The sequence below is a fragment of the Geomonas sp. RF6 genome, from assembly GCF_021044625.1.
In the GTDB taxonomy this organism is placed as follows: domain Bacteria; phylum Desulfobacterota; class Desulfuromonadia; order Geobacterales; family Geobacteraceae; genus RF6.
Genome location: NZ_CP087999.1, coordinates 5124146 through 5181146, shown reverse-complemented (window position 1 = coordinate 5181146; position 57001 = coordinate 5124146). Strand labels below are relative to the sequence as shown.

Below are 57001 nucleotides of genomic sequence, written 5' to 3'. Positions count from 1 at the left end.
ACGCAGCACAGAAGCTGGTGAAGAAGAAATATCCCGATATCGACATCCTCCCCCCCCTCGACGAGGCCGGCTTCGTGAGCCTGCAGCTCAGGGTGAACGAGAAGGAGGCGCAGGTCAGGAAGGATCGCGCCGTCGCCCAGGCGCTGGAGACGATCCGCAACAGGATTGACCAGTTCGGCGTCTCCGAGCCGGTGATCCAGCGCGAAGGGATCAACCACATCGTGGTGCAGCTCCCGGGGATCAAGGATCCGAAGCGCGCCATCGAGCTGATCGGCAAGACCGCCCGCCTCGAGTTCAAGCTCGTGGACGAGAACGTGAATGCCGCCACCGCCACCCCCGGCTCCGTGCCGGAGGATGACGAGCTCCTCACCGAGAAGCGCACCGACCCGCAGACCGGTGCCGTCACCGAGACGCCGCTCGTGGTGAAGAAGAAGGCGATGATCACCGGCGATCTCCTCACCGACGCCCAGGTGAGGATCGACTCCCAGTACAACCAGCCGTACGTCGCCATCGAGTTCAACTCCACCGGCGCGCGCCTCTTCGACCAGGTCACCGCGGCTAACACCGGGAAGCGTTTCGCCATCGTCCTTGACAACAACATCTACTCCGCTCCGGTGATCCGGGAGAGGATCTCCGGCGGCAGCGCCCAGATCTCCGGCTCCTTCACCGAGAAGGAAGCTGCCGACCTGGCGATCGTGCTCCGCGCCGGTTCGCTGCCGGCTCCTGTGAAGATCATGCAGAACGTCACCGTCGGTCCTTCCCTCGGTGCCGACTCGATCCACAAGGGTCTTACCGCCGGTCTTATCGGCGTGGCGCTCGTCTTCATCTTCATGGCCGTCTACTACAAGGTGTGCGGCCTGGTGGCGAACTTCGGGATGGTGCTGAACATCGTCTATCTCATGGGTGCCCTCGCTGCCCTCGGCGCGACCCTCACCCTCCCCGGTATCGCCGCTATCGTTCTTCTCGTCGGTATGTCCGTCGACTCGAACGTACTCATCTTCGAACGAATAAGGGAGGAGATGCGTCTCGGGAAGACCCCGAAAGCGGCGCTCGATGCCGGCTACGACAAGGCGTTCCTCACCATCATGGACTCCCACGTGACCACCCTCATCACCGCCGCCGTCCTCTTCCAGTTCGGCACCGGTCCGGTGAAGGGGTTCGCGGTTTCCCTGAGCCTCGGTGTCATCATCAACCTGTTCACCTCGCTTCTGGCAACGAAGGTGCTCTTTGACATGTTCCTTGACCGCGTCCACGTGAAGCGGCTCAGCATATAAGGGGGGAGGATAAATGGAACTCTTAGGCAAAACCAACATAGATTTCATGGGCATGAAGAAGATCTCCTTCGTCGTCTCGGGGATCGTCGCCCTCATCGGGATCATCGCGCTCGTCCAGATCGGCCGCGGCGCCGCCAACATGGGTATCGACTTTTCCGGCGGCACCTCGCTGCAGCTGAAGTTCAACGCCCCCATCACCACCGAGCAGGCCCGCACCGCTCTCGACAAGAACGGTGTGAAGGAAGTCGACCTGCAGGAGATCAAGGACGGCAACAAGCTCCTCATCAAGCTCAGAAAGAGCAGCACCGCCACCGGGCAGGCGGCTTCCGAGCACGTGCAGGAGATCCTGCGCAAGGAGCTCCCGGCCAACCCCTTCGCTGTGGAGAGCGCCACCGACATCGGCCCCTCCATCGGTGACAAGCTGAGAAAGGACACCCTCGTTGCCGTAGCAATCTCCCTTCTGGGGATCGTGCTCTACATCGCGTGGCGCTTCGACTTCAAGTTCGGTGTCGCGGCGGTCGTGGCGACGACCCACGACGTCCTCGCGATGTTCGCTGCCTTCTACCTGTTGCACAAGGAAATCAACCTGCTCTTTATCACCGCAGTGCTGACGATCGCAGGCTACTCCCTCACCGACACGGTCGTCGTCTTTGACCGCATCAGGGAAAACATGCACAAGAGCCTGAAGGAGCCGATGGCCCCCATCTTCAACCGCTCCATCAACGAGGTGCTTTCCCGCAGTATCGTGACCTCCCTCACGGTGCTTCTCGCATCCCTGTCGTTGCTTCTCTTCGGTGGTGAAGTCATTCACGACTTCTCCTTCGCGCTGGTGGTGGGGGTCGTCGTCGGTGCCTACTCCTCCATCTTCGTGGCGAGCCCGATTGTAGCGCTGTGGGAGAAGTCCCCGGTCGAGACGAAAGGTTAAAAGGAGGTTTAGCAGGTGAACAAGGAGAATGTTCTCACCGTAGCTGTCGCCATCATCGTCGGTCTCCTCGGGGGGTACCTGATCTACGGCGTCAGCTCGCACAAGGAACCGGTCGTCAGCTCTTCCGTGCCGACCGGTACCGGCTCTCCCACTGAATACCAGCAGCGCATTGCGGAAGCGGAGAAGATCGTCGCCCGGGAGCCTGGAAACGTCCAGGTGTGGAACCAGCTCGCCAACGACTACTTCGACACGGACCAGCCGCAGAAGGCGGTGCAGGCGTACACGAAGGTGCTGGAACTCGACCCGAAGAACACGAACGCCCTGACGGACCAGGGGATCATGTACCGCAAGATGGGGTGGTACGACAAGGCGATCGCCAATTTCGAGCGGGCCCAGCAGATAGACCCGAACCACCTGCAGAGCCTGTACAACCTGGGCGTGGTGTACATGGTCGACCTGAAAAAGACCGAGGAAGCGCGAGCTGTCTGGACGAAGTATCTGCAGTTCGACTCCACGAGTCCGACGGCGCAGCAGATAAAGGCCGACCTGGGGACGCTTCCCCCACCGGCAGGAAAATAAGGAAGGAAAAAGCCCGCGGCTCCCGCGGGTTTTTTTCTGCCCTGGATCCGGCTGTACTGTAGGCCGGGATAAGCCGGAGGCGTTCCCGGCGGCTCCGGCTGCCGGAAACGCTGCGCTTATTCCGGCCTACATGCTGCCGAAGAGGTAGCAGTAGTTCCCGCATTTCATGTGGTGAAGATTTCGCAAGTCCTTTCAGGAGGGTAGATGCAACCGATTACCGAACGAAGCTGGCGTGTCAGGGGGGGGGACGAGGGGTGCGCCGAGAGACTGGCGCCTTCAGGGATCCCGCCCCTGCTGGCGCGCCTCCTCTCCAATCGCGGTATCACCGATCCATCCGAAGCGAACGGTTTTCTCAATCCCACGCTCTCGTCCCTGCACGATCCCCTCCTGCTTTCCGGCATGGAGGCGGCTGTTGTGCGCCTCGCGGACGCCCTCGCCGGCGGGGAGAAGGTCTGTGTGCACGGCGACTACGACGTCGACGGGGTTACCTCCGTTGCCGTCCTCCTCTCATTTTTCCGCGCCGTCGGCCTCGACGCCTTCCCCTATATCCCGAAACGCCTGAGCGAAGGGTACGGTCTTTCGCACCAGGGTGTGGAGGCTGCCCGTAGCGCGGGGGCGACCGTCCTTGTGACCGCCGACTGCGGCATCACCTCCGTGGCGGAGGCAAGACTGTGCCGCGAGGCGGGGATCGACCTCATCATCACGGACCACCACTCTCCCGGGGAGGATCTCCCCGATTCCTTCGCCACCGTGAACCCGCTCCTTCCGGGGTGCGCCTTCCCCTTCAAGTCCCTTGCAGGTGTCGGCGTCGCCTTCAACCTGGTGATGGCCCTGCGCGCCCTCCTGCGCAGGCGCGGCGTGTTCGCGAACCGCCCGGAGCCGGATATCAGGGGGTATCTCGATCTGGTGGCGCTTGGCACCGTCGCCGACGTCGTTCCCCTCGTGGGGGAAAACCGGGTGCTGGTGAGCTACGGGCTGAAAGAGCTCTCCGCTTCCAGGCGCGTCGGTGTCCAGGCATTGAAGGAGGTTGCCGGGGTAACGGGAGAGGTAAGCTGCGGCTCGGTCGGCTTCCGCCTCGCCCCCCGCATTAACGCGGCGGGTCGCCTGGAGGATGCGGCGCTCGGCCTGGAACTTCTCCTTTGTGAGGATCCTGAGAGGGCGCGGGCGATCGCCAAGGACCTGGACGACAGCAATGCCGAGCGCCAGGCGATAGAGCGTGCGACGATCGAGGAGGCGCGCGCCATGCTCTCCGCCGGAGCCTGCCGCGGCCGAAAGAGCATCGTTCTCGCCTCCAGCGACTGGCACCCGGGAGTTATCGGGATCGTTGCCTCCCGCATGGTGGAGATCTTTCACCGCCCCGCGATACTCTTCGCGCTGGAGGACGGCACCGGCAGGGGGTCGGGGCGAAGCATCTCCCGCTTCCACCTCCTCGATGCCATACGCAGTTGCGCCGACCACCTTTTGCGCTTCGGCGGACACAGTCACGCAGCCGGGCTCTCCATCGCCGAGGAGGAACTGGACCGCTTCGCCCTCAGCTTCGACGAGGCCGCCGCCCGGGTGCTTGACGAGGAGGCTCTCACCCCCCAGACGCTCTACGATGCGGAGCTCTCCGCCGCCGCCATCGACGAGGACCTTCCCGGGCTTCTGGCGAGAATGAAGCCGTTCGGGATGGGAAATCCGGAGCCTCTCTTTCTCCTGCGCGAGGCACGCGTGGTCGACCGCCGCCCGATCCGCGGGGGGCACCTGAAGCTCACCCTCTCCTCCGGCGGGCGCCGCTTCGACGCGGTCGGTTTCGGGCTGGCGGAGAAGGGGGAGGTGGTGGGGGAGGTCGTCGATCTTCTCTTTTCGCCGGGGATTAACGTGTGGAACGGGAAGAGTTCTCTCCAGCTTGTCCTCAAGGATGTGCGGCCGGCAGGGAGCGGGAAGGAAGCATTCCCCAATCTGCCACAACCAGCCGCAGAAAGCCTCTTGACAGAAGCTTCGCTTAGGTAGTATTAGACTTCGTTGCAGTAGACACTATGTATTTTTTTCAGGAGGGGTAATGACAGGAAAAGGTTTCAGTAAAATTGCGCGCTCGTGCGTGCTCGCAGTCGCGCTTATCTGTGCGGCAGGGAGTGCGTTCGCCGGGCGCATCGCCACCGTGGACATCCCGGCCAAGCCGGAACTCTACGCGACCACCCCGGCTCCGCTGAGCGCCGCACAGTGCGCACAGTGCCACACCGGCGTCTTCGGAGACCTGAAGGCAAGTGGCGGCAAACACCAGTTCGAGTGCCAGGGGTGCCACAAGGTCCTGCACGCGTACAACCCCAAGAAGGCGAACTACGACGCCATCATGCCGAAGTGCTCCTCCTGCCATACCGACATCCATGGAGCTGCCAACAAGGATTGCGCGAGCTGCCACACCAACCCGCACGCACCGTGCAAAGTGGGGATGACCAGCCGCCTCACCAGCGCATGCGCAAGCTGCCACGCAAACCCGAAGGCGGACCTGGTGAAGTTCCCGAGCAAGCACACCGCTCTTGCCTGTGAGTTCTGCCACAAGTCCCACGGCTACAAGCCGGCGTGCTCCGAGTGCCACAAAGGGCACTACAAGGGGCAGGATTTTGCGACCTGCGTGAAGTGCCACTCCGTGCACAAGCCGAAGCAGGTTACCTACGGCACCGCCGAGCCGGCGGCAAGCTGCGGCGCCTGCCACGGCAAGGTGTTCAACAAGTGGAAGGGGAGCGCCAGCCGCCACGCGAAGGTGAACTGCGCACAGTGCCACCACACGAAGCACAAGTACATCCCGCAGTGCCAGGAGTGCCACCCGACTCCGCATCCGAAGACCATTCTGGACAGGTTCCCGAAATGCCTCGGCTGCCACCTCGACGTGCACGATCCGCCGAACATGAAGAAGTAAGACGCACCGAAAGGGGCGGGCCGAAAGGTCCGCCCTTTTTTATGGACGGTATCTGTATCACCGGCAGATTGACGTAGGGACAGCCGCCGGCCGCACGTCCCTCCCCTTTCAAGGGGGAGGTCGGGAGGGGGATGGGGTTGGTGCTTGCTCCACCCCGATTGAATAATCCGTTATCAAAGCTACTATTCCGGATGTGCCTCATACTCTACCGGTGCAGGAGGAATAGCTATGATCAGTGGAAAAGGGTTGTCACTCCGTACGGCATTGTATCTTTCATTGGCAGGCCTCGTTTTCGCTTCGGCTGCGTCGGGAAACGATGACGTCCTGAAGAAGGCCCGGGCGGCGTTCAAGCAGATGCCGGCGAAAGCTCCGGCGCTCAAGGGGAACGAGAGCACTCCGGCGCGGCTGGAACTGGGGAAGAAGCTCTTTTTCGACCCCCGTCTCTCCGCTTCGCAGCTCCTGAGCTGCAACACCTGCCATAACGTGGGCCTTGGCGGGGTCGACCTCCAGGAGACCTCCATCGGGCACCATTGGCAGAAAGGGCCGCGCAATGCACCGACCGTCTTCAACTCGGTGTATAACGCTGCGCAGTTCTGGGATGGGCGGGCGGAGGACCTGAAGGCGCAGGCGAAAGGTCCGGTTCAGGCCGCTGTGGAGATGAACAACAAACCGGAGCAGGTGGTGGCGATGCTGAAGAGCATCCCCGGGTATCGGAAGCTCTTTCGCGAGGCATTTCCGAGAGAGAAGGATGCGGTCACCTTTGACAACATGGCGCGCGCCATAGAGGTCTTTGAGGCGACGCTCGTGACACCGGACTCCCCCTTTGACAAGTACCTCGCTGGAAAGCCGAAGTCGTTGAGCGCGAAGGAGGAAGAAGGGCTTTCCCTCTTCATGGCCAAGGGGTGTGCCGCCTGCCACGGCGGGATCAATGCCGGCGGAAGCGGGTATTATCCTTTCGGTGTGGTACGTGCCCCTTCCACCGAGATCAGACCATCCGCCGACACGGGGCGCTTCAAGGTCACGAGCACTGCCTCGGACAACTACGTCTTCCGCTCTCCGGCCCTCAGGAATATCGCCCTCACCGCACCATATTTCCACTCCGGGAAGGTATGGCGTCTTGAGGAGGCGGTGGCGGTAATGGGCTCGACCCAGTTGGGGATCCAGCTGGACGACCCGCAGACGGTCGCCATTTCCGCGTTTCTGCGTGCACTGACAGGAAAGCAGCCGGTAATAGAGTATCCCGTCCTGCCGCCGAGCTCTGACGCCACGCCGCACCCGGTCGTACAGTGAGGCGCTAAGGCAATGCAGGAGATTCAGGATTCCTGGACGTACTCGTTCCCAAGCTCCGGCTTGGGAACGCACTTGTTCCGGAGGCTCCGCCTCCCACGGCCGTTCTTTGCGCTGACGCGGATGCAAAGCTGGAGCTTTGCAGGCAAGTACGTTCCCAAGGTGGACCTTGGGAACGAGGCGAACGAGGCGGGACTTTGTAATCAAAAAGTACCTTTTTTTTGCGGTGACCGCTGACATTGCGCGGCGCGATGCTTATCATTAGAGACAGAAGGACCAAAGAGGAGGTTTGCAATGAAGAAATGGGTAGTACGTCTGCTCGCGCTGATGGTTCTGACCACCCTTGCCGGCTGCGGATACAACACCATGCAGGCGAAGGAAGAGGCTGTCTTTGCTGCCTGGGGGGACGTGGAGGCTGCATACCAGCGCAGGGCGGATCTCGTGCCGAACCTGGTCGAGGTGGTGAAGGGGTACGCAAAGCATGAGGCTGAAACGCTGAAGGCCGTGACGGAGGCGCGTTCCCGCGTCGGGTCGGTGCAGGCAGGGAAGGACACCATAAACGATCCGCAGGCGCTGCAGAAGTTCCAGCAGGCGCAGAGCCAGCTCTCCGGCGCCCTTTCGAGGCTGATGGTGGTGGTGGAGCGCTACCCCGACCTGAAGGCGAACCAGAATTTCATGGATCTGCAGAACCAGCTCGAGGGGACGGAAAACCGCATCAATGTGGCTCGGGTGCGCTACAACCAGTCGGTGCAGGATTTCAACACCACGATCCGCACCTTCCCGAACTCCATGACGAACTCTCTGCTGCTGCACCTGCAGCGCAAGGAGCCGTTCCGCGCCGAAGAGGGTGCCCGGACGGCGCCGAAGATCAAGTTCTAGGGGAAGGAAGGGGACAGTGGAAGGGGGACAGGCACTCTACAAAAAGTGCCTGTCCCCTTCTATGGTCCGCTCCTCCCCGAGACTCCCTCCCGTCGGGGGGGGGCGCAGAGGTACGATGAAGAAGATCCTTCTTTTACTGCTTTGCCTTTTCTTTTCCTCGGGGGCGTTCGCCGCTGAGGTCCCCCCCCTGCGTGCGCACGTCAACGACTATGCGTCCCTCCTCTCTCCCCAGGCTGCGCAGCAGCTCGAGGATGAGCTCGCCTCTTTCGAGCAGAGCGACTCCACCCAGATCGCGGTCCTCACCATCCCTTCCCTGGAGGGGGAAGATATTGAAGGGTACTCCATAAAGGTCGTGGAAAAGTGGCAGCTAGGCCAAAAGGGGAAGGATAACGGCGCACTCCTCCTGGTGGTGAAGAACGACCGGAAGATGAGGATCGAGGCGGGGCGCGGGCTGGAGGGGAAGCTCACGGACCTTGTGTCGGGGCGCATCATAAGGAACGAGATGAGGCCCGCCTTCCAGCGCGGCGACTTCGACGGCGGCGTCGTGGCGGGGGCCCACGCCATAATGGCTACGGTGCGGGGGGAATACGGCGCGGAACAGCGTGACATACGCCACGGCAAGAGAGGAGCCAATCCCATCTTTACCTTCCTCGTCTTTGTGGCCGTCGCCGCCGTCTTCCTCGGCGCGATGTCACGATTGCTGGGGGGGGTTGCCGGGGCCGTAGGGTTGCCTGTGGCCGTGTCCCTCTCCTTCGGGGCACTACCGGTGCTCGCTCTCGCCTTTCTGGGTGTGGCCGGCTTTGTGCTCGGTCTCATCCTCTCCTTCCTCTTCTCCGGCGGGGGGCGTGGCGGCTTCGGCGGCGGGTTTGGTGGGCCCTTCTTTGGCGGCGGCTTCGGAGGCGGCGGTTTTGGCGGCGGCGGTTTCGGGGGCGGGGGATTCTCCGGAGGCGGGGGAACCTTTGGCGGGGGCGGCGCCTCCGGTGACTGGTGAGGGAGTAGCGATGGCAGGAAGAGGCAGGCTCTTTTTTAGTGACGTCCAGAAAGACTCCATCCGCGAGGCCGTGGCGGCGGCAGAGAAGCTCACCTCGGGGGAGATCGCCATTATGCTGGTGGAGGAGAGCGATCTTTACCGCGAGGCGGAGATCACAGGGGCCGTGCTGGTGTCGGGGGTGCTCGCGGCGGCAATCGCCGTGCCGACGCACCACGTCACCATCTGGAGCTACATCCCGATGATGTGCCTACTCTTTTTTCCCCTGCGTTACCTCTTCAGGCGTTTCCCCAGGCTGAAGCTCCCCTTTGCCGGTCCCCGCAGGCAGGCTGAAGCCGTGCGGCAAAGGGCGGTGGCGGCCTTCCACGAGAAAGGGTTGCACCGCACGGCGGAGGAGACCGGCATCCTTATCTTTATTTCGCTCCTGGAGCACAAGGTTTGGATTCTGGGGGATCGGGGCATAAACGCGAAGATTGCACCTGAATCGTGGCAGGTGTTGGCGAATCAGCTTGCGGCGGGGGTGCGTGAGGGGCGGGCGACGGAGGCCCTCTGCGAGGTCATCAAGAGCTGCGGGAATGAATTGGCCCAGCACTTTCCGCGCCGGGCCGGCGATAGAAACGAGCTTTCGGACGAGTTGATCATTTCCTGAAGTCCTTCCTCTCACACGGCATGACTAACCAGCGGGCGCATCATGTCGTGCTCTGGCAGTGCCAAATCTATTCTGAAAATGCGCCAGATCCGGAGTCACCGCCGTCCACTTTTTCAGCCGCGGCGTATCCCCCATTGTCGAGCGCCATCTGGACCGGCGGGGTTAGAGGTCGTTGGGGGAAGGGGAGGAAGGCGCCTTCGATATCCGATGTGAATGATGCGGGGTCTCCGCCGCGATCTTTGGCGGCGACAGTAAAGGGTTTGGCGTGATGTGCCGATATGGCAGGAAGAGTTGGAAGATGAGGTGCGGTCGTTGCGGCTGTTGAATGGCTGCGCCCCCTGCAGAAGGGTAACTTCAGGCGCAGTGAGGGATTTCTCTCGAAAAACCGCTTGACAATTTTGTGCCACAGCCTCAATTATTGAACGTTTTGCACCGCCACACGCAGGAGATAGAGCATGAGCGCCGACATCAAGACCATATCGCCAAATCCTCAGCAGGGACCGCACAAGCGTCTGGGGGAGATCTTTGTCGAGCGCGGGCTTCTCACCGACATCTCCGTGGCGCGCCTTGTGCAGCATGCCAAGAGCAAGGAGATGCGTCTCGGCGAACTTCTGGAGGTACTCGGCCTGGTGACGCCGGAAGAACTGGCGGAGGCGCTTACCATCCAGTACCGCTGCAAAAAGATCATGGATTTCGCAAAGTACGCCTTCCCCCAGTCCATGCTGCGCACCATTCCGCTCGACATGGCCGTGAAAAACACCATCTTTCCCCTGAAGCTCGAGGAGGGGAAACTGGCACTCGCCGTGGCCGATCCCACCAACCAGGATCTCTTCGCCCGCATCGGGCAGGAGAAGCAGGTGAAGATCATCCTCTTCGTTTCCACCCGCAGCGAGATAAACCGGGCCATTGCACGGCACTACCTCGGCCACGCCATCGAGGAGCCGAACGGCAAGACGATATTGGTGGTTGAGGACGACAAGCTGGTTCGGGAGTCGGTGGAGAAGATCCTGAAGCGGCAGGGGTACGTGGTGGAAACGGCCGTCGACGGCATGGATGCCTTCAGCAAGATCTTCACCCTGAAGCCGAAGCTCGTGATCACCGACAAGGTGATGCCGAAGCTCAGCGGGTACGAGTTTCTCTACGCCCTGCGCAACATCCCTGAGTTCCGCTACATGCCGGTGATCCTCATGACTGCGGCGGCAACCCCCGACGAGGAGAAAGAGGCGCTGGAAAAGGGGTTCTTCGACTTCATCCTGAAACCGGTGAAGGATATCGGGCTCCTCACCCGGGTGCAGCGCGCCTTCCAAAGTAGCGAGCAGCTCTACGTCATGGGCGGTTAGCGCTGCCCGCGGCGCCCGTGACCGCTGTACCTCACCTCCCACCCCGCTTCGTCCCCCCTCGGACCGCCTCTTCTCGCATATTCATCTGAAGTGCGCCTTTCCGGAAAAATGGAGTTGCAATCGGAGTGTCTGCCTTATACACTTTCGCTCGCGCGACGGCTCTGCACGCCGCGCTGTAATTATTGTTCTCAGGGGGGGCGGGACTCGCACGGGGTGCCGCGAAGGAGCAGGTCAGGTGAAAGAGCTAAGCGAAATAACGAAGCCGGTTCTTCTCGTAGACGACGAGGCCCACATTCTCACCACATCGAAGCTTTTCCTGCAGGGAAGCGGCATCACCGATACCGTGACCATAAATGACAGCAGGCAGGTCATGCCGTACCTCGAGCAAAACCGCGCCTCGGTCATCGTGCTCGACCTGCAGATGCCGCACGTCTCCGGCTTCGAGCTCCTGCCGAACATCGTGCGGAGCTATCCGGAGACGCCGGTGATCCTCATGACCGCCAACGACGAGATCGAGTCGGTGGTGGAGTGCATGAAGTGCGGGGCCTTCGATTACCTGGTGAAACCGGTGGAGTCGCGCCGACTGATCGCCAGCGTGAAGAAGGCGCTGGAGCTTGCCGATCTCTCCAGCGAGCTCTCCGGGCTGAAGGAGCGTCTCCTGAGCGACACGCTGCTGCATCCTGATGCTTTCGCCACCATCGTGACGGGAAACAAGAAGATGAGGGCCCTTTTCCAGTATGCGGAGGTCGTGGCTGCGACGAGGCAGCCGATCATGATCACGGGGGAGACGGGGGTCGGGAAGGAACTGGTGGCTCGTGCGGTACACCAGGTAAGCGGCTGCAAGGGGGCCTTCGTCGCGCTGAATGTCGCCGGGCTCGACGACAACATGTTTTCCGACACCCTCTTCGGGCACAAAAAAGGCGCCTACACCGGGGCGGATCAGGCCCGCGATGGGTTGATCGCCTGTGCCGCCGGCGGAACTCTTTTCCTCGACGAGATAGGTGACCTGAACGAGTCGTCCCAGATAAAACTTCTGCGACTCCTGCAGGAGCAGGAGTACTACCCGGTCGGCTCCGACATGGTGCGAAAGAGCGACGCACGCATCATCCTTGCCACCAACTGCGACCTCAAAAAGCTCATCGCCTCCGGGAAGTTCCGAAACGACCTCTACTACCGGCTCTGCGCGCACCAGATCCAGATCCCGCCGCTCAGGGAGCGCCTCGACGACCTGCCGATCCTGCTGGAGCACTTTCTCGCCGAGGCTGCGAAGAGCCTCAACAAGAAGAAGCCGACCCCGCCGCCGGAGCTGTCGGTCCTCCTGTCGGTGTACCCCTTCCCCGGAAACGTGAGGGAACTGGAGGCGCTCGTCTTCGACGCGGTGGTGCGCCACACCTCCGGGATACTCTCCATGGAGAGCTTCCGCGCCGTCATCGGCGACGACAGGCCGGTCCTCCCTGCGGCTGCCGCACCGGCATCGGGGGAGGAGCCGCTCACCGCGCTCTTTGGCCACTTCCCCACCATCGAGGAAGTGGAGACGTACATGATAAAAGAGGCGATGAAGCTCGCGAAGGGGAATCAAGGTATCGCGGGAAAACTCCTCGGGATGGGGCGCCAGACCCTCAACAAGCGCCTGAAGGGGATCTCCTGAGAAAGGTGAAATAGCGCCGGTTATCGGATCATGACGGTGGCAGCGGCTCCGCTGCCACCGGCGACACGGTTGCACCGTGAAGCGCCGTCCGCGAATTTCTTCCGGCACTCTCTTCGTACGCTACTCAATGCACACCTTGAGAACCTGGTTCACGTCGGTAAGTCCCTGCAGGACCTTTTCGATGCCGTCCATCTTCAGGGTGCGCATGCCTTCCCCCAGTGCCACGGCACGCAGCGCATCCAGTTTCGGTTTCCCCTTGATCTCTTCCTTCAACGCAGGGCTCGCCTCCAGCATCTCGTGCAGCGCAATGCGGCCGCGGTAGCCGCTGCCGGAGCACTTTTCACACCCCTTCTTCCTCATCAGCGTCACTTCTTCGTGCGACTGCGGCAGTCCATGTTCCTGCGCCATACCCGCTCCATAGTGCTGCAACAGCTCGAAGTATTCCTCGCGCGAGGGGTGGTACTCCTCCCTGCAGCTTTCGCACAGCTTGCGGGCGAGGCGCTGGGCCAGGATCCCCCGCAGCGCGTCGGCGAAGTAGAAGGGTTCCATCCCCATCTCGATGAGACGCATGACCGTCTCCAGCGCACTGTTTGTGTGCAGCGTGCTGAAGACGAGGTGGCCGCTCAGCGAGGCGGCGATGGCGGTCTTTGCCGTGTCGGGGTCGCGGATCTCGCCGATCATGATCACATCCGGGTCCGCTCGCAGGAAGGACTTCAGCGCCTCAGCGAAGGTGAAGCCGATCTTCGGGTTCACCTGAACCTGCCTCAGCCCTTCCTGTACGATCTCCACCGGGTCTTCCGCGGTCCAGATCTTGCGCCCCGGGGAGTTGATGTGGGCGAGGGCTGAGTGAAGGGTGGTCGTTTTCCCCGAGCCGGTCGGGCCGACACAGAGGATGATCCCGTACGGCCTCGTGAGCATCTTTGTGAAGGTGTCGAGGTTGCGTCCGGAAAAGGCCATGTTCTCCAGAGGGAGCGGCTTCGACGTGCTCAGCACCCTCAGCACCGCGTCTTCCTGTCTCCCGACGGTGGGGGTGATCTCCAGCCGGTACTCCAGAGCAGCATGCGCCGTCTGCAGCACGATCTTCCCGCTCTGCGGCTTGCGCCGCTCCGCGATGTCCAGGTTGGCGATGATCTTGAGCCTCGAGATAATGGCCCCCTTGTACATGTGCGGGATCTGGTGCGCCTGGAAGCATTCGCCATCGACCCGGTAGCGCAGCATGAGCGGCGCGTGTCTCGGTCCCGGCTCGAAATGGATGTCGGAGGCGCCGAGCTCGTGGGCGCCGATGAGGATGCGGTTTACTAGCCGGATGACCTTGCTGTCCGGCTCCACGAAGTTCGTCTCCACCGGCTCCTCGACGACCGTGATCTGCTCCTCGCGCAGCTCGCTGATCAGGGCGTCCACGATGTCGTCCGACTGGTTGTAGTGCTTTTTGATGGCAGCGCAGATGTGCGATGCGCGCGCGGCGACGAGTTCCACCGTACGGTTGGCACTGAAGCAGAGACGGTCGAGAATCGTGCCGTCGGAAGGTTGCGAGGTGGCGACGACGAGTTTCCTTCCTGAAAAGTCGAACGGGAAAACCTGGAGCTGGTTCACCGTTTCCTTGGTGAGCAGTTTCAGCGCGTCGGGGTGGGGGGTGATCTTTTCCAGGTCGACGAAGGTCATGCGGAACTTGATGGAGAGGGCGGTAAGGAGCTGCTCCTCCGAGATGAGGCCGCGCTCCACCAGGAGCTCGCCGATCTTTCTCGATCCACCCTTACCTTGCAGCTCGACCGTCTTTTCGACTTCCTCCCGCGAGACGAAGCGCGCGGCGACGAGGATGTCGCCGAGGCGCGGATCCTTCTTTATCTCCTGTCGCGCCGCTTCCACGAAGTGCCGGAGGTTTGTCGCCTCGGAAAGATGCTCCACCTGCTGAAGGTTCGGCTGATCCATCGCAGCTCCCGTCCCATATCGTACTATCTCGATACGTTAATGGCAGCTAATTATATCAGGGCGTTGGCGGATTGGTTGACGAAGGGGTGATTATTCGCTCGGGAGAGAGGTGTGGACGGGAAATGAGCTGATGCAGAAAGAGGGGCGCTGCCGCCCCTCTGGAATTCGTGTCTGTCGCACTGCCCTACAGTTTTTCCGGTTTGCAGAGGTAGTCGTCCTTCCTGGCGGCCCGGCCGCATTTGAGGCAGACGTACTCCGGCTTCGAGACGATCTTTTTCAGCTTCTCCAGCTTATCCTTCAGGTCGTCCTTGTCCCATGAACACAGCGGCTTTTTAGCCATCGTCGCCACCCCTTTACTCGAGCTGCCGCTGGCGCGGCTTTACTGCTCCTGTTTTCCGGCGCTGTAGATGCCGAGGGTATACCGGTGCGGGCCGGGGACCCCGGTGGGGACAAAGGCGACCTGGTCCCCGGGAAGTACGACCTTGTCCAGGTTGAAAACGAGGTTGTTCACGAAGACCCCTTCGATCTTGTCCAGGGGGAGGTCGAGGTCGTGGGCGATCTGTTCGGCGGTGCGCCCCTCGGGGGGAAGGGTGATGTCGGCATTCACGGGGAGCCCCCGGTCCTTCCTGATGGTGTGGAGGCAGCCGAACATTTTCACCGTGTTCGTCGGTTCCTGGGTCATACCTATTCTCCTTTCACTGTTGGAATAACGCTGAATCCGCGGCGGCCGGTGCGAAATCGCACGCCGCCTACGGTTGAAAACCGTTTCCCTGAATCCCTTCCCGGGGTGGCTCCTCCAACTCGAGCTTCACCTTGAAGGCGCTCTCGAAGAGGTCCCCTTTCCCCCTGGCCCCGAAGAGCTCCACGGAGAGATCGTCCTCGCCGATGAGCTTCACCTGCAGGGTGTCCTTGCCGAGCAGGCACTCGAGGTCCTGCACTGCGCTCGTGCGGCGCCGGTCCAGCCCGTCGGCGAGGCGCAGTATCCCGCCGAGCCGTGAGACGAGCAGGCGGTCGGGCGCAGGGAGGCGGGTATACTCCTCGTGCTTTTTCTTCGGCGCCGACTTCCTGTGGTACCTTGCCACGTTTGCGATGAGCTCGCGCTCGCGCGGGGTGAATCCGAAGAGCTGCGCATGCCGGATCAGGTGGTACGAGTGCTTGTGGTGCGCCGAGTAGCTGATGAAGTACCCGACGTCGTGCAGGATCGCCGCCGCCTCCAGGAGCCGCCGCTCCCTTTCCTTGAGCCTGAACCTCTTCGCCACCGCGCCGAAGAGCTGCAGTGCGAGCTTTGCGGTGTGCAGCGAGTGGGTCTCCTCGAAATGGCACGATCTGGCGAAGGCGAGGGCGGAATCGCGCCAGGTGCGGATCTTCCTGTCTTCCGGCAGAAGCTTTTGCCGGTGCAGTCCCTTGAGGATCAGCCCCTCCCGGATGCCGTGCTCGTTCACCTTCAGGAGGTTCACCTGGAAGTAGTCCATGAGCTCGTCGACGACCGCCACACCGGCGACGATGATGTCGGCGCGCTCCGGGTTCAGCCCCGGCAGGGCACGCCGCTCCTTCGCGCTCTTGCGGTGCAGCATCGCCAGGAGGTGGACCACTTCAGAGCGGAGGAGCTCGTAGCCGTGGATCGAATCGAAGCGCTCGCGGCGGGAGGCGGTGACCATGGCGGCGAGCGAAGTGATGGTCCCCCCGGAGCCGACAAGGCAGTGCAGCGGCCCGTACCCCCGGTCGTAGTGCGCCTTCAGCGTCTTTCGCACGTACTTCCTGAGCTTCGCCAGATCGGCAGGGGAGACCGGATCGCTTTTTATGAAACGCTCCGTCAGGAAGACCGCCCCGAGCTCGAGGGAAAGGACCTCCTCGGTGTGGCTGCCGAGCGCGGTGATGAGCTCGAGGCTGCCGCCGCCGATGTCCACGATCAGGTGGCGCACCCCCTCCAGGTCGAAGTTGTGGAAGGCGCTTGCCGCGGCGAGTGCGGCCTCCTCCTCGCCGCTGATGATGTCGACCTGGAGCCCTACCTCTGCCGCAATGGCGTCTATCAGCGCCCCTCCGTTTGCAGCCTTGCGTACGGCGCTCGTGGCGACCGCCTCTATGGCGTCGACACCGTAGCCGTCGATGATCTTCTTCTGGCGCGAAAGTGCCTCCAGGGCGCGCTGCCAGGCGGCCGGCGCGATGCTGCCGCTCTCGTTCAGCCCTTCGCCGAGCCTTACCAGCGCCCTCTCGTCGTCGAGGATCCGGTACGTTCCCTCCGGTGCCACCTGGACGACGATGCTCCGTATGGAGTTCGTGCCGATGTCGATCGCTGCGATGCGCCGGGTCTTTCCCTTCTTTCCTTCCACTTCCGGTGGTACCTCACGGCGATCGCTGCCGGCTCCCCCCGAAAGATCTTCCCCCGTCCCTTTCATCGCGCGAGCTCCGCCAGAAGGCGTCTGCTCTTCTTGAGCCCCTTGCCGAATTTCTTAAGCTTCACCTGATCGAGGGTCTCCATCCTGTGCTGTACCTTCTCGAGCCCTTTCCGGGATCTCTTCCTGTGCTTGCCGGTGTCGGCGATGCGGTCGAGGGAGTCGCAGATGCAGACCACAGTCTCGCTGAGACGTCTCCCCCTCTTGCCGCCGATCTTCCCGGCGAAGCGCTGCCGCGCGTCCTTTGCCACGGACTGAAGGAGGCCTTTCACCGCGTCGATCTTTTCGGAAAGCCCATCTTCGTCGTGCTTCGCGCCCTCCTCCGGGGGATGCGCAGAGAGGAGCGCCGCCTGCTGCACTATCCCCGCCACCAGATGCTGGTTGATCCCCGAAATACCCCCGACACCGCCCTCACCGGCTTCGGCAATCCGCTGGAAGCTGTCCAGTCCTGCATTCCGCAGGCGTTTCGCGAGAACAGCGCCGATCCCCCGCAGCTGTTGCAGCTCATCGATCTTTTTCATCTCTCTTCCCTTGCCACCGCCGTGTGTGGGCCCGGCATCGATTGAAGAGGCTTCACCGGCGCCCCGAGGACAACGACTTCCGTTTCGCTACTCCTCCCCCTTGGAGAGGCGGGAAACCGCCTGGTCGCGTGACTTCACGAGTTTTCCGCCGCCGGTGACCATCTGGACGAATTGAGCCGAGCCGTCGCCGGAGATCTTCACGGTGATCGCCATCCCCTTCGTGAGGGAGCAGTGCCCGATGTCGAGGAGGCGCCCGGTGACGCCCCCGAGATCGGGTTCGTGCCCCACGAAAGCGATCTCACTCGCTTCGTGGTACCTGTCGAGGAGCTTGCGCAGCCGCGTCGGGCTGAACCCCGGTCCCACCTCGGAGGAGAGCACGAGCTCCCCTTCATAGTCGAGCTCCTCTGCGAGAATGTCGGCGGTCTGCACCGCGCGGACCAGGGGACTCGTGACGATGAGCTTCGGTGCCATATCCGACTTTTTAAGAGTAGACGCCACTTCGCGAAACCGGCTTCGCCCCTTCGGAGTGAGGTATCGGTGATCCTCCTCTATCTCGGAGGAACGATCGACCGCTTCCGCATGACGAATGAGATGGATCTTCATTTCGAACCTCGCACTCTCATTTTCTGCTGCGTTTTCTCTAGTAGAAGCTTTTCTGGCCGCGACTGCGCCGCCATCTATTGTATACAGTTGTATTTCCAAAATCGCAAGAGGATTAAATGTGACTAACTGATAAATTGTGGCGCAGAATTTTCTGCATGGCAATCACTCTGAAAGTGGCGGAAAGTTTCGCTTGGCAATGATGAAGAGATAAAAATGGAGGGAATTCGGAGGCCGGCGACGCTTCAGTCGACTTTGAGCTGGTGGGCTGCGCTGAAATAGTGACGGCATCCTTGCAGGACGATGAGGTAGGAGGTTACCGCCACCGCTGCGGTGATGGCGCACATGATCGCTATCTGGTAGCGCACGGCGAGGACCGGGTCGGTTCCTGAGAGGATCTGCCCGGTCATCATCCCCGGGAGGGAGACGAGCCCCATCGCCGCCATCGTGTTCATCGTCGGCATCAATGCGGCCCGGAAGGCGCTGCGCACCGCGCTCTGCGAGGCCTGCCTCGACGTGGCGCCGAGGCAGAGTGCACCCTCTATCTCCTCGCGGCGCTCACGCATCTCGGAGGCCAGTCGCTCCGCGGCGAGGCTCGCGCCGTTCATGGAGTTCCCGACGATCATTCCGGCAAGGGGGATCAGGTAGCGCGGGTCGTACCACGGGGCGTAACGCACCACCGCGGCGCACAGGAGGAAAGTGGCGCCCCCGCACCCGATGAAGATGGAACTCCCCACCACCGTGTAAAAGCGCGGCATCTTGTTCCGGATCCTCCCGCCGATGACCTGCAGCGAGAAGGCACCCATGACAAGGAGCATGACCAGTACCGGAAGCGGACTGTCGACGGAAAAGACGATGTGCAGCAGGTATCCCATGGCGAAAAGCTGCAGCACCATGCGCACCGATGCCCAGAGCATCTGCCCTTCCTGCCCGACCCCTCTCAGGCGCGCAAGCGCGATGCTGAAAAGGATGAGGCCGTAGGCGACGGCGAGGTCGAGGAGAGTGAGGCTTACCATCTGGTCGCTTTCCATCGTGGATCCTTCTCGCGGCGTCTACGCCGGCTCCGCGAGGAATGTTCGCAGTTCCGGTGATTGCGGGTGGTTAAGGAGCGCGGCCGTCTTCCCCTCTTCGATGAGTCGCCCACCCTCGAGGAAGAGGAGGTAGTCCGCCACCTTCTCGGCGAGGCGCAGGTCGTGGGTGACGAGGATAATGGCGATTCGCTGCTCGTGGCTGATCTCCTGGAGGTTTGCGGCGAGCTGGTCGCCGGTGGGGCGGTCGAGGGCGCTGGTCGGCTCGTCCAGGAGAAGGACCTCCGGCCGCGTCACCAGCGCGCGGGCGAGGCTTACGCGCTGCTGTTCCCCGACGGAGAGGGTGCGCGCCTCCCTTTGAAGGAGCGCCGAGGGGACCCGGGCGAGGTTCATGGCGTAGGCCACATCGGGAGAGTCGGCATCCGGCAGCGGGGCCTGGCGGTAGAGAAAGGGGCGCTGCAGGTTGGACAGGACCGTCCCCTGGAACATGAAGGGCTTCTGGGGGACTGCGCCGACACGGCGCCGCAGCTGCAGAGGGTCGATATCGACAATGTCGGTGCCGGAGAGGAAGATCCGGCCGGAAGTCGGATCGCTCAGACGGTTGATGAGGCGGATGAGGGTGCTCTTTCCACCGCCGGAGGGGCCGATGATGACGGTAATCTCCGCGGCAGCGGCGGAAAAGGACACACCCCGCACGATCTCCGAGCGCTCACCGCGGGGGCTTTGGCGCTCCACGCGGATCTCTTCGAGGCGCACAAGCGCCGCCGCGCTCTTTTCCCGGTCCATGTCGTCTCCAGAGGGGGGTGAAGTGTGCGTGTACTATAAGTCAGCGATGTGAAGATTCAAAGGGTAAAGTGGCAGGAAAGAAGCTGGAGGGGATTGAAGCACCCCCTCCGGAGAGGGGGCGGACGGATCGGGCCGGAGGGCAGGGAGAGGCGACGCGCTCCCCTCCTTTAATGCCGCGCCGGGTCGTCAGTCCGCACCCGCACCCGGACCGGTGCACCTGAGCTGTGTATGTCCGTGAGGGTCAGCCATTGCCCTTCCTGCGCCACCACGGTCTTCGGGAGAGGGAGCGTCTCTTCAGCCTTGCGTCGGGCAGAGGGGATCAATGTGGCGAGAATTACCTTCGTTATGAGCAATGTGATGGTGATGACGACAAGCCAGATCATGTTCCCTCCTCAGTGCATGGCGCAGTGTCAAGTTCCACTGCAAGAAGCTAAAATTCAAGACCTGACCCCGGGGTCAGGTCTTGAATTATCAGTTTTTGCAAGAAGTCGGCCGACGGGGCTATGGTCTCTAATGTGCTGATTTAGCGAACGATGCGAGTGAGGGGGACGGTGCAGAGGGTGTCAGAGTTTTGAACAGCGGTCAAGAGACAGACAGGGGGGGAGGGTGCTCGGGGTCAGAACCTGAAGCTGCAGGCGAGTCCTGCGCCGTTTCCGGGGAGGAGCGTGGGGGCCACCACGAGCCGCGTCACCTTACCGGCTTCCTTCGCATCGCTCTGCGCCTCGGGGTGCCAGTAGTGCAGCAGCCGGGGGAGGAGAAAACCTGAGAAGAGACCGATGGCGGTCCCGGCAAGGACGTCGGTGGCGTAGTGGCCGTCCGCGACGATGCGCAGGATCCCTTCGAGTGAGGCGACCCCCAGTGCGGTGGCACAGACGGCACCCTCCGTCTCACGGTTTCCGTAGCTGTTCTGGTAGTGGTGGTGGGTGCAGAGAAGCCCGGCGCTGGTAAAGGCGTAGGCAGCGTGACCGCTCGGCATGCTGCGGTTCACTTCCTCCGACTCGCACTGCCCGTCCTTGCAGTTTCGCCCGAAGGGGCGCTCGCGTGCGATCTGCGTCTGGAGAAGGACCGAGACAAACGATGTGAAGGTGAACGATTCGAGGTCCATCAGCAGCGTCTCGTACAATCCGTCCCAGTCGCGGTCGCGGTAGCCGAGGGTGACAGCGGCATCTATTTCCGGTGCCGCTATCATGATGGCCATGATAACATCACTGGCGTTGTATACCCACCGCCGGTCGTCGGCATCCCCCCCCAGCCTGAGTGCGTTGCGCACCCCCTCATCGAAGTCGTTGCGCGAGCTCCACTTCGGCGTATCGGGGTCGATCGTCTCCAGGTAGAGTGAGGAGCCGATGGCGCCGACGGCGATCGCTTTTTCCCAGAGCGTGGATCGCCTCCATTTCCATGCGCCATGCCCAGCAGGTGGGGGCGCGGTGGCCGCGGCATTGGGGCCCGCGGCTCTCTTTTCGGCAACATCTGCGATTGGCGAGGCGGAAACGGCGGCAACGTCCATGCACGCCTGTGCGGGATGAGGAGGCTCCTGGTAGCAGGCTTCCTTTCCGAGATCAACCCCGGCGAGCGGGCTCCCGCTATCCTCCGCAGGGGCCGACACCGTGCAGTTCAGAACGAAGAGGAGCGTAAAGATGAGTATTCTCAATGCGGTCATGCTCACAATTAAAAAGCATAAACCTTACTCTGTCAAAGCAGTGTGAGTGTGGAACGCATCTGAAGGACACGCTGGTGTGACGGCATTGAACGTCGCTACGGCGCGATTCTATTGGCCGCCGGGATAGCAGTATCTGGCAAAGCTCGGTCTGAATGAAAGAAAGGGAGGAAAGTATCAGCGGGTCATGATGGGATGGCGGAATGAAAAAAGGGTTAGCCGTGAAAGCTAACCCTTTTTCCTATTATGGAGGCGGCGCCCGGATTCGAACCGGGGAATGAAGGATTTGCAGTCCTTTGCCTTACCACTTGGCCACGCCGCCCTGTTGTCAGAAGCGAACAACCTTATATCCTTTTTCGTTTTTGCTGTCAATGACAATTTTCATGGTCACTTGACGATGACCTTCATGAACTTGTAGAGGTAGTCCACGCCGGACCAGATGGTGATGATGGTGGCGATCCACAGGTAGAACATGCCGACGTTGTGCATGTTCGCCACCAGAAGCGGGTGGTCGACTGAGAAGAACCAGTGGTAGTCGTAGTGCAGCAAAAGCCCGATGATGGCGACGAGCTGGAAGATCGTCTTGAACTTTCCGAGCTGGCTCGCAGCGATGACGATCCCTTCCTGGGAGGCGATGCCGCGCAGTCCGGTGATGATGATCTCGCGTCCGAGGATCACCAGCACCATCCAGGCGGGAGCACGGTCGTACGGGAGGATCATGATGAGCGCCGCCATGACGATGAGCTTGTCGGCGATCGGGTCGAGGAACTGCCCGAAGACGGTGACGATCCCCATGCGGCGCGCCAGATAGCCGTCGAGCCAGTCCGTAAAGGAGGCTGCGGAGAAAAGGGCGGCGGCCCAGAAGCCGGAATCCCGCGAAGGGGAGAGGAGGAGCACGCACAACAGCGGAATGGCGGCGATGCGCAGCAGTGTGAGAATGTTCGGGGCGTTCAGGATCGGACTGTGGGGTTTGGACATCATCACGGCCTTTGCTGCTAACGGAGGTTAACGGTAGTTGTTTCGGTAACTCAAGACCTTGGAGACGTACTGTCTCGTCTCCTGATACGGAGGAATCCCGCCGTATCTGGCCACTTTGTTCAGGCCGGAGTTGTACGCCGCCAGCGCCAGTTCCTCGTTCCCCTTGAAGGTGTCGAGGAGAAACCTGAGGTAGCGCACGCCTCCGCGGATGTTGTCCGACGGGTTCAGGCTGTCGGCGACTTTCAGCCCCTGGGCGGTCTTCGGCATGAGCTGCATGAGCCCCTGCGCCCCTTTCGGGGAAACCGCGTTGGGGTTGTAGCCGCTCTCGGCGTGGATGACCGCCTTTACAAGCGAACAGTCGACTCCGAACTCCTTCGCGCACGACTGGATGATCGGCTCGAACTCTGCTGGATTCCTGGCGTAGCCGGGGAGTTTGAAGGAGGTGCGCAACTTCTTGTCCTTCTTCAAGTCGCGCATGAATATCTTGAAGCGCCTGTCTGTCGGGGCGTCGGTGAAATGCACCGTCCCGTCGGGATCCTCATAACGGTAGATATCCGCCGCGGCTGGGCAGGCTACGGCCAGAGCCAGACATATAAAGAGTGTCCGGTATATTTTCATGCGGTGCGTTTGCTTCCTTATAAGGTGGAGGAATGTAAAAGAACCTTGAAAGATATAGACGAAAGCACGGGATAATTCAAGGGTTAATCTATCCAGCGATTGCATAACAGGTCAAAAGCCTTGACAAAAAATGCACGGAAGTAAATAATTTGCCAGCTTAAATCCAAATCACCCTGCAAGACTCACCAAGTACTGGGGGTTTCATGAAGGTCCACAGTGATTTTCTTGTAATCGGCAGCGGCATCGCCGGGCTTTACTTTGCATTGCAGGCGGCAGATCATGGCACCGTCGCCATCGTAACGAAGCGTGAAATGAGCGAGACCGCCACGAACTACGCCCAGGGCGGGATCGCGTCGGTATCTTCCAGCGAGGACAGCTTCGACGCCCACGTGAAGGATACCATGGTGGCGGGTGCGGGGATCTGCCACGAGGACGTCGTGCGCATGGTGGTGGAGGAGGGGCCGGGGGTCATAAAGAACCTCATCGAGTGGGGGGTGCAGTTCAGCAAGGAGAACGGGGTCTATGACCTCACCCGCGAGGGTGGGCACAGCCAGCGCCGCATCCTGCACGCCCAGGACATCACCGGCCGCGAGATCCAGCGCGCCCTGGCGGTGGCGGCCCGAAAGCACAAGAACATCTCCATATACGAAGAGCACGCCGCGGTGGATCTCATCACCGAGAGCAAGATCTTCAAGAAGCAGCTTTCCCAGGACCGCTGCCTCGGCGCCCATGTCCTCGACATCAGCTCCGACACCGTAAAGACCTTCACGGCGCGCATCACGCTCCTTGCCACCGGCGGTGCGGGGAAGGTGTACCTGTACACCTGCAACCCCGACGTCGCCACCGGCGACGGGGTCGCGATGGCGTACCGCGCAGGCGCCACCGTCGCCAACATGGAGTTCATGCAGTTTCACCCCACGACCCTCTTTCACCCGAACGCCCGCTCCTTCCTTATCTCTGAAGCGGTGCGCGGCGAGGGGGCGATCCTGCGGCGCCGCGACGGCACCGCCTTCATGGAGCACTACCACCCCCTGAAGGACCTCGCCCCGCGCGACATCGTGGCCCGCGCCATCGACAACGAGATGAAGACGCACGGCGACGACTGCGTCTATCTCGACATCACCCACCGCGACCCGGAGTACATCACCGGGCGCTTCCCCAACATCTCCAAGACCTGCCTGGAGTTCGGCCTCGACATGACCCGCGAGATGATCCCGGTCGTACCCGCGGCCCACTACCTGTGCGGCGGCGTCGCCGTGGACAAGAACGGCGAGAGCGACGTGAAGAACCTCTACGCCATCGGCGAGGCCGCCTTTACCGGTCTGCACGGCGCGAACCGCCTCGCCAGCAACTCCCTCCTGGAGGCGGCGGTCTACGCGGGGCGCGCCTACCGGCATGCGGTGGATACCTTCAAGAGCTTCGAATTTCCCGACTCCGTCATCCCCGAGTGGGACAGCAGCCACGCCACCAACTCCGATGAAATGGTCGTCGTCTCCCAGAACTGGGACGAGGTCAGGCGCTTCATGTGGAACTACGTGGGGATCGTGCGCTCGGACAAGAGGCTGGCGCGCGCCATGCGGCGCATCCGCCTCATCCAGGACGAGATCGAGGAGTACTACTGGAACTTCACCGTCACCTCCGACCTCATCGAGCTGCGAAACATCGCCACCGTGGCCTACCTCATCATCGCCTGCGCGCAGCAGCGGAAGGAGAGCCGCGGCCTGAACTACAACATCGACCACCCGAACCAGGACGATTCCCTGCCGCGCGACACCTACATGAAAAAGACGGCCTAGACCGGGTGATCCCGTACCATCAGGATGAGCGAAGAGAAACGAATGACCATAGACGATATCAGGAAGGCGATAGACGCCCTCGACAGCGATCTTCTGCGCATATTCAACGAGCGCGCGGAGCTTGCGCTGAAGATCGGGAAGCTGAAGAAGGAAAAGGGGCTCCCGGTCTATGACCCTTCCCGCGAGAAGAAGATCTTCGCCAGGATGACCGCCGAGAACGCCGGTCCCCTGGATGATGCCGCCATCGTGAGGCTTTTCGAGAGGGTGATCGACGAGTCGCGTCGCCTGGAGCGGATCCGCACGGAGGGGGAACACTGATGCCCGGAAGGAGAGCACTGTGCTGATAGTCATGCGCAAAGAGGCGGACGAAAAGGCCCAGGACTGCGTGAAGGCCTACCTCATCGAACGCGGGTTCGACATCCACCAGTCGACCGGCGCGAACCGCGTCATCATCGGGGTCATCGGGGACACCGGGAGCCTCTCCGAGGCGGACCTGGAAAAGCTCCCGGGGGTGCTTCAGGTGGTAAGGATCGCAAAGGAAGAGTGATGCAGTTCAATATAGACGGCTACCTTTCCCACTCGCTGAAGAGCTCCTCCGCGAAGTTCGAGGATAAGCGGGACGCCTACCTGGCGGCGGCCCGGGAGTTCCTGGAACACTACCGCGAGGAGATCAAGCGCGTGCACCGGGAAGGAGCCGGCGGCGTGGAGGTGGTTGAGCTCATCACCGCCATGTCCGACTCCCTCATTACCCGCCTCTTCAGCGTCCTCTCCAGCGACCTGAAAACCAGAACCAGCGATGTCTCCCTCGTCTGCATCGGCGGCTACGGGCGACGGGAACTCAATCCCTACTCCGACCTCGATCTCATGTTTCTCTACAACGGGAAGGACCTGCAGGGGGTGGAGGCGGTGGCGAGCCGTCTTCTCTACTTCCTGTGGGATCTGAAGCTCGATGTGGGGTACTCCGTGCGCACCATCTCCGACTGCGTGGAGATGGCCGCGGGGGACTCCACCGTGAAGACCGCCCTTCTCGACGCGCGTCTCCTGACCGGAAGCGAGCCCCTCTTTCACGAGTTCAAGAAGGTCATGGTGAGCCAGGTACTTGCCAAGAGAAGCGACGCCTTCATCGACGAGAAGCTGGAGGAGTTGAAAAAAAGGCGGGAGAAATACGGCTCCAGCGTCTACATCCTCGAGCCCCACCTGAAGGAAGGGGAGGGGTGCCTGCGCGACCTGCACACCGCCCTTTGGTGCGCAAAGATAAAGTACAAGGTGGACGAGCCGCGCGAGCTCATCGTGAAGGGTGTTCTCTCCGACGAGGAGCTCTCCCTCTACACCGACTCGCTGAGCTACCTCTGGCGCATCCGCAACGAACTGCACTACCTCGCCGGGCGCAAGAACGACCAGCTGACCTTCGACGTGCAGACGACGGTGGCGAACTTCTTCGGATACTTCGACCACGGCAAGAGCCTCGGCGTCGAGGAGTTCATGCGTGACTTCTATCGCCACGCGAACCACGTGGAGTACATAAGCTCCCTCATGTTCGCCCGCTGCACCCAGCGCGAGGCTGCCGCCGCCCGGAAGATCCTCGGCTACTTCACCAGGAGACCTGTGGGGGACGGCCTTTTCGTCATGCGCGGAGAGATCGTCGTGCCTGACGAGTCGCTGGCGGTGAAGGAGCCGGCGACCCTCATGCGCATCTTCGAGCACGCCCAGAGGCAGGGGGTGGGGCTCTCGGTGGCCACCCAGGGTCTGGTGCGAAATTCCCTCGAGCTCGTGAACGACAAGTTCCGCCGCAACAAGGAAGTCAATGCCTCCTTTGTGCGGATCCTCCAGTCGGAGAAGCTCGTCGCGGAAACGCTGCAGAAGATGCACCAGCTCGGCTTTCTGAACCGTTTCCTCCCCGAGTTCGAGCGGATCTACTGCAAGGTGCAGCACGACGTCTACCACATCTACACTGTCGACACCCACACCCTCTTCGCCATCGACGAGGTCATGAAGCTGTGGCGCGGCGAGCACCAGACGGCGCTGCCGCTTCTTACCGAGCTCGCCCGCTCCGTGGACAAGCGCTGGCTTCTGCTTCTGGCGGTCATGCTGCACGACGTCGGGAAAGGGGGCGGGGGGGGACACGCCGAGCGCGGCGCAGAGCTTGCCCGCACCGTCGCCAGAAGGATGGGGCTCACGAAGGAGGACGGCGACCGCCTCGTCTTCCTCGTGCGCCAGCACCTCCTCATGGCCCACATCGCCCAGCGCCGCGATCTGCACGACGAGAAGATGATCATCCAGTTCGCCCGCCAGATGGAGAAGAGCGAGAACCTGAAGCTCCTCTATCTCCTTACCTATGCGGACATCCGCGCGGTCGGGCCGGAGGTGTGGACGGACTGGAAGGCGCTTCTCCTGCAGGAGTTGTACGAGAAGGCATTCCAGGTGCTGGAGCGCGGCGATTTCAAGCTGGAGGCATCGAGCGACCGGGTGCGCAGGACGAAGCGTGCGGTCTTCGACCTCATGCGCGAGGAATGGCCGGGACAGGCGGTGAAGGACGAGCTGCAGGCGCTCACCACGCGCCACGTCCTCTCCTACACGCCGGAGACGATCGCCGGGCACCTCGGGACGCTGTTGCAGCTTTCCGGAAAGACCCTCCTGGTGCTGAGGCTCTCCCACGAGACGGAGCGCGGCTACACGAACTGCACCGTCTGCACCTACGACGTGCCGGGGCTCTTCTCCATGATCACCGGCGTCATGGCCGCAAACGGCATGAACATTCTCGGGGCCCAGATCCACACCAACACGAACGGAAAGGTCCTCGACATCCTCCAGGTGAACTCCCCGCAGGGTTTCGTCATCACCGAGGAGAACCGCTGGAAGCGGTTCGAGTCCGACCTGCGCCAGGTGCTGCAGGGAGAGGTGCGCGTCGGCGACCTGGTGACGAAGCGCTACCGCCCGAGCATCCTCGCCGGAAAGGCGAAGCCGAAGTTCCCGGCGCGGGTGGAGATCGACAACGAGGTCTCCAGCGACTACACCGTCATCGACGTCTACGCCCACGACAAGGTGGGCCTTTTGTACGGCATAACGAGCACCTTGACGAGGCTCGGCCTCTACATCGGGGTCTCCAAGATTTCCACCAAAGTCGACCAGGTCGCCGACGTCTTCTACGTCAAGGACATCTTCGGCCAGAAGGTGACCGACCCTGTGAAGCTCGAGGAAGTGAAGGTGGAGCTTTTGAGCGCGATAGAAGAGTGAGCGACGCATATCTCGACATCTTTCTCACCCACCTGACTGTGGAGAAGGGGGCGGCAGCCAACACGATAGAGGCGTACAGCCGCGATCTCGGGAAGTACCTCGATTATCTCGGGGGAACGCCGCTGCAGCAGGTGCGGCCGACCCACCTTGCCGACTACCTCTCTCTCCTGAAGGGGAAGGGGATCTCCCCCCGCAGCCGGGCGCGCGCTCTCTCCGCGATCCGCACGCTGCACCGCTTTCTGGTGGAACAGGGGTACTCCGAGACAAACCCCACCTCCAGCACGGAGGCGCCGAAGGGGATAGTGCGGCTCCCGTCGGTGCTCTCGGGGAGGGAAGTCGAGGCGCTCCTTGCTGCGCCGCAGGGGGAAGGGGCGATCGAGGTGCGGGACCGGGCGATGCTGGAGTTACTCTACGCCACCGGCCTGCGCGTATCGGAGCTGGTGGGGCTGAAACTCGCCGAGGTGAACCTGCCGGCGGGGTACCTGATGACGGTCGGGAAAGGGAGCAAGGAGCGGCTCGTCCCGATCGGGCAGAGCGCCTGCCTCGCGGTCGGGCACTACCTGGGGGAAGCGCGGCGCACCCTTCTGGGGGAAGGGGAGAGCAGGTTTCTCTTCGTGAGCAGGCTCGGGGACGGCATGAGCCGCCAGGCGTTCTGGAACATCGTGAAGCGGCGGGCACTGGAGGCGGGGGTGGTGAAGAACATCTCGCCCCACACGCTGCGGCACTCATTCGCCACGCACCTCCTGGAGAACGGCGCCGACCTGCGCAGCGTGCAGATCATGCTCGGGCACGCTGACCTTTCCTCCACGCAGATTTACACCCACGTGACGCGGGAGCGGCTGAAGCGGCTTCACGCAGAGAAGCACCCCCGCGGCTAGCCTCATGAGCCAGGGTCAGGTCTTGAAAGTTGGCATTTTCAAGGTACGGGGTCAGGTCTTGAAATTTGGCATTGTTGGCTGAAGAACACGCAGTTGAAAAACTCGATGAGGAATAAAGGGGAAGGGAAGGGCTCATGAAATACATTGTACTGCTGGGCGATGGGATGTCGGATGAGGCTTTGGATGTGCTGGGGGGGAAGACTCCGCTGCAGGTGGCGAACACGCCGAATATGGACCTGATGGCCCGCCGCGGGACTCTCGGCATGGCCCACACCGTCCCCGAAGGGTACCCCCCCGGCAGCGATGTGGCGAACCTCTCCATGTTTGGCTACGATCCTTCCCTGTGCTACACCGGCAGGTCTCCTCTGGAAGCCGCCAGCATAGGGGTGGAACTCGCCTCCGACGATGTGGCCTTCCGTATCAACCTCGTGCATCTCAAGGAGGAGGAAGGGAAGATCACCATGGGTGACTACTCCTCCGGTCATATCTCCACCGCGGAAGGTGCCGAGCTCGTAACGGAACTGCAAAAGCAGCTCGGTGATGAAAACTTCTCCTTCCACCCTGGCGTCAGCTACCGTCACCTCCTCGTCTGGCACCACGGAAAAGAGAAGCTGCAGCTCACTCCGCCGCACGACATCAGCGGCCAGGAGATCAACGATTTTCTCCCCAAAGGGGACGGGGCGGACGATCTCATCGATCTCATGAACTCCTCCCAGATGATCTTCAGCAGACATCCGCAGTACCAGCAGAGAGCGGGGCAGGGGAAGACACCAGCGAATTCGATCTGGCCGTGGGGGCAGGGGAAGGCCCCGGCGATGGAGACGTTCCAGGCGAAATTCGGCCTGAGCGGTGCCGTCATCTCGGCCGTCGATCTCATCAAGGGGATCGGCGTCTATGCCGGCCTCGACATCGTCAATGTTCCCGGCGCCACCGGGTACGTGGACACCAACTGGTCCGGAAAGGCTCAGGCCGCCCTCGATGCGCTCAAGGAGAAGGACTTCGTCTTTCTGCACGTTGAGGCGCCCGACGAGGCATCGCACTCGGGGAACCTCGCCGACAAGATAAAGGCAATCGAGCTATTTGACGCACTCGTTGTGGGACCTGTTCTCGAGGGTCTGAAGGGGCTCGGGCCGTACCGGGTCCTGTGCGCTCCGGACCACCCGACGCCGATCAGGTTGAAGACTCACACCGCCGATGCTGTGCCTTTCGTGATCTATGCGGGTGAAGAAACGGATAAGACCGTGGCGGGGTATGACGAGGTTTCCGCCGCGGCATCAGGTGTCGTAGTGGAAAAGGGATTCCGCCTCATGGAGATGCTGCTGGAGCGCTAGCAACCGCTCGCGTGATGCTTTACATCAATGCCCCGCCCGGTCACTCCGGCGGGGCATTTTTGTGGCTGGTATGACGCCCGCTGACACTTGTAGGCCGGAATAAGCGCTAGCGTTTCCGGCATTCGCTGCCGCGCGGCTGCGTCTGTGGTGGACTGCCGGGAACGCCTGGCGGCTTATCCCGGCCTACATGACACCCTCTTCCTTGCGTGGTCGCAGTCGCGGAGAAAGAAATAATTTCGGAGCCGGATTTTGTTTGGTTAACGAGAAAATCTTTGGTATCGTATACAGCTTTCGGGCCTACACGTCTCGCCTGCGCTCTCCTTCTTTTTCTGCCTCATACCCCCAGAGCCCGCTCACCCAGGCATTGCGGAGGAGTCATGCCTGTTTCGTCTGAAGAAAAAAGCGATGCAAACGGCCTCCTGACGGCGGTACTGGAGCAGTATGCCGACTTCTACGACTGCGCCCCCGTCGGTTTTGTCACCCTCGATGCGGGTGGGATGGTCACCGCCGCGAACCTGAGGGCGGCAAGCCTTCTGGGGGTGGAGCGCTTCCGTCTCATCGGCAGGCACCTGGAGTTCTTCCTCGCCCCTTCCTGCCGCAAGCCTTTCATGAAGATGGTGCAAAGGGTCTTTGAACTGCAGGAAAAGGAGTCGTGTGACGTGAAGCTGAGCGGGATGTGGGGGGAGCCGCATTTCGCACGCATAGAGGCTACCGCCTCCCGTTCCGGAACGGAGTGCCGCGCCGTCATCATCGACATCACTGATCAGCGGCGAGCGGAGCAGGAGGTACGAAACCTCAATGAAGAGCTGGAGCGGCGCGTCCTGGAGAGAACGGCGCAGCTGCAGGCGGCGGTGCGGGAGCAGGAATCGTTCAGCTACACCGTCTCGCACGACCTGCGCGCTCCTTTGCGCCACATCAACTGCTATGCCTCCATCCTCCAGGAGGAGCTCGCCGGCACCCTCTCGCCAGAGCTCAACCGCCACCTCGATCGCATCTGCGCCGTGAGCCGCCACATGGGGGACCTCATCGACAACCTCCTGAAGCTCCCGCGCATCGGGTACGCAACCATGGTGCGCGAGCCGGTAAACGTGAGCGAGCTGGCAACGAGTGTGGTGTCGCTCCTGCGTGAGGCGGACCCGGAGCGGGCCGTGGAGGTGACGGTGCAGAAGGATATCGTCGCCGAGGCAGACAAGACCCTTCTCTGGGTGGTGTTGAAAAACCTCCTGGAAAACGCCTGGAAGTACACCTCGAAGGTCTCTCCCGCGCGCATCGAGGTAGGCACGCGCGAAGCCGATGCAGGGTCCATTTATCTCGTGCGCGACAACGGGGCGGGATTCGACATGGCCTACAAGAATCAGCTCTTCGGAGTCTTCCAGCGGCTGCACGGCGACGAGTACGGCGGGCTCGGCATCGGCCTCGCCACGGTGAAGCGGATCGTGGAGCGGCACGGTGGATCCGTCTGGGCGGAAGGTAAACCAAACGGCGGTGCAACGTTTTTCTTCACGCTCGGGTAGCAATAGAGTGAATCGCAGGATAAAGCGCCGACGCGAGAAAGAAGGGGAAATTTGCCTGCTCCACGGCCCGCTCCTGAACCCGGCGAAACGAGACGTTCGGCTTGACGCTGCCGAATACGACAGCGCGGGACGAAAGACGAAGGAAACCCGCCCGCTGGGACAGGCGACAGTGTACACCTACTATCCGGACGGGCTGCTGAAGACCGTGACCGATGCCAAGGGGCAACTGACCACCTACTCCTACGATCCGGTCGGGCACCTCACTGAGGTTCTGTACGCGGACGGCAGGAAGGACACCTTTGACTACGACGGTGCCGGGAATCTCACGAGCTACGGAAAGGGGGGGGTGAGTGGAAACATCGGCTATGACGAGCTGAACCGTAAGGTCTCGGAGACGGTGAACTTCGGCACCTTCAGCAAGAGCTTCAGCTACAGCTACGACGCCAGGGGGAACAAGGAGACTTTCGTCTCGCCGGAAGGGACCGCCTACACCTACGGGTACGACAAGAACAATCAGCTGACCTCCATTACCTTCCTCGGGAGACAGGTGGTCCTCGACTACGACCGCGGAAGGCTGTGGAAGACGGCCTTCCCGAATGGCCTCTTCACGGAGTACGGCTACAACGACGCCTCGTGGCTTTCCTCCATGACCAGGAAGAACGCGGGCGGCACCGTGGAGGAGAACGGCTACGGCTTCGACAAGATTGGCAACATCATTTCGAAAGGCTCCGGGGCGGGAAGCAGCGCCTATGGCTACGACTTGACCTATCAGCTTACCAGCGCGACCCATCAGACGCTGCCCGCGGAAGGGTTCAGCTACGACGACGCCGGCAATCGAACCGCGTCTTCCCGCGGCGCCGAGAGCGCCTCGTACAGCCACAACGGCAGCAACGAGACGCAGGCGGCGGGAAGCGCCACCTTTACCTACGACGCCAACGGCAACACGGTTTCGAAGACCGAGGGCGAGGCGACCACGACCTTCGTGTACAACTCCGCAGACCGGCTGGAGCAGGTGTTTCTGCCGGACGGCAGCACGGCGACGTACACCTACGATCCTTTCGGCAGAAGGATCAAGAAGGATGTCAACGGCGAGATTACCTACTACCTCTACTCCGACGAGGGGCTGATAGGGGAGTATGACGCAAGCGGCAACGCGGAAAAGGGGTACGGGTGGAAGCCCGACGGCATCTGGGGAAGCGATCCGCTCTTTATGACGGAGGACGGGAATTACTACTTCTACCAGAATGATCACCTGGGGACGCCGCAGAAGCTGGTAGACGATGCCGGGAATATTGTGTGGGCTGCGGAGTATACAGCCTTCGGCGAAGCCGTCATCGATCCGGCCTCGACGGTGGAAAACAACCTGCGTTTCCCGGGCCAGTACTTCGATGAGGAGACAGGGCTGCACTACAACTGGCACAGGTACTTCAATCCTGCGGTCGGACGGTATGTGCAAGTTGACCCCCTCGGTTTTGCCGCAGGAGATGCCAATCTTTATAGATATGTTGGAAACTCGGTTCTCAAATACGTCGACCCGGCTGGTTTCACTAAGGGCGATTGGTGGGATTTAAGAACATGGGTATCTGTCTCCTATAGCTCCACTGTCTTCTTTAAAGGCAGTACCATAAATAATGGTGTTGAGCAAAAAACTACCAGCACTGATTGGTTTGGTGCAAGTATTGACATACAAATAGGTTCGCAGATACCGATTAATAAGCAGTATAGTGAAACTACACTTGGCTTTAGTAGGCATTTAGGCGTTGGGGTATATAGCGAAGATGGCTGTGGTGTTAAATCAAAAGGAGGAATTGCTTTACACTTTGGGCTAGGTATACCTCTGATACCTCCAGTTCCACTGAGTAAAACAACTACATATCCATCTACAATTCCAACGCAGCCATCATTCCCTAAAGACCTTGAGATAAGGAATCCGCCATCAAGGCCTAGGCCACTTGACAACATAGAATATAAGACTCGTCATTACTACAGGTCATAGGGAGAGATAGTGTGAGATTTCCAAAAGATGATTATGCAACCCTTATGGTTATTGGCATCATTGGATTTGTTGTTTTTACTGTAGTGCCCATGGATAAGGTCTTTGGCTTTATGTCAAAGAGCACTGAGGCCTATGTGGTTGTGGTTGTAGTGGCAGCCATAATCAGTGTCCCAGGGTTTCTCTACCTCAAAAAAGTAATAAAAAGATTCGAAAAGAATAAATGGGACAAGTAGCATGTACAGTTGCTTCGACTGCCTTGGAGTCTAGCGGCCGCCTGTTCTCTGACAACCAGTTCGAGGGGGGGGTGGATTCTATTCTTAATTGCACCAGTTGATGTAAAAGCAGGACAAAGCCACACCAAGGGGTCACATCTGGACATTGGACAAAAGTAATTTAGCCTCTTCCTGAAAAGGAGGAGGTGCGAGATGACTAGACCATTGCGGATTGAGTTTGAAGGGGCTCTTTATCACGTAACATCGCGAGGGAACGAGCGGAAGAAGATCTTCTTTACGAAGCGGGATTATGAGAAGTTCAGGGAATATCTTTTGGAAGCGAAGAAAAAATTCGGCTTCATTATTCAAACCACACCAAGGGGTCACATCTGGACATTGGACAAAAGTAATTTAGCCTTCTTCCTGAAAAGGAGGAGGTGCGAGATGACCAGACCATTGCGGATCGAAAAAGCACTGTGGCGCTACTAACAAGCACATCAGCGAGGTTCTTTTGCTGCGAACGAGTAGCTCGGCGGCGAAGATACACCAAAGATTGATAAAAGAGCTTGAGTGCAATGACGGGTTGAAGCGGCAGTTGCAGGCCCTGGAAAGGGCGTTGTCCTTTGTCCAGGTCTGACCCCTGGGGGTGACCCCCTCAGCGTGACCCTGTGGGGCTGTACGGGGATGATTACAACTGGTACAGGTTTGTGTTGAATAATCCTCAGAATTCCTTTGATGTTAACGGTCTCAGAAAGCTCAACCTGCTGAACCCCGACAAAGACCCCGAGATGTATGGTGCTTTCCAAGCAGCACCCGACGTGGGTGGCGCTTTCACGCTGACCATTACAGGGCACACTACAAAGCAGGCTCTTGCTAAAGGTAGGCCGCTTACCTTTGGTGGTATGACTGCTCATCAGCTTGCCGAGCAAAACCACACCAAGGGGTCACATCTGGACATTGGACAAAAGTAATTTAGCCTCTTCCTGAAAAGGAGGAGGTGCGAGATGACCAGACCATTGCGGATTGAAAAAGCACTGTGGCGCTACTAACAAGCACATCAGCGAGGTTCTTTTACTGCGAACGAGTAGCTCGGCGGCGAATACACACCAAAGATTGATAAAAGAGCTTGAGTGCAATGACGGGTTGAAGCGGCAGTTGCAGGCCCTGGAAAGGGCGTTGTCCTTTGTCCAGGTCTGACCCCTGGGGGTGACCCCCAAATACTTACCAGTATGCGCTCAACACTCCAACTTCTTTAATCGATGAGGATGGGCTCAACCCAGGTCCCATTCATCCCGGCAATGGGCCATTTGGAGTAGTAGATATTAGGTCAGGTAACAACTTTATTGATCACACTGTTCTAGGCGCACTTAACACTGCAGCAAATGCTGCCAATTTCGTTGCAAATAGCTTGTGGCCAGTCATCAACTACCTGGGATCAGATGATATGGTGGCACTAGCACAGGCTACCCCGGTGATGCCAGATGATATTCTTGCTGCGGTCTTTGCCGATTTATCAAGGTTTGGGAGGATTGCAAAAGGTGCACAGTGCGAAAAAACTCAATTAAGTGTTCAGGATAAGTTGCAAAGATATCTATTGAATACTAATCACCCGAAGGGAAAAGATAAAGCCATATGGTTTGAGAAAGCCCTCGGGTTTAACCTTAGCAATGCTGATAATTTGGCTAAACAAGATTATATTTAACCCGAAAAGCGCGGTTGTCAGAGAAGTAACCCAACACGGGACCACATACAATCAAGTCATTCCAATCATAGGAACAAATGGAAAGGTTATTGACGTTATCTTTGAATGGATTAGTAACAATGATGGCATAGTTAGACTTGTTACCGCTATTCCAAGCAAGAGGTGATGCTATGAAATTTAAAGAGTATGACGTTGTTAGATTGATGTGTGATGTTCCTAGCTATAATTTAAAAAAAGGTGATACTGGTACTGTACTGATTGTGTTTGACCCACAGTCAGACGAATATGAAGTCGAGTTTTGCGATGAAGAAGGAATAACTCTAGCGCTTGTGACTCTGAAAGGTCATCAACTAGAAATTGTGTGGACAGAGTTTTGAAAGCATAAACGAAGCAGTCCCTGGCATAAGGAAGCACCACACCAAGGGGTCACATCTGGACATTGGACAAAAGTAATTTAGCCTCTTCCTGAAAAGGAGGAGGTGCGAGATGACCAGACCATTGCGGATTGAAAAAGCACTGGGGTCACACCAAGGGGTCACACCTGGACATTGGACAAAAGTAATTTAACCTCTTCCTGAAAAGGAGGAAGTGCGAGATGACCAGACCATTGCGGATTGAGTTTGAAGGGGCTCTTTATCACGTAACATCGCGAGGGAACGAGCGGAAGAAGATCTTCTTTACGAAGCGGGATTATGAGAAGTTCAGGGAATATCTTTTGGAAGCGAAGAAAAAATTCGGCTTCATTCTTCATTGTTACGTGTTGATGTCAAACCACTACCATTTGCTAATAGAAACACCGAGAATGAATCTTCAAAGAGTCATGCATTATTTGAATGGGTCGTATTCAGTCTATACCAACACAAAGCGGAAACGGAGCGGCCATCTTTTTCAGGGGAGATATAAGTCCATTGTCATAGATAAAGACAGCTACTTGGCAGAGTTGAGCCGCTACATACATCTAAATCCGGTTCGGGCGAAGATTGTTGTGCGGCCAGAAGACTACCCTTACAGCAGTTATCACGCCTACGTGTCGGATATCACCGACGGGATGGTGAGCAGTCGAAGTATCCTCGCCACTTTCGGAGCTGATGTCAGCCAGGCGAAATCTGCCTACAGGGCCTTCGTTGAAGTTGTGATCGCTGAGGGTACGGAAAGCCCCCTGGAGAAGGCTTACCCCGGCGGCATCCTCGGTGACGAAGCATTTGTGGCTGACGTACTCTCAAACGTTGACAGTAATCGACTTGATGACGAGGAGGTAGCACATAGGAAGGCTCTGAGCCAAACGATGCATGTGGAAATGACTCTTGGTCGACTCTGCCAGCACTTTGGTTGTGCCTTGGATGAAGTTAAGAGGAAAGGGGATATCAGGCGTAAGTTGTGCGTCTACGTGCTGAAAAAGCACTGTGGCGCTACTAACAAACATATTAGCGAGGTTCTTTCGCTGCGAACGAGTAGCTCGGCGGCGAAGATACACCAAAGATTGATAAAAGAGCTTGAATGCAATGACGGGTTGAAGCGGCAGTTGCAGGCCCTGGAAAGGGCGTTGTCCATTGTCCAGGTCTGACCCTCCGGGCTGAGTGACCCTACGGGCTGAGTGACTTTCTGGGCTGACCGACCCTCTGGGCTGACCCGGAAGGTAAACCAAACGGCGGTGCAACGTTCTTCTTCACGCTCGGGTAAGAATGGACTGAGCGCAGGAAAATTGCCGCACGTAAAAAGGCCCTCCGGAGCTTCTCCAGAGGGCCTTTTCTTTAGTATGAACCCCATCCCCCTCCTGTCCTCCCCCTTGAAAGGGGAGGGACGTGCTGCCGGCGGCGGAGGTCACGAACCTTTTCTTAGTCGATCAACTTCCCGATGCTGCCGAAGCGGACGCGGAAGTTGTCCTTGTCCCAGGACCAGTACTTGATGAAGGCGAGCCCCTTGATCTTCTCGTTGCTCACAAAACCCCAGAAGCGGCTGTCGTAAGACCTGTCCCTGTTGTCCCCCATGACGAAGTAGGCGTTCGCCGGCACCTTCACCGGACCCATGAAGTCGCGCGGGTTCTGCTCCTTCGGGATGATGTCCTGCTCCTTGTGCACTTCGTGCGGGTTGTCGTACGCCTTGCCGTTGACGTACACCTTCTTGTTGATCACCTCGACGGTGTCGCCCGGGGTACCGACGACGCGCTTGATGAAGTCCTTGGAGGGATCCTCCGGGTATTCAAAGACGATGACGTCCCCCTGCCTCGGATCGCGCAGCTTCACAAGACGTGAATCGGTAAAGGGGATCTTGGTGCCGTAGATGAACTTGTTGACCAGGATGTGGTCGCCGATGGCGAGGGTATCTTCCATGGAACCCGAAGGGATCTTGAAGGCCTGCACCACGAAAGTGCGGATCACCAGAGCCAGGAGCACCGCGATGATGATCGACTCTGCGTACTCACGCACCACGTGTTTCGTCTTGACGGGCTTCACATCCTGCACCGGGGCTTCACCCGTAATGTTCTTAAGATCTTCCATTTGTCCTTTTCCTTTTCGTCTCATGGGAGCCCCTTCAGGGCGTCCGGGATTTTACGGCTACCCTTCGACCTTGAGGATTGCCAGGAATGCTTCCTGGGGGAGTTCCACGTTCCCCACGTTCTTCATTCGCTTCTTCCCTTCCTTCTGCTTCTCCAGAAGCTTGCGCTTCCTGGTGATGTCGCCCCCGTAGCACTTGGCGAGAACGTCCTTCCTGAGAGCCTTCACCGTTTCGCGGGCGATGACCTTCGCGCCGATGGCGGCCTGGATGGCGATCTCGAACATCTGGCGCGGTATCAGCTCCTTCATCTTGCTGACCAGCTCCCGGCCGCGGTAGTACGCCTTGTCCTTGTGGATGATGAGTGAGAGGGCGTCGACGACCTCGCCGTTGATCATGATGTTGAGGCGCACCAGGTCGCTCTGACGGTAGTCGAGGATCTCGTAATCGAGCGAGGCGTACCCTTTTGTGATCGACTTGAGGCGGTCGTAGAAGTCGAGAACGACCTCGTTCAGGGGAAGCTCATACACTACCATAACACGCGTCGGCGTCAGGTATTTGATCTCCCGCTGCACGCCGCGCTTTTCCTCGCAAAGGGCGAGGATCCCCCCCACGAACTCGTTCGGCACGTGGATGGAGGCGAGGATGAACGGCTCCTCGATGTAGGCGATGTCCTGCACCGGCGGGAGCTGGTTCGCGCTCTCGATCGTCGTCATCGTCCCGCTGGGCGCGTGCACCCTGTACACGACGGTCGGGGCTGTGGTGATGAGCTCGAGGTTGAACTCGCGCTCCAGGCGCTCCTGGATGATCTCCATGTGCAAGAGCCCGAGGAAGCCGCAGCGGAAGCCGAAGCCGAGCGCCAGGGAGGTCTCCGGGTCGTAGGAGAAGGAGGAGTCGTTGAGCTTCAGTTTTGCAAGCGCGTCGCGCAGCTGCTCGTACTGGGAGGTGTCGATCGGGTAGAGGCCGGAGAAGACCATCGGCTTCACCTCCTTGTACCCGGGGAGCGCGGTGTCACACGGCTTGTGCAGGTGCGTCACCGTGTCGCCGACCTTCGCGTCGGAGACGTCCTTTATCCCGGCGATGAGGAAGCCGACCTCGCCGCAGGAGAGACCGGGGACCTCGCGCATGTCGGGGGCGAAGACGCCGACCTTCAGCACCTCGTGGGTCTTCCTGGTGGACATGAGCTGGATCTTGTCCCCCTTCTTCACCGTGCCGTCCATGATGCGCACGAGGATGATGACCCCCTGGTACTGGTCGTACCACGAGTCGAAAAGGAGCGCCTTCAGCGGCTTTTCGGGGTCGCCGACCGGAGGGGGGATCTTCTTCACGATCTCCTCGAGTATCTCCTTTGTCCCGATTCCTTCCTTTGCGCTCGCAAGGACTGCGTCATGGGTGTCGAGGCCGATGATCTCCTCGATCTCCTGCTTGACGCGCTCCGGCTCGGCCGCGGGGAGGTCGATCTTGTTGAGGACCGGGAATACTTCCAGGTTGTTGTCCAGCGCAAGGTAGACGTTGGCAAGGGTCTGCGCTTCCACACCCTGGGAGGCGTCCACCACGAGAAGCCCCCCCTCGCAGGCGGTGAGGGAGCGGGAGACCTCGTAGGTGAAGTCGACGTGCCCCGGGGTGTCGATAAGGTTTAGGATGTAGTCTTTGCCATCGTCGGCGCGGTAATTGAGACGGACGGTCTGCGCCTTGATGGTGATGCCGCGCTCTCTTTCGAGGTCCATCTTGTCCAGAAACTGGTCCTGTTTTTCCCTGTCGGAGAGGGCGCCTGTAAATTCGAGAAGTCTGTCGGCGATGGTCGACTTGCCGTGATCGATGTGGGCGATGATGGAGAAATTGCGGATATGCTCGATTACCATAACGTCCTTTATTGTGGGGAGTTTAGCCAATGAATGATATATAAGAGGGGCTGGATTGTAAAGGGATTTCTGGCGGAAAAAGGGTGGAGACAGCGGCGCGAAGGTGCTTAAAGGCAGGGCTTTGTGCAACTTTTCTCATTCTTCGTCTGCACTGTCCGCACTATTACTCTGGTCTGTCTCTGCTTTCTTCTCCAAATTCTTCACATTGAGCCCTCCATCCTTCTTATTCTTATAAAGATTAGCAAAAACCAATCTGACTTATCCCTTCCGCGTAATTCTCATCCACTGAGTCCTGCCGCCTTCACATAGCTTCATTTCACGCACGGCGCACCCTTTCTTCGGGGGTTGAAAGGAGAGTGCCGCAAAATCTGATAAAATTTACACTGGTGTAGACGCACTAATTCAAACGATCGGGAGGCGACCACTATGCATTCAAATAACATCAAGCTGCACGGCCTACCCGCAGCGCTGGCGCTCCTGGGGCTTGCCCTCCTCGGAGGGTGCGCCGCCACGAGCGAAATGGCGACAGGCAGGATCGACGCGGCCGACAAGGCCGTTGCCGTAGCAAGTGAAGGAAATACGAGGACAGTGGCTCCGGCCGAGCTCAGAATGGCGCAGGACAAGCTAAACGCCGCGAAGGCTGCCCAGATAAACCAGGATTACGATGGGGCAATGAGACTCGCCAACGAGGCGGCGGCTGATGCCGACTACGCCCGCGCGAGGGCAACGACGGCAAGAACACAGCAGATGGTGAAGGACGTTCAGGAGAGCGTGAGCATGCTCAGAAAGGAGATACAAAACAGCCAGTCACCGTAATACCTCGGAGGTAAAAGGGCCATGATTCATACCGCAAGCAGAGTGTTGACGATAGCCGCTGCCCTCGCGCTCGTTCCGCTGGGGCTGGTCATCGGAGGGTGCAGTTCCACACTCGACGATACCTATGCCCAGGACCAGCTTGAGCAGGCGCGAGCGGCGTATGCGGCAGCAAAAGCCGATCCGCATGTGGAGGCCACCGCTCCCGACATGCTTCTGGAGGCGAACCTGGCGCTGCAGGAGGCGGAAAAGGCACATAACGCGGACAAGATGAGCAGCTTCGCCTACGTCGCGCAAAAGAAGGTGCAGACCGCGCGTAGCATGACAGAAGGGAAAATGGCTGAGGCGCAGCTGCAAAAGATGAGCAAGGAGAACACGGCGCTCCTCATGCAGAAACGTGAACGCGAGGCGCGCCTGGCAAACGAGCGGGCTGCCATGACTGCCCAGGAAGCGCGCCAGGCCAAGGAACAGATGGCCACACGGGAGCAGGAGCTCGCGAAGGTCCGTCAGGAAGCCCAGCAGAACGCCGCGACGGCTGAAGAGGCGAGAAAGACCTCGGAACAGGCACGGGCCGAGGCGATGCAGGCCCGGACCGAGCAGGCCGAGCTTATGAGGGAACTTTCCAACATGAAGGCGACGGAGACGGAGCGCGGGCTTGTGGTGACGCTCGGCGACGTCCTCTTCGAGACGGGAAAATCCGACATATCGCCGCGCGCGAAGAATGCCATAGACAAACTCGCGGACTTCCTGAACAACCATCCGGACCGCAACCTGATGATCGAGGGGTACACCGACAACGTTGGGAGCGCGGCGTACAACAAGGATCTCTCTGAAAGGAGGGCGGACGCAGTGCGCCAGGCCCTGGCCGATCGCGGTGTCGACGACGACCGCATCAGCATCAAGGGGAACGGCAAGACAAACCCGGTGGCGAGCAACGACACCCGCCACGGCAGGCAGCTGAACCGCAGGGTGGAAGTCATCATCCTGAACCAGGGTGCTGCCGGAGGGCGCGTTTCGCAGTAAGATGTCCCTTTAGAGGCACCGGGAGCTATCCCGGTGCGCAGAGGTGCAATAGAGCCGGGCGAGGAGAGTACCTTCCCTTGCCCGGCCTTTCCCGGAGGGAGAAAGGGTGCAATCAGATGGACTTTCTCAATGACAAAGGGGGCTTCACCGGTAGTGCTACCTTCCACGCTATGCACCTGCGGCAAGCAGGGGCAAGACTTCTCTTTTTCATCCTTGTCGTCTTCCTGTCCATCGCAGATCCCTGCACTGTTTCCGCCGAGGCGCCTCAGGGGCGGGTAGGCATGGTCAAGAACGTATCGGGCGAAGGATACGTCGTCCGCGATGGCCGCCGTCTCCCAGCCACGGTGGGGTTTCAGCTTCTCCGGGGGGACAGGCTTCTCACCGGCAGCAATGGCACCATGGGGGTCCTGCTGGAGGATGACACGGCCCTCTCGCTCGGGCCCTCCACCGAAAGTACCATCGAGCACTTTGCCTACGACCCGGCCCGCGGAAGTCTCGGGATGGTGGTGCGGGTCGCGCGGGGCGTCTTCGGCTATCTCTCGGGCAAGATCGCAAAGCTCGCACCAGGGAGCGTACGGGTAGAGACACCGGTTGCCACCCTCGGGGTCCGAGGGACCTACTTCGTCGCCAGGATAGAGCCATGACTCCGTTCCTCCGCCTCCCCCCGGCGTATTGCTGCTGTCTCCTTTTGCTCGCCATCCTCTCCGGGTGCGCGGCGCCAAAGAGCTATGTGGTCCTCCTACCGAAAGAGGGGGAGCCTCCCGGTGAGGTCGTTGTCTCCACCTTGGAGGGGAGCCAGGTGCTGAACCAACCGTGGGAAAAGGTGGAGATCCGGAATGATCTGGTCCCCCCCGGGAAGCCTGAGAGGGTAGGGGAGATGAACGCGCAGTCGGAGGTTCTGAAGGTTCTGTCCGCCCTTCCGCCACAGCCCGTGCACTTCGTCCTTTTCTTCCATTTCAACTCCACAGAGCTGACCGCGCAGTCGCAGCGCCTCCTGCCCGAGATCGTCAGATGCGTGCAGCAACGTCCTGCTGCCGAGGTGATCATCGTAGGGCATACAGATACGGTGGCATCTGAGCCATACAACTACGACCTCGCCACCCGGCGCGCTCGGAAGGTCCTTAACCTCCTGCAGAAGATGGGAGCGGCGCCGCTCCGGGTCGACCTCCTTTCCCGCGGCGAATGCGAGCTCAAGGTGCAGACCCCCGATCAGACGTCGGAGTCGTGCAACCGGCGGGCGGAGGTAACGGTACGCTGAGAAAGGACGGTGAGGAATCGTGCACTCCAGCATAAAGGATCGCCGCCGTGAATTGACCCGCATCCCCCTCCTCCTTTCCATCGGCCTGGGAGTCACCGTTCTCGCCGCACTGATCGCACTGTACAATCCCGCACATCTTGCCCACCTTGAGGATCGCTTCTTCGACCTGGAAATCGCCGCAGGTCCCCCTGCAACGCAAGCTCCCCCTCCAGCCGTCGTGGCCGTCGACGATGAAGCACTCGCTCTCGTCGGCCGCTGGCCCTGGCCCCGCTCCGAAGTCGCCCGCCTTCTGAAATCGATAGCTGCGCAGAAACCCGCGGTCATCGCCATCGATGCACTTTTTCCAGAGAGGGAGAGGATCCCGGGGGAGAATGCTGCCGTGCTTTCGCCAGGGGATCGCGAGCTTGCGGCCATTCTTTGCCGGGGGCCGTTCGTGCTGGGGTACGAATTCACCTTCGGGGCCCGCGAGGCGCCCCGGGGGCGGCAGGTGCTGCATCCGCTGCCGGTCGTAACTGTGAGGGAAAAGGGGGGGGCTGACCCGGCAGAGACGCTCTGGCATCCGACCGGCGCGGTAGCGAGCCTCCCCGAGTTCGCCGGGTGCGCGCGTTCCGGCTTTGTGAACGCCGCCATGGAGCACGGCGGGATACTGCGGCGCATGCCTGTGGTGATGGCGCGGGAGGGGAGGCTCTTTCCGAGTCTCGCCCTGGCGGCGGTCCTCAAGGGGAAAGGAAGCGGGGGGATCTCTTTTCGTTCGACCTGGAGCGGTGAGAGGATCCTGCAGCTTGGAAGTGAGCGGGTTCCGCTCGATTCGCGGGGACGGCTTCTGCTGCGCTACCGGGAGTACGGGGGGGTGAAGCCGATCTCGGCCGCCGCTCTTCTTCAGGGACGAGTTCCCCCGGACATCCTCAGGGGACGCATCGTCTTTGTGGGTGCGACGGCGACGGGGATGGGGGAGGCGGTGGCGACTCCTCTCGAGGCAATGCTCTCGGGTGTGCAGGTGCATGCCACCGCGGCTGATAACATCATGCGGGGGGATCTGGTTCGTGAGAGCCCGTGGGTGTGGCGCATTCTCCTCGTCCTGGCGCTCGGCGGCTGCGCAACTCTTCTCCCCCTTTTTCTGCCGGCGCTGCGCGGCGCCCTCGTCCTTGGCGCGATCGCCTTTGCGGCCTGGTCGGCCGGAGCGTGGCTGCTGCGCTCCCACGGCATCCTCCTGGGCCCGGTCTTTCCGATCGTGGTGCTGGGTGTGAACTTCTCGCTCCTGACGGTCCTGCGGACCGTGTATCTCGAAAAGGGGGTGGAGCATCAGGGGCACGATCTTGTGAAGGCGCGGGATCTGGTTATGACCTCGCTCGCTTCGTTGACAGAGATCAGGGACATGGAGACAGGCGCGCACGTGCTGCGCTGCCAGCGCTATCTCCACATCCTCTGCGAGGAGCTCAGGCGCTTCCCCCGATTCGGTTTCCTCGACCAGGAGACGATCGAGCTCGTCTCGAAGCTTGCTCCGCTGCACGACATCGGGAAGGTGGGGCTTCCCGACCAGCTGCTGCGCAAGGCGTCGGGATTCACCAGGGAGGAATACGACCTGGTGAAGAAGCACACCATATTCGGCCGGGACGCCATTGCCAAAGCAGCGGCGCGGGTGGGGATCCACGACGACGAACTGATCCGCTACGCGAAGGAGATTATCTACACACACCACGAGCGCTGGGACGGAAGCGGCTACCCTCAGGGGCTGGCGGGTGACGACATACCGTGGGTGGGGCGTGCCATGGCGCTCGTCGACGCCTACGATGCGATGGTGACACAGAGGGTGTACAACAAGCCGATCACACACGATGACGCGGTAAAGATCATGATGCAAGGGAAAGGAAAGCTCTTTGATCCCGATGTTGTGGATGCGTTTCTATGTGTGCAGGAAAAGTGGCAGCGGGTGGTTCAGGAGATACGGGATGAAGATGAGCTGTGATCTTTTTCGGACAGCAGACGTGCGACGACAGCGCCGCGGGGAGGGCGATGATCAGGAAGAGGAGGGGGGAGCCGGTTTATGCGGCGAGCTTCGCGTTCAGCTCGTTCAGGAGGGTGTCGAGGTCGATCTTGTGTACCTTCGCGCCGTGCTCGAGCGCCTCGAACTCCGCAAGCTGGCAGTCGTAACAGTCGAGACCGTAGCTTTGGAGGATGGGGAGGGTCTCGGGATAGCGCCGCAGTATCTCGGTTATAGTCATTTCCTTGCTGATCACGGTAGTTCCCTCACGGTTCCAAACAGCGTTGATACATAAAAAAGGGCGCCCGCGCTATACGGACGCCCTAAGACTAGCAGATGGTTTTCCGCCTTGCAAGAGCGGGTTTACTTCAGATTGAGCACTGCCTCTTCGATCCTGTCGAGACCCTTTTTGATGTTATCCATGCTCGTGGCATAGGAAAGGCGCGCGTACTTGTCGGCGCCGAAGGCAATCCCCGGAACGAGCGCCACCTTCGCGTGCTCCAGGAGATAGGCGGCGAAGTCGGTGGAGTTGCTGATGACCTTCCCCTCGAAGCTCTTGCCGTAGATAGAGGAGAAGTCCGGGAAGGCGTAGAAGGCACCGGTCGACCTGAAGCAGGTGACGCCGGGAATGGCGTTCAGACGGTCGACGATGTAGGTGCGGCGCTTCTCGAATTCCACCACCATGGCGGCGACTGCGTCCTGGGGACCGTTCAGCGCCTCCACGGCGGCCTTCTGCGCGATGGAGGTCGGGTTGGAGGTCGACTGCGACTGCATCTTGGTGATGGCGTCCATCAGGGTCTTCGGACCTGCGGCATAGCCGATCCTCCAGCCGGTCATGGAGTACGCTTTGGAGACGCCGTTCACCACCACGACGCGCGGCTTGAGCTCGGGAACAGCGGTGGCGATGTTGGTGAACTTCAGGCCGTCGTACACGAGCTTCTCATAAATGTCGTCGGAGATGATGTAGAAGTCGTGCTTCAGGCAGACCTGGCCGAGGGCCTGGAGCTCCTCGACGCTGTAGGCGGAGCCGGTCGGGTTGCACGGGGAGTTGAGGAGGAGCGCCTTCGTGTTCGGGGTGATGACCGCCTCGAGCTGCTGCGGGGTGATCTTGAACCCGCTCGCCTGGTCGGTCTCGATGAAGACAGGCTTGCCGCCGGCCAAAACGACCTGGTCCGGGTAGGAGACCCAGTACGGAGCGGGGATGATGACCTCGTCACCTTCCTGGATAAGTGCCTGGGAGATGTTGTACAGGGTGTGCTTCGCGCCGCAGGCTACCGAGATCTCGCCGCGCTCGTAGGAGAGACCGTTGTCCCTCTGCAGCTTGGCAATGATGGCGTCTTTGAGCTCATCGGTGCCACCTACCGGGGTGTACTTGGTGAAGCCGGCATCGATCGCCTTTTTCGCCGCCTCTTTGATGTTGGCGGGGGTGTCGAAATCCGGCTCGCCGGCGCCGAAGCCGACGATGTCAACGCCCTGGGCCTTGAGAGCCTTTGCCTTTGCGTCGATGGCGAGTGTGGGTGAGGGCTGGATCTTGTTCACGCGGTCTGCAAGTTTCATTGCTGTCTCCTTGTGTCGACAAATGTGCTGCTTGGCCTATTTATCTTTTGAATTTGGCATCGAGTGCCGCCTTTACCAGCGGAGGCACCATGCCGTCAACGGATCCATTAAGTGAGCTGACTTCCTTGATGATGGAAGACGAGAGGAAGCTGTAGGGGACGGAGGTCATCATGAAGAGAGTCTGGATATGTTGCGCGAGGCTTCTGTTCATCTGGGCCAGCTGGAATTCGAACTCGAAGTCGGAGACCGCCCGCAACCCTCGGACGATAACCTCGGCTCCCTGGGAGTTGACGTAGTCCACGAGGAGCCCGCTGAAGGAGTCGACCCGCACCCGCGGCTCGTCCTTCAGTACCTCGTTCAGAAGCGCCGTGCGTTCCTCGATGGAAAAGAGCGATTTTTTGGTGGAGTTTATGGCGACCGCGACGATGACGCGATCGAAGACCTGCAGGGAGCGCTCGATTATGTCCAGGTGACCATAGGTGATGGGATCGAAAGAGCCTGGATATACAGCTATTTTCGGGGACACTGTTTACCTCTTTGTAATCAGGTTGAGGCAGAAAAGGGGAATTTTCACGCGGACAAGGCCTGATGACTTTCGTGCCGGTCCGCCAGAGGGGGAAAATCTCCCTCCTTAAAAGTTTAGCGGACAATATCACATTTATTCGACCTCGGAAGGCTCCGGCTCCGTTTCTTCCGTCCCCAGCACCAGGAAAGAGAGGACCGTGTCGCCATAGTTCCTTCTGTCGATCTCCTGCAGCCGCCCGAAGGATACGGGGATAGTTTCCCCCTTTGCGAACTCTGCAACGACGAGCGTTTCCTCAGAGACAAGGGGGGACGCCCCGAGTACTTCCAGCACGCGCTCGGCGTGTCCCTGGCGGTACGGGGGATCGAGCAGTACGAGGTCGAAGGGCGCCTCGGTGACCGAAGCGGCTCTCAGCGCGGCGACCGCATCCTGCGCCAGTACCTTTGCCTTCTCTGCCAGCTTCACCTGCTGCAGGTTCTGCTTCAAGACAGTCACGGAATCGCGATGGGAATCGATGAAGAGAGCGTAGCCCGCGCCGCGGCTCAGGGCCTCGATGCCGAGGTTTCCGGTGCCGGCGAAGATGTCCAGGACGCGAAGTCCCTCGAAGCTCCCGAGACGGCTGGCGATGATGCTGAAAAGCGCTTCCTTCACCCGGTCGGCGGTCGGGCGCACCCGCATCCCCTTCGGTGCGTTGAGCTTTTGTCCCCGTGCCACTCCGGCGATTATGCGCACTTTCGCTACTCCCCTTGCCGCTCTGCCCCCTGCCAAAGGTCGGGTGGTCAGACCGCGCGATTATGGCACAGCGTAACCCCTTCGGCTACCACGTATACCTTGCCTGATCCGTGAAAAGGCATTGTCTCATCGTTTATCATTAACAGGTAAAGGCGGAAAGGGTCCCTTGTAGCACGGGGGGCGCACCCCGTCAATGGCAACTTTCCGGTTGACAGCCGTCCACTCCTGCACCATAAAAGCTTTTTCTTAGGCTTTTGTAACTGTCGCGTGTTGTGGTAGATTCATCCGCGGCGCCGCGGGAGATGCCGGGAACGCCTTCGGCTTATCCCGGCCTACAAAGCCGTGCGGCCGACGTGACGGGGGAGGTAGAGCGTGAGGTCCCTCCTCCCTTGACGGGAGGGGGACAGGGGGTGGGTGAAGCTGCCATAGGCTGAACTGGTGGCGCCTTCCCCCCCACCCTGTCCCTCCCGCGCATGGGGGGAGGGGACGTCCTGCCGCTTTATCCCCAGACTGGCCCATGACGAACTTTTTTTTATGCTGGAGGAATGATTGATGACAGAGGCGCATTCTATGGAGCGCACGGACCTTGCGGCGTACGCGGCGAGGAGCGAGGTGTCACGGGGGAGGAAATATGAGGAAGATTTCCGCGACGACCGCCCCGCCTTCGAGAGGGACCGCGATCGCATTATCCATTGCGCGGCTTTCCGGCGTCTGGAATACAAGACGCAGGTCTTCGTCAATCACGAGGGGGACTACTACCGCACCCGCCTCACCCACTCTCTCGAGGTGGCTCAGATCGGGAAGGGGATAGCGCGCAGGCTGCGGCTGAACGAGGAGCTCACCGAGGCTCTTGCCCTCGCTCATGATCTCGGGCATACCCCCTTCGGGCATACCGGTGAGGAGGTGCTGAACCGGCTGATGGAAGGGGCAGGCGGCTTCGAGCACAACCTGCAGTCGCTGCGCATCGTGGACGAGCTCGAGGAGCGCTACCCCGGCTTCAACGGCCTCAACCTCTCGTGGGAGGTGCGCGAGGGGATCATCAAGCATTCTTCCCGCTACGACAATCCGTCGGCGGCATTTGCGGAATTCCTCCCGGGCACGGTGCCGACCGTGGAGGCGCAGCTCATCAACTTTGCCGACGAAATCGCCTACAACAACCACGACATCGACGACGGCCTGGAGTCCGGGTACATCACCATGTCGCAGCTGAAGGAGGTGGCGCTCTGGCGGGAGGTGCACGAGACGATCGAGCAAAAGCACCCCGGAATCGACCGGGAGAGGGCCCGCTGCCAGACGATAAGCGCACTCATCGGCGTCCTCATCACCGACGTGGTGACGACGACCCTCGCAAACCTGGAGTACCACGGGATCAAGACGCAGGAGGACTTGCGGTCCTTGAATCAGCAGGTGGTGGGGTTCAGCACCGAGATGGCGAAGAAGAACAGGGAGTTGAAGCGCTTCCTGATGCACAATCTCTACCGGCATCACAAGGTGGAGCGTATGAGGGTGAAGGCGGAGCGCTACCTGGAGCAGCTTTTCGAGGTGTACCTGAAGCACCCGACCCTGCTCCCCATGAAGCATCAGCTGAAGATGGAGCGGGACGGGCGGGAGCGCGTCATCTGCGACTACATCGCCGGGATGACGGACCGTTTTGCGCTTGATGAGTACAAGAGGCTCTTCGAGCCGTATGAGAGGGTGTAGAGGGATGTAGAGAGGCGATCGCCATCACGTTCCCCTCCCTCGACGGGAGGGGGGCAGGGGGTGGGTGAAGCCGCCATCTCCTGAACTCGTGGCACCTTCCCCCCACCCTGTCCCTCCTCCGCACGGGGGGGAGGGGACGTTCAGGATTGAAGAAGATCCAGAGTCCCGACTGTTTATGCAACTTTAGCAGCGTTCGCCGCCCCAACGTCCCCTCCCTTTCAAGGGGAGGGACAGGGTGGGGATGGGGTTCTCTAATCCCTATCCCGCCCCCGCACCACGATATTTCCTACTTCGGCAGCTCCATCCGCGGTTCCTTTGCAGCACGGTACAGGAGGATCGTCCTTCCCAGCACCTGCGCCACATCTGCGCTGCACTCGCTCGAGAGCGACTCCGCCACCTCGTGGCGGTCGAGCATGCAGCTTTCCAGTATCTTCACCTTGATGAGTTCGTGACTTTCCAGTGCCTCGTTCGTCTCGCGCAGCACCGCTTCGCTGATCTCGCCCTTGCCCACGGTGATGACAGGCTTCAGCCCGTGCCCTATACCCCGTAGATACCTTCTTTGTTTTCCTGTCAGCATAAAAAACTCGTTTCCTTTTTAGATTAATTGCCACACACTATTCGGACGTCGGCACTTCCTGCCTCTTACCCCGAACCACAAAAAAAACGCACCGTCTGCAACGAATTCTTCCGGCATTCCAGCAAAGCACGCCACGGTCAACTGTACCGGCCAGACGCCAGGGGACCAGTAGCTATAGCACTTTGACTTCGGGATGGCAAGCGTGCGTCTGCGTGTGTTCCTGCTACTCAGCAGGGAGAGATTTTTTTACTCTGAAAGCTGGCTTTAACTAAACAATATTATAATCGCCTGTTGCCGATCAGCCAAAAAAGCAGTATGATCACAGCCGTTTGGGCATGAGCGTGAGGATAGATTGGTAGCGGCACATAAATAGCAACTGCGCGTGCTGTGAACCGTCACTCAGGAGGCGAGGAAAGTGCTTTATAAATCGGTAAACGAATCATTCAATGAGTTCGAGATCCACAGGAGTGACACGAAGTGCATCAGGTGCAAGGTGTGCGTGCGCCAGTGCTCCTACAACGTGCACTCCTACCTCGAGGAGGAGGATACCCTCATCGAGGACAGCACTGCCTGCATCGGCTGCCGTCGGTGCTCCGCGCTCTGCCCGACCGGCGCGATCAGCATCAGGCTGAACCAGGAATCGTTCAAGGAGAATGCCTCCTGGTCCACGGGGCACATCAGGAACCTGCACGCGCAGGCCGAGAGCGGCGGGATTCTGCTTTCCGCGATGGGGAACCCGATGAAGTTCCCGATCTACTGGGACCACCTCCTTTTGGACGCCTCCCAGGTTACCAACCCGTCGATCGACCCGCTGCGCGAGCCGATGGAGTTGCGCACCTACCTCGGCAAAAAGCCGGACCGGGTGGAGACGGTGCGGGATGAAAAGACGGGGAAGGTGAAGCTGAAGACAAAGCTCTCGCCGCAGCTAAAGCTCGAGTTCCCCTTCATCTTTTCCGCCATGAGCTACGGCGCGCTGAACCTGAACGCTCACCGCGCCATGGCGGCCGCCGCACAAGAGCTCGGGACGCTGTACAACACCGGTGAGGGTGGGCTGCACAAGGACCTGTACCGGTACGGCAAGAACGTCATCGTCCAGGTCGCCTCCGGCCGCTTCGGCGTTTCGGAAGGGTATCTCAACGCCGGGGTGGCGATCGAGATCAAGGTGGGGCAGGGGGCAAAGCCTGGCATCGGCGGGCACCTCCCGGGGGAGAAGGTAAACGACGCCATCTCCGAGACAAGGATGATCCCGATCGGCACCGATGCGCTCTCGCCGGCGCCGCATCACGACATCTACTCGATCGAGGACCTGCGCCAGCTGATCTACGCCCTGAAGGAGGCGACGAACTACGAGAAGCCGGTATCGGTGAAGATCGCGGCCGTGCACCACGTGGCGGCGATCGCCTCCGGCATCGCACGCGCAGGCGCCGACATCGTCACCATCGACGGCTTCCGCGGCGGTACCGGCGCGGCTCCACAGGCGATCCGGGACAACGTGGGGATCCCCATGGAGCTCGCTCTCGCCGCGGTCGATTCCCGCCTGCGCGATGAAGGGATCAGGAACCAGGTCTCCATCGTGGTGGGGGGCGGGGTGCGAAGCTCCAGCGACGCCATCAAGGCGATCGCCCTTGGCGCCGACGCCATAAATCTCGGTACCTCCACCCTGCTCGCGCTCGGCTGCACCCTGTGCCAGCGCTGCTACACCGGGAAATGCCCGTGGGGAATCACCACCAACAACGCCTACCTCGCAAAGCGACTCAATCCCGAGATCGGGGCGGAGCGGCTGGTGAACCTGATTCACGCCTGGGGGCACGAGATGCAGGAGATCCTTGGCGGCATGGGGCTGAACGCCCTCGAGTCGCTGCGCGGCAACCGCTACAAGCTGCGTGCGGTAGGGCTCACCGAGAAGGACATGAACATCCTGGGTGTCATGCCCGCCGGCGAGTGAGGCGAGTAGGGAGGCAGTTGATTCCTGGAAAAAGAGGATCGGCAATGAAACGAGTATATTCCCTGGAAGATGTCTGCATCGGCTGCCACCTCTGCGAGGTAGCCTGCATTACCGAGCATTCCCGCTCCAAGGATCCGGTGCGGGCCTTCCTGCACGAGGAGAACCGCCCCATCGCCCGCTGCACGGTTGAGGAGCGCGACGGGGGGATCCTTTCCTTCTCCACCAACTGCCGCCACTGCGACGAGCCGGACTGCCTGAGGGCCTGCGTCTCCGGCGCGATCCAGAAGGATGAGGCGGGGGTGGTACGGATGGACACGGAGCAGTGCATCGGCTGCTGGTCCTGCGTGATGGCCTGCCCCTACGGCGCGGTGCAGCGCAACGTGAAGGCGAAGAAGGCGAACAAGTGCGACATGTGCCCGGACCGCGAGGTCCCTGCCTGCGTCTGCGCCTGCCCGAACAGGGCGCTCGTCTTCAAGGAGGGGACGCCCAAATGAACTACGTCATCATCGGAAATTCGGTTGCCGCGGTCGGCGCCATCAGGGGGATCAGGAAAGTCGACAGCGAGGGGACGATCACGGTCATCTCCCGGGAGCGCCACGTGGCGTACGGTCGTCCGCTCATCTCGTATCTCCTCGGGGGTGCCGTGACGGAAAAGAGGATGCCGTACCTCCCCGCGGACTTCTACGAGAAGAACCGGGTGAACCTCCTGCTCGGCCGCGAAGTGGTCTCCGTCGACAGCGAAGCATCGCAGGTGAAGCTGGCAGGGGGGGATGTCATCCCCTACGGCAGGCTCCTCATCGCTACCGGCGGCGATCCGTTCGTCCCCCCCATCGAGGGTATGGCAGGGAAAGAGCGGGTCTTTACCTTCACCACCTGGGACGATGCCGCACGGATCAAGGGGATGTCCGCGGATATCAGGAAGGTGGTGGTCGTGGGCGGCGGCCTCATCGGGCTGAAGGCGGCGGAGGGTCTGCACCAGATCGACAAGCAGGTGACGATCGTGGAACTCGCCGACCGCATCCTCTCCGCGGCGTTCGATCTCAACGCCGGGCGCATCGTGGCGAAGAAGATGAAGGCGAACGGCATCGACGTCATAAACGGCGACACCGCGGTGCGCATCGACGGTGAGGGGGAAGAGATCATCGGCGTCACCCTCAAATCCGGCGACTTCATCCCGTGCGACACGGTCATCGTGGCGATCGGGGTGCGCCCTGCCGCCTCCTTCCTGAAGGGGAGCGGCATCGAGGTGAACCGCGGCGTCGTGGTGGACGACACCATGCGCACCTCCGTCCCGAACGTCTATGCGGCGGGGGACGTCGCCGAGGCGCGCGACTTCTTTTACGGCAAGAAGCTCCCGATGCCGATCTGGCCGGATGCCTACATCCAGGGGGACATCGCCGGGATAAGCATGGCGGGTGGCGAGATCGAGTACCAGGGGGGGCTCCTGATGAACTCCATCGAGCTCTTCAAGATACCAACGATTTCCATGGGGATAACGAACCCCGACCCGGGGGACCGCTACGAGGTACTCACCTACCTCGACCTCGGCGCATCCGTGTACAGGAAGATCGTCCTGGAAGAGGGGCGGCTCGTCGGCGCGGTCCTTCTCGGGAAGGTGGACCGGGCCGGGATTTTTGCGGGGCTGATCCGGCAGCGCGTAGAGGTGGCGCCTTTCAAGGATCACCTCCTCGATCCGGAATTCGGTTTCGTTCACCTCCCGAAGGAGATGCGCACGACGCTCTTCTCCCCGGAAGGGAAGGCCGCCTGAGAGGGTCGCAGCATCGCTCACACATTCGGAGGTCGACTGCCCCATGAATAAAAAGCCCACCCACATATACCAGAAGGACATCTCCAACTGCGGCCTCACCGGATTCATCGCCAAGGACGGCGCACTGATCGGCGGCGAAGTCATCATCCGCTCCATCACCCTCATGCACGACCGCGGCAACGGCCTCGGCGGCGGCTTTGCGGCGTACGGGATCTACCCCGAGTACAAGGATCTCTTCGCCTTTCACCTCATGTACGAGAACGACCATGCGCTGGAGCTCACCGAGGAATACCTCGCGGCGTATTTCGAGGTGGAGCAGCAGGAGGAGATCCCGACGAGGCGGGTCGCTGCGATCAAGAACCCGCCGGTGTTCAAGCGCTACTTCGCGAAGCCTCTGGCCACCGACTCCTACAAGGAGGCGATCGAGTTCCAGAAAATGACGGACGAGGACGTCGTGGTCGGCCACGTGATGCGGATCAACAACGAGATCGAAGGGGCGTTCGTCGTCTCCTCGGGGCGCAACATGGGCGCCTTCAAGGGGGTCGGCTACCCCGAGGAGATCGCGGAGTTCTTCCGCCTCGACGAGTACAAGGGGTACACCTGGACCGCGCACAACCGCTTCCCGACCAACACGCCGGGGTGGTGGGGCGGGGCGCACCCCTTCACGCTCCTCGACTGGTCGATCGTGCACAACGGGGAAATCTCCTCCTACGGGATCAACAAGCGCTACCTGGAGATGTACGGCTATCTCTGCACCATGCTCACCGACACGGAAGTGGTGGCGTACATGCTCGACCTCCTGATCCGGAAGCACCAGCTTTCCCCCGAGCTCGCCTCGCTGGCGCTGGCCTCCCCCTTCTGGGACAACATCGACCAGCTCCCGCAGGACGAGAAGGAGCTCTTCACAGCCATCCGCCAGGTGTACGGCTGCGCGCTCCTGAACGGCCCCTTTGCCATCCTCTTCGCCTCCAACGGACGCCTGATCGGGCTGAACGACCGGGTGAAGCTCCGCCCGCTGATGTGCGCCACGAAGGGAGAGATGGTGTACATGGCTTCCGAGGAGGCGGCGATCAGGGAGATTTGCCCGGCTCCCGACAAGGTGTGGGCGCCGCGCGGCGGTGAGCCGGTGGTGGCGCAGCTGAATGCCGGCGTGGCGTAGGTTCATTGGCTACAGGGTGTTCATGTAGGCCGGGATAAGCCGAAGGCGTTCCCGGCGGTCCACATTGCCTGAGGACTGACAGAAGCTACACACAGGGAAGGAGCACGCGATGCAGATAGATGCGAGCGGCATGTACTACAAGGACCTGAACGCGATGATTCGGGCGGCGGTTTCCGAGGGGGCTGAAAGGATCGAGCTTCTCAACGTGAACGGCCAGTATTACATCGGCGACGGGGTAAACCGCCCGGTGACGATCACCGTGAACGGCGTCCCCGGAAACGACCTCGCCGCGTTCATGAACGGCGCCACCGTCATCGTGAACGACAACGGGCAAGACAACATCGGCAACACCATGAATGCCGGGAAGGTGGTGGTGCACGGACATGCCGGCGATGTTTTGGGCTATGGGATGCGCGGTGGGAAACTACACATCAAGAAGGACGTGGGGTACCGGGTGGGAATCCACATGAAGTCGTACCTGGAGAACATGCCGATCCTGATCGTCGGGGGGAGTGCCGGGGACTTCTTCGGCGAGTACATGGCAGGGGGGATCCTCGTCCTGCTGGGGATGTTTTCCGACAACCCGGATCGCCCGAAGCACGGCTACAGTTTCGGCACCGGGATGCACGGCGGGACGATCTACGTGCGGGGCGGTGTGGACGAGGCGAAGCTCTCGCGCGAGGTGGGGGTGTTCGAGCTCACACCCACCGACGAGATCGCGCTGCACGCCCACCTGGAGGAGTTCTGCAGCGACTTCGGCGTCGAACTTCAGGAAGTGCTCAGTGAGAAGTTCGTGAAGGTCGTGCCGAAGAGCAAGCGTCCGTACGGCAACATGTACTGCCCTATGCCGCGGTGAATCAAAAACCTTTGTCCGCAGATTACGCAGATTCCGCAGATTTGAAACACCCGGAGATAAAGCTTGTTCTTGGGGTAAAATCTGCGTTAATCTGCGTAATCTGCGGACAGTACGTTTTTAATGTATTAAAGTAATCAAACTTGACTCCAGCCTGCCCCAATGCTAATTTGAGTAAAATTTATCGGATGCCTTTTAAATTAACCCTGTGAGGTTAGCAAAGGTGGAGAAGCATACACGCACGCAATCTATGGTTGTCTGCTGTGGAACGAGCCTTTTTCGCCCTTGCGAGAAGGCTTTTTTTGTAGGCGGCTGCACCTGCTCGGATCTTAACTGCTGAAAATTACTGCAATGGCTGGCCTCGGCGCCGGCAGGGGAGGTAATATGGCCGACAATACCGTGATTCTCGATGGCAGCGGTGTCAAAAGGGCGCTCACCCGCATCGCGCACGAAGTGCTGGAAAGAAATAAAGGGGTCCACGACCTCGTGCTGGTAGGTATCAGGACCGGCGGCGTTCACCTGGCTTACGAGCTCGCCGCACGCCTCTCCGAGATCGAGGGGCAGGACGTGCCGGTAGGCGCGGTGGACATCACCATGTACCGCGACGACATCAAGGGGCACGCGGAGCATCTCCCGGTCGGAAAGACCGAGCTCCCCTTCGCGGTGGAAGGGAAGAAGGTCGTCCTCGTGGACGACGTCCTCTTCACCGGAAGAACAATCAGGGCCGCAATGGATGCCCTCATGGACCAGGGGCGTCCCTCCTGCATCCAGCTCGCCGTGCTGGTGGACCGCGGGCACCGCGACCTGCCGATCAGGGCGGACTTCGTGGGGAGAAACGTCCCGACCTCGCGTAGCGAGAACATCGTGGTGGCGTTCGACGCCGAGAACAAGCCGACCGAAGTGATACTGCAGAAGTAGTCGTGCGGCCGGTCCGGCCTCCCGGACCGGTCCTTTTTCATGATCAGGGGGTTCCATGGGGTTCAGGCACAAAGACATCATCGGCCTTAGCGAATTGAGCAGGGAAGAAATCGAGCTCCTCCTCGATACGGCCGACAACCTCAGCGAAATCAACTCACGCGATATCAAGAAGGTCCCGACCCTGCGCGGCAAGACGG

57 protein-coding genes and 1 tRNA gene (2 of these 58 cut by a window edge) are annotated in these 57001 nt (G+C 60.4%); 38 read left to right on the top strand and 20 right to left on the bottom strand.

Annotation, left to right across the window (positions count from 1 at the left end):
• The 11 genes from secD to LPW11_RS21970 all read left to right on the top strand — a co-directional run.
• Positions 1-1274, top strand: the 3' portion of a protein-coding gene (secD, locus tag LPW11_RS22020; RefSeq protein WP_230996016.1) for a protein translocase subunit SecD. The gene continues 328 nt to the left of window position 1, outside the view; the window shows 1274 of its 1602 coding nt (coding positions 329-1602); the start codon falls outside the window, past its left edge; it ends in the stop codon at positions 1272-1274.
• 13 nt (positions 1275-1287) lie between these two features.
• Positions 1288-2199 carry a protein translocase subunit SecF gene (gene secF / locus LPW11_RS22015; RefSeq protein WP_230996015.1) on the top strand — a complete coding sequence of 304 codons (912 nt, stop codon included), beginning with the start codon at positions 1288-1290 and terminating at the stop codon, positions 2197-2199.
• A 15-nt stretch (positions 2200-2214) separates the two neighbouring features.
• Positions 2215-2778 carry a tetratricopeptide repeat protein gene (locus LPW11_RS22010; protein ID WP_230996014.1) on the top strand — a complete coding sequence of 188 codons (564 nt, stop codon included), beginning with the start codon at positions 2215-2217 and terminating at the stop codon, positions 2776-2778.
• A 204-nt stretch (positions 2779-2982) separates the two neighbouring features.
• A complete protein-coding gene (gene recJ, locus LPW11_RS22005) occupies positions 2983-4770 on the top strand; it encodes a single-stranded-DNA-specific exonuclease RecJ (protein WP_230996013.1) in 1788 nt (595 codons plus the stop codon).
• Positions 4771-4819: 49 nt separating this feature from the next.
• Positions 4820-5677, top strand: a complete 858-nt coding sequence (locus LPW11_RS22000; RefSeq protein ID WP_230996012.1) for a cytochrome C — start codon at positions 4820-4822, stop codon at positions 5675-5677.
• Positions 5678-5905: 228 nt separating this feature from the next.
• The gene (locus LPW11_RS21995; RefSeq protein ID WP_230996011.1) at positions 5906-6967 is read left to right on the top strand and encodes a cytochrome-c peroxidase; all 1062 of its coding nucleotides are present in this window, start codon (positions 5906-5908) and stop codon (positions 6965-6967) included.
• Positions 6968-7258: 291 nt separating this feature from the next.
• Positions 7259-7843, top strand: coding sequence for a LemA family protein (locus tag LPW11_RS21990; RefSeq protein ID WP_230996010.1), 585 nt, complete (start codon positions 7259-7261; stop codon positions 7841-7843).
• A 115-nt stretch (positions 7844-7958) separates the two neighbouring features.
• Positions 7959-8834, top strand: a complete 876-nt coding sequence (locus LPW11_RS21985) for a TPM domain-containing protein (protein WP_230996009.1) — start codon at positions 7959-7961, stop codon at positions 8832-8834.
• A 10-nt stretch (positions 8835-8844) separates the two neighbouring features.
• A complete protein-coding gene (locus LPW11_RS21980) occupies positions 8845-9480 on the top strand; it encodes a TPM domain-containing protein (RefSeq protein ID WP_230996008.1) in 636 nt (211 codons plus the stop codon).
• Positions 9481-9935: 455 nt separating this feature from the next.
• Complete coding sequence (locus LPW11_RS21975) at positions 9936-10820, top strand: response regulator (RefSeq protein WP_230996007.1); 885 nt, start codon at positions 9936-9938, stop codon at positions 10818-10820.
• A 235-nt stretch (positions 10821-11055) separates the two neighbouring features.
• Positions 11056-12468 carry a sigma-54-dependent transcriptional regulator gene (locus LPW11_RS21970; RefSeq protein ID WP_230996006.1) on the top strand — a complete coding sequence of 471 codons (1413 nt, stop codon included), beginning with the start codon at positions 11056-11058 and terminating at the stop codon, positions 12466-12468.
• 120 nt (positions 12469-12588) lie between these two features.
• Here LPW11_RS21970 and LPW11_RS21965 read toward each other — a convergent pair whose 3' ends face one another.
• The 13 genes from LPW11_RS21965 to LPW11_RS21905 form a co-directional block, all read right to left on the bottom strand.
• Complete coding sequence (locus LPW11_RS21965) at positions 12589-14397, bottom strand: GspE/PulE family protein (protein WP_230996005.1); 1809 nt, start codon at positions 14395-14397, stop codon at positions 12589-12591.
• A gap of 184 nt (positions 14398-14581) precedes the next feature.
• On the bottom strand, positions 14582-14737 hold the full coding sequence (locus tag LPW11_RS21960) for a hypothetical protein (RefSeq protein WP_230996004.1): 156 nt from the start codon (positions 14735-14737) through the stop codon (positions 14582-14584).
• Positions 14738-14776: 39 nt separating this feature from the next.
• Entirely contained in the window at positions 14777-15079 is a 303-nt protein-coding gene (locus tag LPW11_RS21955) for a MoaD/ThiS family protein (protein ID WP_230996003.1), read from the bottom strand.
• A 67-nt stretch (positions 15080-15146) separates the two neighbouring features.
• Positions 15147-16793: a Ppx/GppA phosphatase family protein gene (locus LPW11_RS21950; protein ID WP_230996002.1), complete on the bottom strand. Its 1647-nt coding sequence runs from the start codon at positions 16791-16793 to the stop codon at positions 15147-15149.
• Positions 16790-17311: a hypothetical protein gene (locus tag LPW11_RS21945; protein WP_230996001.1), complete on the bottom strand. Its 522-nt coding sequence runs from the start codon at positions 17309-17311 to the stop codon at positions 16790-16792. Before LPW11_RS21945 ends, LPW11_RS21950 begins: the two co-directional genes overlap by 4 nt.
• Before the next feature lie 87 nt (positions 17312-17398).
• Positions 17399-17914 (bottom strand): SixA phosphatase family protein, encoded by a 516-nt coding sequence (locus tag LPW11_RS21940; RefSeq protein ID WP_230996000.1) that lies wholly within the window; start codon positions 17912-17914, stop codon positions 17399-17401.
• 242 nt (positions 17915-18156) lie between these two features.
• Positions 18157-18942, bottom strand: coding sequence for an ABC transporter permease (locus LPW11_RS21935; protein WP_230995999.1), 786 nt, complete (start codon positions 18940-18942; stop codon positions 18157-18159).
• A 21-nt stretch (positions 18943-18963) separates the two neighbouring features.
• The gene (locus tag LPW11_RS21930; RefSeq protein WP_230995998.1) at positions 18964-19725 is read right to left on the bottom strand and encodes an ABC transporter ATP-binding protein; all 762 of its coding nucleotides are present in this window, start codon (positions 19723-19725) and stop codon (positions 18964-18966) included.
• A gap of 167 nt (positions 19726-19892) precedes the next feature.
• Entirely contained in the window at positions 19893-20108 is a 216-nt protein-coding gene (locus LPW11_RS21925; protein WP_230995997.1) for a hypothetical protein, read from the bottom strand.
• Positions 20109-20341: 233 nt separating this feature from the next.
• A complete protein-coding gene (locus LPW11_RS21920) occupies positions 20342-21376 on the bottom strand; it encodes a phosphatase PAP2 family protein (protein ID WP_230995996.1) in 1035 nt (344 codons plus the stop codon).
• A gap of 253 nt (positions 21377-21629) precedes the next feature.
• Positions 21630-21704 (bottom strand) — tRNA-Cys (locus LPW11_RS21915).
• A gap of 65 nt (positions 21705-21769) precedes the next feature.
• A complete protein-coding gene (gene pgsA / locus LPW11_RS21910) occupies positions 21770-22363 on the bottom strand; it encodes a CDP-diacylglycerol--glycerol-3-phosphate 3-phosphatidyltransferase (protein ID WP_230998340.1) in 594 nt (197 codons plus the stop codon).
• Positions 22364-22387: 24 nt separating this feature from the next.
• Positions 22388-22978 carry a transglycosylase SLT domain-containing protein gene (locus tag LPW11_RS21905; protein WP_230995995.1) on the bottom strand — a complete coding sequence of 197 codons (591 nt, stop codon included), beginning with the start codon at positions 22976-22978 and terminating at the stop codon, positions 22388-22390.
• 203 nt (positions 22979-23181) lie between these two features.
• On the opposite strand from LPW11_RS21905, the gene nadB reads away from it, so the two are divergent.
• The 14 genes from nadB (at position 23182) to LPW11_RS21835 (ending at position 37205) form a co-directional block, all read left to right on the top strand.
• Positions 23182-24774 carry an L-aspartate oxidase gene (nadB, locus tag LPW11_RS21900; RefSeq protein ID WP_230995994.1) on the top strand — a complete coding sequence of 531 codons (1593 nt, stop codon included), beginning with the start codon at positions 23182-23184 and terminating at the stop codon, positions 24772-24774.
• Between the two features lie 42 nt (positions 24775-24816).
• Positions 24817-25092 (top strand): chorismate mutase, encoded by a 276-nt coding sequence (gene pheA, locus LPW11_RS21895; RefSeq protein ID WP_230995993.1) that lies wholly within the window; start codon positions 24817-24819, stop codon positions 25090-25092.
• Positions 25093-25111: 19 nt separating this feature from the next.
• Positions 25112-25321 carry a hypothetical protein gene (locus tag LPW11_RS21890; protein WP_230995992.1) on the top strand — a complete coding sequence of 70 codons (210 nt, stop codon included), beginning with the start codon at positions 25112-25114 and terminating at the stop codon, positions 25319-25321.
• Entirely contained in the window at positions 25321-28008 is a 2688-nt protein-coding gene (gene glnD, locus LPW11_RS21885) for a [protein-PII] uridylyltransferase (RefSeq protein WP_230995991.1), read from the top strand. Before LPW11_RS21890 ends, glnD begins: the two co-directional genes overlap by 1 nt.
• The gene (gene xerD, locus LPW11_RS21880; protein WP_230995990.1) at positions 28005-28886 is read left to right on the top strand and encodes a site-specific tyrosine recombinase XerD; all 882 of its coding nucleotides are present in this window, start codon (positions 28005-28007) and stop codon (positions 28884-28886) included. Before glnD ends, xerD begins: the two co-directional genes overlap by 4 nt.
• A 134-nt stretch (positions 28887-29020) precedes the next feature.
• Entirely contained in the window at positions 29021-30217 is a 1197-nt protein-coding gene (locus LPW11_RS21875; RefSeq protein WP_230995989.1) for a cofactor-independent phosphoglycerate mutase, read from the top strand.
• Positions 30218-30594: 377 nt separating this feature from the next.
• Positions 30595-31731: a sensor histidine kinase gene (locus tag LPW11_RS21870; protein ID WP_230995988.1), complete on the top strand. Its 1137-nt coding sequence runs from the start codon at positions 30595-30597 to the stop codon at positions 31729-31731.
• A gap of 7 nt (positions 31732-31738) precedes the next feature.
• On the top strand, positions 31739-33727 hold the full coding sequence (locus LPW11_RS21865) for an RHS repeat domain-containing protein (RefSeq protein WP_230995987.1): 1989 nt from the start codon (positions 31739-31741) through the stop codon (positions 33725-33727).
• Positions 33728-33738: 11 nt separating this feature from the next.
• Complete coding sequence (locus LPW11_RS21860; RefSeq protein WP_230995986.1) at positions 33739-33960, top strand: hypothetical protein; 222 nt, start codon at positions 33739-33741, stop codon at positions 33958-33960.
• Between the two features lie 192 nt (positions 33961-34152).
• Complete coding sequence (locus LPW11_RS21855; RefSeq protein WP_230995985.1) at positions 34153-34428, top strand: hypothetical protein; 276 nt, start codon at positions 34153-34155, stop codon at positions 34426-34428.
• A 179-nt stretch (positions 34429-34607) separates the two neighbouring features.
• On the top strand, positions 34608-34910 hold the full coding sequence (locus LPW11_RS21850) for a hypothetical protein (RefSeq protein WP_230995984.1): 303 nt from the start codon (positions 34608-34610) through the stop codon (positions 34908-34910).
• 473 nt (positions 34911-35383) lie between these two features.
• Entirely contained in the window at positions 35384-35641 is a 258-nt protein-coding gene (locus LPW11_RS21845; RefSeq protein ID WP_230995983.1) for a DUF6883 domain-containing protein, read from the top strand.
• A gap of 170 nt (positions 35642-35811) precedes the next feature.
• Complete coding sequence (locus LPW11_RS21840) at positions 35812-36018, top strand: DUF4926 domain-containing protein (RefSeq protein WP_230995982.1); 207 nt, start codon at positions 35812-35814, stop codon at positions 36016-36018.
• 218 nt (positions 36019-36236) lie between these two features.
• Complete coding sequence (locus tag LPW11_RS21835; RefSeq protein ID WP_230995981.1) at positions 36237-37205, top strand: REP-associated tyrosine transposase; 969 nt, start codon at positions 36237-36239, stop codon at positions 37203-37205.
• A 271-nt stretch (positions 37206-37476) separates the two neighbouring features.
• Here LPW11_RS21835 and lepB read toward each other — a convergent pair whose 3' ends face one another.
• Together lepB and lepA are read right to left on the bottom strand one after the other, a co-directional pair.
• Positions 37477-38139: a signal peptidase I gene (gene lepB / locus LPW11_RS21830; RefSeq protein ID WP_230995980.1), complete on the bottom strand. Its 663-nt coding sequence runs from the start codon at positions 38137-38139 to the stop codon at positions 37477-37479.
• Positions 38140-38196: 57 nt separating this feature from the next.
• Entirely contained in the window at positions 38197-39996 is a 1800-nt protein-coding gene (lepA, locus tag LPW11_RS21825; RefSeq protein ID WP_230995979.1) for a translation elongation factor 4, read from the bottom strand.
• Between the two features lie 426 nt (positions 39997-40422).
• Between lepA and LPW11_RS21820 the strand changes: the two genes are divergently transcribed.
• From LPW11_RS21820 to LPW11_RS21800, 5 genes are all read left to right on the top strand, one after another.
• Positions 40423-40812 (top strand): DUF4398 domain-containing protein, encoded by a 390-nt coding sequence (locus LPW11_RS21820; protein WP_230995978.1) that lies wholly within the window; start codon positions 40423-40425, stop codon positions 40810-40812.
• Between the two features lie 21 nt (positions 40813-40833).
• Positions 40834-41832: an OmpA family protein gene (locus tag LPW11_RS21815; protein ID WP_230995977.1), complete on the top strand. Its 999-nt coding sequence runs from the start codon at positions 40834-40836 to the stop codon at positions 41830-41832.
• Between the two features lie 116 nt (positions 41833-41948).
• The gene (locus LPW11_RS21810; RefSeq protein WP_230995976.1) at positions 41949-42476 is read left to right on the top strand and encodes a FecR family protein; all 528 of its coding nucleotides are present in this window, start codon (positions 41949-41951) and stop codon (positions 42474-42476) included.
• Complete coding sequence (locus LPW11_RS21805; RefSeq protein WP_230995975.1) at positions 42473-43090, top strand: OmpA family protein; 618 nt, start codon at positions 42473-42475, stop codon at positions 43088-43090. Before LPW11_RS21810 ends, LPW11_RS21805 begins: the two co-directional genes overlap by 4 nt.
• Positions 43091-43109: 19 nt before the next feature.
• A complete protein-coding gene (locus LPW11_RS21800; RefSeq protein WP_230995974.1) occupies positions 43110-45056 on the top strand; it encodes a CHASE2 domain-containing protein in 1947 nt (648 codons plus the stop codon).
• Between the two features lie 76 nt (positions 45057-45132).
• On the opposite strand, the gene LPW11_RS21795 is transcribed toward LPW11_RS21800, so the two are convergent.
• The 4 genes from LPW11_RS21795 to rsmD all read right to left on the bottom strand — a co-directional run bounded on the left by LPW11_RS21795 (position 45133) and on the right by rsmD (position 47919).
• Positions 45133-45327, bottom strand: coding sequence for a DUF1858 domain-containing protein (locus LPW11_RS21795; protein WP_230995973.1), 195 nt, complete (start codon positions 45325-45327; stop codon positions 45133-45135).
• Positions 45328-45434: 107 nt separating this feature from the next.
• On the bottom strand, positions 45435-46628 hold the full coding sequence (locus LPW11_RS21790; RefSeq protein ID WP_230995972.1) for a pyridoxal phosphate-dependent aminotransferase: 1194 nt from the start codon (positions 46626-46628) through the stop codon (positions 45435-45437).
• Positions 46629-46668: 40 nt separating this feature from the next.
• Positions 46669-47154: a pantetheine-phosphate adenylyltransferase gene (gene coaD, locus LPW11_RS21785; RefSeq protein ID WP_230995971.1), complete on the bottom strand. Its 486-nt coding sequence runs from the start codon at positions 47152-47154 to the stop codon at positions 46669-46671.
• A 132-nt stretch (positions 47155-47286) separates the two neighbouring features.
• Complete coding sequence (rsmD, locus tag LPW11_RS21780) at positions 47287-47919, bottom strand: 16S rRNA (guanine(966)-N(2))-methyltransferase RsmD (RefSeq protein WP_269145365.1); 633 nt, start codon at positions 47917-47919, stop codon at positions 47287-47289.
• Positions 47920-48435: 516 nt separating this feature from the next.
• Here rsmD and LPW11_RS21775 point away from each other — a divergent pair.
• A complete protein-coding gene (locus LPW11_RS21775) occupies positions 48436-49584 on the top strand; it encodes a deoxyguanosinetriphosphate triphosphohydrolase (protein ID WP_230995969.1) in 1149 nt (382 codons plus the stop codon).
• Between the two features lie 286 nt (positions 49585-49870).
• Here the strand turns inward: LPW11_RS21775 and yhbY are convergent, their stop codons facing one another.
• Positions 49871-50161, bottom strand: coding sequence for a ribosome assembly RNA-binding protein YhbY (gene yhbY / locus LPW11_RS21770; protein WP_230995968.1), 291 nt, complete (start codon positions 50159-50161; stop codon positions 49871-49873).
• Between the two features lie 415 nt (positions 50162-50576).
• Here yhbY and LPW11_RS21765 point away from each other — a divergent pair, with 415 nt between their 5' ends.
• From LPW11_RS21765 to LPW11_RS21735, 7 genes are all read left to right on the top strand, one after another.
• Positions 50577-52106, top strand: coding sequence for a glutamate synthase-related protein (locus LPW11_RS21765; protein WP_230995967.1), 1530 nt, complete (start codon positions 50577-50579; stop codon positions 52104-52106).
• A 44-nt stretch (positions 52107-52150) separates the two neighbouring features.
• On the top strand, positions 52151-52600 hold the full coding sequence (locus LPW11_RS21760; protein WP_230995966.1) for a 4Fe-4S dicluster domain-containing protein: 450 nt from the start codon (positions 52151-52153) through the stop codon (positions 52598-52600).
• Entirely contained in the window at positions 52597-53874 is a 1278-nt protein-coding gene (locus tag LPW11_RS21755) for an NAD(P)/FAD-dependent oxidoreductase (protein WP_230995965.1), read from the top strand. The genes LPW11_RS21760 and LPW11_RS21755 overlap by 4 nt, the downstream gene beginning before the upstream one ends.
• Positions 53875-53917: 43 nt before the next feature.
• Positions 53918-55033 carry a class II glutamine amidotransferase gene (locus LPW11_RS21750; protein ID WP_230995964.1) on the top strand — a complete coding sequence of 372 codons (1116 nt, stop codon included), beginning with the start codon at positions 53918-53920 and terminating at the stop codon, positions 55031-55033.
• A gap of 109 nt (positions 55034-55142) precedes the next feature.
• Entirely contained in the window at positions 55143-55889 is a 747-nt protein-coding gene (locus LPW11_RS21745) for a hypothetical protein (protein ID WP_230995963.1), read from the top strand.
• Positions 55890-56270: 381 nt separating this feature from the next.
• Positions 56271-56804, top strand: a complete 534-nt coding sequence (pyrR, locus tag LPW11_RS21740; protein ID WP_230995962.1) for a bifunctional pyr operon transcriptional regulator/uracil phosphoribosyltransferase PyrR — start codon at positions 56271-56273, stop codon at positions 56802-56804.
• A 55-nt stretch (positions 56805-56859) separates the two neighbouring features.
• On the top strand, positions 56860-57001 hold the 5' end (the start) of the coding sequence (locus LPW11_RS21735; protein ID WP_230995961.1) for an aspartate carbamoyltransferase catalytic subunit. The gene runs 794 nt beyond the window's last position; the window shows 142 of its 936 coding nt (coding positions 1-142); its start codon is at positions 56860-56862; the stop codon falls past the right edge of the window.

Excerpts from the sequence above, each read along its gene's own strand:
- secF (WP_230996015.1), top strand. The coding sequence starts at position 1,288 with ATGGAACTCTTAGGCAAAACCAACATAGATTTCATGGGCATGAAGAAG.
- recJ (WP_230996013.1), top strand. The coding sequence starts at position 2,983 with ATGCAACCGATTACCGAACGAAGCTGGCGTGTCAGGGGGGGGGACGAG.
- LPW11_RS22000 (WP_230996012.1), top strand. The coding sequence starts at position 4,820 with ATGACAGGAAAAGGTTTCAGTAAAATTGCGCGCTCGTGCGTGCTCGCA.
- LPW11_RS21995 (WP_230996011.1), top strand. The coding sequence starts at position 5,906 with ATGATCAGTGGAAAAGGGTTGTCACTCCGTACGGCATTGTATCTTTCA.
- LPW11_RS21990 (WP_230996010.1), top strand. The coding sequence starts at position 7,259 with ATGAAGAAATGGGTAGTACGTCTGCTCGCGCTGATGGTTCTGACCACC.
- LPW11_RS21985 (WP_230996009.1), top strand. The coding sequence starts at position 7,959 with ATGAAGAAGATCCTTCTTTTACTGCTTTGCCTTTTCTTTTCCTCGGGG.
- LPW11_RS21980 (WP_230996008.1), top strand. The coding sequence starts at position 8,845 with ATGGCAGGAAGAGGCAGGCTCTTTTTTAGTGACGTCCAGAAAGACTCC.
- LPW11_RS21975 (WP_230996007.1), top strand. The coding sequence starts at position 9,936 with ATGAGCGCCGACATCAAGACCATATCGCCAAATCCTCAGCAGGGACCG.
- LPW11_RS21965 (WP_230996005.1), bottom strand. The coding sequence starts at position 14,397 with ATGGATCAGCCGAACCTTCAGCAGGTGGAGCATCTTTCCGAGGCGACA.
- LPW11_RS21960 (WP_230996004.1), bottom strand. The coding sequence starts at position 14,737 with ATGGCTAAAAAGCCGCTGTGTTCATGGGACAAGGACGACCTGAAGGAT.
- LPW11_RS21955 (WP_230996003.1), bottom strand. The coding sequence starts at position 15,079 with ATGACCCAGGAACCGACGAACACGGTGAAAATGTTCGGCTGCCTCCAC.
- LPW11_RS21950 (WP_230996002.1), bottom strand. The coding sequence starts at position 16,793 with ATGAAAGGGACGGGGGAAGATCTTTCGGGGGGAGCCGGCAGCGATCGC.
- LPW11_RS21945 (WP_230996001.1), bottom strand. The coding sequence starts at position 17,311 with ATGAAAAAGATCGATGAGCTGCAACAGCTGCGGGGGATCGGCGCTGTT.
- LPW11_RS21940 (WP_230996000.1), bottom strand. The coding sequence starts at position 17,914 with ATGAAGATCCATCTCATTCGTCATGCGGAAGCGGTCGATCGTTCCTCC.
- LPW11_RS21935 (WP_230995999.1), bottom strand. The coding sequence starts at position 18,942 with ATGGAAAGCGACCAGATGGTAAGCCTCACTCTCCTCGACCTCGCCGTC.
- LPW11_RS21930 (WP_230995998.1), bottom strand. The coding sequence starts at position 19,725 with ATGGACCGGGAAAAGAGCGCGGCGGCGCTTGTGCGCCTCGAAGAGATC.
- LPW11_RS21925 (WP_230995997.1), bottom strand. The coding sequence starts at position 20,108 with ATGATCTGGCTTGTCGTCATCACCATCACATTGCTCATAACGAAGGTA.
- pgsA (WP_230998340.1), bottom strand. The coding sequence starts at position 22,363 with ATGATGTCCAAACCCCACAGTCCGATCCTGAACGCCCCGAACATTCTC.
- LPW11_RS21905 (WP_230995995.1), bottom strand. The coding sequence starts at position 22,978 with ATGAAAATATACCGGACACTCTTTATATGTCTGGCTCTGGCCGTAGCC.
- nadB (WP_230995994.1), top strand. The coding sequence starts at position 23,182 with ATGAAGGTCCACAGTGATTTTCTTGTAATCGGCAGCGGCATCGCCGGG.
- pheA (WP_230995993.1), top strand. The coding sequence starts at position 24,817 with ATGACCATAGACGATATCAGGAAGGCGATAGACGCCCTCGACAGCGAT.
- glnD (WP_230995991.1), top strand. The coding sequence starts at position 25,321 with ATGCAGTTCAATATAGACGGCTACCTTTCCCACTCGCTGAAGAGCTCC.
- LPW11_RS21875 (WP_230995989.1), top strand. The coding sequence starts at position 29,021 with ATGAAATACATTGTACTGCTGGGCGATGGGATGTCGGATGAGGCTTTG.
- LPW11_RS21870 (WP_230995988.1), top strand. The coding sequence starts at position 30,595 with ATGCCTGTTTCGTCTGAAGAAAAAAGCGATGCAAACGGCCTCCTGACG.
- LPW11_RS21855 (WP_230995985.1), top strand. The coding sequence starts at position 34,153 with ATGACTAGACCATTGCGGATTGAGTTTGAAGGGGCTCTTTATCACGTA.
- LPW11_RS21845 (WP_230995983.1), top strand. The coding sequence starts at position 35,384 with ATGGTGGCACTAGCACAGGCTACCCCGGTGATGCCAGATGATATTCTT.
- LPW11_RS21840 (WP_230995982.1), top strand. The coding sequence starts at position 35,812 with ATGAAATTTAAAGAGTATGACGTTGTTAGATTGATGTGTGATGTTCCT.
- LPW11_RS21835 (WP_230995981.1), top strand. The coding sequence starts at position 36,237 with ATGACCAGACCATTGCGGATTGAGTTTGAAGGGGCTCTTTATCACGTA.
- lepB (WP_230995980.1), bottom strand. The coding sequence starts at position 38,139 with ATGGAAGATCTTAAGAACATTACGGGTGAAGCCCCGGTGCAGGATGTG.
- lepA (WP_230995979.1), bottom strand. The coding sequence starts at position 39,996 with ATGGTAATCGAGCATATCCGCAATTTCTCCATCATCGCCCACATCGAT.
- LPW11_RS21820 (WP_230995978.1), top strand. The coding sequence starts at position 40,423 with ATGCATTCAAATAACATCAAGCTGCACGGCCTACCCGCAGCGCTGGCG.
- LPW11_RS21815 (WP_230995977.1), top strand. The coding sequence starts at position 40,834 with ATGATTCATACCGCAAGCAGAGTGTTGACGATAGCCGCTGCCCTCGCG.
- LPW11_RS21810 (WP_230995976.1), top strand. The coding sequence starts at position 41,949 with ATGGACTTTCTCAATGACAAAGGGGGCTTCACCGGTAGTGCTACCTTC.
- LPW11_RS21805 (WP_230995975.1), top strand. The coding sequence starts at position 42,473 with ATGACTCCGTTCCTCCGCCTCCCCCCGGCGTATTGCTGCTGTCTCCTT.
- LPW11_RS21790 (WP_230995972.1), bottom strand. The coding sequence starts at position 46,628 with ATGAAACTTGCAGACCGCGTGAACAAGATCCAGCCCTCACCCACACTC.
- LPW11_RS21775 (WP_230995969.1), top strand. The coding sequence starts at position 48,436 with ATGACAGAGGCGCATTCTATGGAGCGCACGGACCTTGCGGCGTACGCG.
- yhbY (WP_230995968.1), bottom strand. The coding sequence starts at position 50,161 with ATGCTGACAGGAAAACAAAGAAGGTATCTACGGGGTATAGGGCACGGG.
- LPW11_RS21760 (WP_230995966.1), top strand. The coding sequence starts at position 52,151 with ATGAAACGAGTATATTCCCTGGAAGATGTCTGCATCGGCTGCCACCTC.
- LPW11_RS21755 (WP_230995965.1), top strand. The coding sequence starts at position 52,597 with ATGAACTACGTCATCATCGGAAATTCGGTTGCCGCGGTCGGCGCCATC.
- LPW11_RS21750 (WP_230995964.1), top strand. The coding sequence starts at position 53,918 with ATGAATAAAAAGCCCACCCACATATACCAGAAGGACATCTCCAACTGC.
- LPW11_RS21745 (WP_230995963.1), top strand. The coding sequence starts at position 55,143 with ATGCAGATAGATGCGAGCGGCATGTACTACAAGGACCTGAACGCGATG.
- pyrR (WP_230995962.1), top strand. The coding sequence starts at position 56,271 with ATGGCCGACAATACCGTGATTCTCGATGGCAGCGGTGTCAAAAGGGCG.